Origin of the sequence: Streptomyces sp. NPDC052023, from assembly GCF_044548465.1 — a bacterium.
GTDB lineage: Bacteria > Actinomycetota > Actinomycetes > Streptomycetales > Streptomycetaceae > Streptomyces.
Window position 1 is genome coordinate 431,127 of record NZ_JBIUBW010000005.1, and the last position, 51,661, is coordinate 482,787.

Below are 51,661 nucleotides of genomic sequence, written 5' to 3' on the forward strand. Positions count from 1 at the left end.
ATGCCCCCGCAGCGGGGTAGTGGTAACCCCACTGCGGGAAAGGGGGGCCCACCGGTTTGCGGTGCCTCCGGCAGTACCTCCGAGTACTCCCGCCGCTTGACACCACCCCGGGCCCGGCCGGAGTATCACTCCCGTGAACCTGTCAGACAGCCAGACAGGTGGGGTGGCCCGCGGCGCGTCAGCGCGATGGAAGCGGTGCTCACCCACCTCCGCGGCGCCATCGAGCGCGGCGAGTACGCGATCGGCGACAAGCTGCCCTCCGAGGCGGAGCTCTGCCGCACGCTCGAAGTCTCCCGGCCCGTGCTGCGGGAGGCCCTGCGCGCCCTGCAGACCATGGGGCTGACCGTGGCCAAGACCGGCAAGGGCACCTTCGTCGTCGCCACCAGCGTCGAGGACCCGACCTTCGGCGACTACTCGGCGAGCGACCTGCTGGAGGTGCGCCGGCACGTGGAGATCCCCGTCGCCGGTTACGCGGCGCTGCGCCGTGCCCCCGAGAACCTGGACCGGCTGAACCACCTCCTGGACCGGATGGAGCGGGAGACGGACACCACGGCGTGGGTCGCGATGGACACCCTCTTCCACCTGGCCGTGGCCGAGGCCGCGCAGAACCCGGTCTTCCGCAGGGTCATCGAGGAGATCCGGGACGCGCTGGCCCGCCAGTCCGCGTTCCTCAACGAACTGGGCGGACGCCGTGAGCAGTCCAACCGTGAGCACCGGGCGATCGTCGAGGCGCTGACCGAGGGATCCGAGCAGGACGCTGTCGACGCCATGTCCCACCACCTCGACCGGGTCGAGACCACCCTCACCGCCATCGTGCGCCCCGCACGGGCGGACATCCCCACACAAGGCGGATCCGACGCGTGACCCGCACCTCGGACGCCCCCGGCCCCCCAGTGAACGAGGCAGTGCCCCCAGTGAACCAGGCAGTGATGTACAGCAGCTCCGTCGCGGACGCCCCCCTCGTCCGAGAGCCCCGCCACGCCCCCGTCGCCCACCTGATACGCGCCGGCGTCGTCGAGGGCATCCACTACGGCTCCGTCGTCGTCCTCGGCGCGGACGGCGAGGTCGAGTTCCAGCTGGGCGACATCGAGGCGGCGTTCTACCCCCGCTCGGCGCTCAAGCCCCTGCAGGCGGCGGCCATGGTGCGCGCCGGGCTGCCGCTCGACGGCGAACTGCTCTCCCTCGCCGCCGCGAGCCACTCCGGCGAGGAGCGCCACCTGGCCGGCACCCGCCGCATCCTGGAGGCCGCCGGACTCGCCGAGAGCGACCTGCGCAACGTCCCCGACATGCCGTTCGACCCGGTGGTCCGGGACGCCTGGGTACGCGAGGGCCGGATGCCCTCCCGGCTCGCCCAGAACTGCTCCGGCAAGCACGCCGCCATGCTCTGGACGGCCAAGCTGAACGGCTGGTCCCTCGACGACTACCTCGACCCCGCGCACCCCCTGCAGCAGGCCATCGCCGGGGCCGTCGAGAACCTCACCGGTCAGCGCGTCGCCCAGGTGACCGTGGACGGCTGCGGCGCACCCCTGTTCTCCGTGTCCCTGCACGGCCTGGCCCGTGCCGCCGCCCGGATCGTCACCGCCGGGCCCGGCACCCCCGAGGCGCGCGTCGCCGACGCGATGCGCGAGCACGCCGAGATGGCCTCCGGCTCCGGCCGGGACGTTGCCGCGCTGATGCGGGCCGTGCCCGGGCTGCTCGCCAAGGACGGCTTCGAGGGCGTCCAGGTCGCCGCGCTGCCCGACGGCCGGGCGCTCGCCGTGAAGATCGCCGACGGCGCGAACCGGGCCCGGGTCCCGGTCACCGCGGCCGCGCTGGCCCGCGCCGGCGTCGACCCGGCCCTGCTCGCCGAGTTCGCGGGCGAACCGGTGCTGGGCGGCGGGAAGCCGGTGGGTGCGGTGCGACCGGTGCGCGCGCTGGATCCGCTGACGCTTCCGGTCTCCGCCTGACAGCCGGCCGCCGCCCTGCGCGGCGGCTCCGGTCGTCCTCGGGCGCGGGTCGGCGGTCGCTCGTCGCGCAGTTCCTCGTGTCCCGAGGCCATTCCCGCCGGAGCGTCCCCTTAGGGGGCGTTCCCTCCGGGGGCGTTCATGTCATTCCCCCGTCAGCAGAGTTCCAGGAAAGAGGACCCGCACACCCATGACCGCCGCCACCCGCAGCGAGCACGATCTGCTCGGAGACCGCGATGTCCCCGCCGAGGCGTACTGGGGCATCCACACGCTGCGCGCCACGGAGAACTTCCCCATCACCGGCACGCCGATCTCCGCCTACCCGCACCTCATCGACGCCCTCGCCGCCGTCAAGGAGGCCGCCGCCCTCGCCAACGAGGAACTCGGCCTGCTCGCCCCGGACAAGGCCGCCGCCATCGTCGCCGCCTGCCGGGAGATCCGGGCCGGCAAGCTGCACGACCAGTTCGTCGTGGACGTCGTCCAGGGCGGCGCCGGCACCTCGACCAACATGAACGCCAACGAGGTCGTCGCCAACCGGGCGCTGGAACTGCTCGGCCACGCCAGGGGCGAGTACGGGCACCTGCATCCCAACGAGGACGTCAACCTCGGTCAGTCGACCAACGACGTCTATCCGACCGCCGTCAAGGTGGCGACGGTCTTCGCGGTCCGTGGGCTGCTCGAGGCGATGACCGTGCTCCAGGACGCCTTCGCCCGCAAGGCCGCCGAGTTCCGCGACGTGCTCAAGATGGGCCGTACGCAGTTGCAGGACGCGGTGCCGATGACGCTCGGTCAGGAGTTCTCCGCGTACGCCGTCATGCTGGACGAGGACCGCAGCCGGCTCGCCGAGGCAGTCGAGCTGATCCACGAGATCAACCTGGGCGCCACGGCGATCGGCACCGGCCTGAACGCCCCCGCCGGATACGCCGAGGCCTCCCGCCGCCATCTCGCCGCCCTCACCGGCCTGCCGCTGGTGACCGCCGCCAACCTGGTCGAGGCCACCCAGGACTGCGGCGCGTTCGTGCAGATGTCCGGCGTGCTCAAGCGGATCGCCGTCAAGCTCTCGAAGAGCTGCAACGACCTGCGCCTGCTCTCGTCCGGGCCGCGCGCGGGCCTCGGCGAGATCAACCTGCCGCCGGTGCAGGCCGGTTCCAGCATCATGCCGGGCAAGGTCAACCCGGTGATCCCCGAGGTCGTCAACCAGGTCGCCTTCGAGGTCATCGGCAACGACGTCACCATCACCATGGCGGCCGAGGCCGGACAGCTCCAGCTCAACGCCTTCGAGCCGATCATCCTGCACTCCCTGTCCGAGAGCATCACGCATCTGCGCAGCGCCTGCCTCACCCTCGCCGTGCGCTGTGTGGACGGCATCACCGCCAACACCGAGGTGCTGCGCGCGAGCGTCGAGAACTCGATCGGCCTGGTCACCGCCCTCAACCCGCACATCGGATACACGGCGGCCACCGACATCGCCAAGGAGGCCCTGGTCACCGGCCGGGGTGTCGCCGAACTCGTGCTGGAGAAGGGACTGCTGCCGGCCGAGCGGCTCGCGGCGCTGCTGAAGCCGGAGGTTCTCGCGGGCAGCGGCTCGGCCACCGTCTGACCCGCGGACGCGCGGCAGGCCAGGGGCGGCAGGCACACTGGTGATCATGAGGTCGTCGCTGAGCTTCCGACCGGTTCTGGAGCGCATCGCCCAGGAGATCGAGCACGCTCCCGGCAGCGGCCGGCCCGCCGACTCATCCCGGCGCCGGCCGCCCGCGACCCACGCCGCTTCGGCATGGCCGTCGCGGAGCTGGACGGCACGGTGCAGGGCGTGGCGGAGTGGCGCGAGCCGTTCTCCACGCAGTCCGTCACCAGGGAATCGACAAGCCTCAGCCGCAGCCAGGCCGAGCAGGCCGACGCGGTGATGCTGACCTGCGGGGCGTACGACGCGGCGGGCGACTTCGCGTACCGCGTCCGTCTGCCCGGCAAGAGCGGCGTCGGCGGAGGAATTGTCGCGGTGGTACCGGGCCGCTGCACGTTGTGCGTGTGGAGCCCGGGGCTCGGCGAGCGCGGCAACTCGGTGGCCGGGGTCGCTGCCCTGGACCGTTTCACGACGCTCACCGGACTGTCGGTCTTCTGATCACATGGAGGTCATGCGCAGGTTAACCGCGCGAGGGCGGCGCGTCGTTTGCCGGCCACCCGGCGTTGACACCCTGACCGAGTGTTGGCCATGGCTTCCTCCGTCGATCTCCGCCGCTGCCAGATGCTCGGTCTGGCCGGTACCGCCTTTCTCGCGCTGGGCGGTGAGACGGCCGGAGCCCTCCCGGTCCGCGAGCTGCTGTCGCCGTCCTCGGCCGGCGCCGCGCTCGGGCTGGTCGGCGCCTACTTCGGCGTCGTCCTGCTGATAGCGGCCTGGGCGCTGCTCGGCCGGCTGCTCCGCGGCCCCGAACCGCCCACACCGCGCTCGCTGCTGCTGGTCCTCGCCGTCTGGGCGGCCCCGTTGCTGCTGGCCCCGCCGCTGTTCAGCCGGGACGTCTACAGCTACCTCGCCCAGGGCGCCATGGTCGACGCGCAGATCGACGTGTACGCGCACGGCCCCTCCCAGCTCGGCGGCCCGCTCGCCGACGAGGTGTCCCCGGTGTGGCAGCACACGGCCGCCCCCTACGGCCCGGTGTTCCTCGCCGCCGCCTCCGCGCTGTCCGCCCTGACCCGGGGCGAGATCCCCGCCGGCCTCATGGGCATGCGGCTGCTGGCGCTGCTGGGTGTGGCCCTGATGGCGGCGGCGCTGCCCCGCCTCGCCCGGCACAGCGGCGCCGACCCGGCCGCCGCCCTGTGGCTCGGTGCCCTCAATCCGCTGGTGCTGCTGCACCTGGTGGCCGGGGCGCACAACGACGCGATGATGCTCGGCCTGCTCGGCGTGGGCCTGGTCGCGGCGCTGGGCCGCTGGCCGGTCCTGGGCGCGGTCCTCGTCACGCTCGCCGCCCTTGTCAAGGCGCCCGCCGTGCTCGGGCTCGCCGCGATCGTCGTCCTCCAGATGCGCGCGGGCCGGGGCGTCGTGCGGGCGGTGCTGACGACCGCTGCCGCGGCGGCCGCGACGACGGTCGCCGCGACCGCCGTCGCCGGTACGGGATACGGGTGGATCGCCGCACTGAACACCCCCGTCTCACCGCACAACTGGGCCCTGACCAGCCTGCTCGGCCGCGCCACCGGCGCCCTGCTGGAGCGGCTCGGCAGCGACCTCGCCCCGCTCGCCGTGCCCGTCTGGCACACGATCGGCCTGGTGATCACCGCCGTCGCGTTGCTCGTCATATGGGTACGGCTGCGCCCCCGCCCGGTGTACGCCCTCGGCCTCAGTCTGGCCGCGGTGGCCGCCTTCGGCCCGGCGATCCGGCCCTGGTACGCGCTGTGGGGGCTGTTCCTCATCGCCGCCGCCGCGCCCGACACCTCGGTACGGCACCGGGTCGCGGCGGTCACCTGTGTGCTCGCGCTCGGTGTCATGCCGAGCGGCGGACCGGCCGACCTCGGGCAGCTGATGCTGGCCGTCTCCGGCGGCGTACTCGCCGTGGTCGTGCTGTGGCAGGCCCACCAGGCCGCGCAGGCCCCGGTTTTGGGGCGGACGGCATGAGAACACCCCGCACCGACCGCGGGCGGCTGCTGCTCGTGCTGGTCCTGGCCACCGCCCTGACCGTGTTCACCGCGACCGTGCCGCTCCTGCGCGACTGGTTCGACCTGCGCGTCTACCACGGCGCCATCCACCACTGGATCCATGACGGCGGCCGGCTCTACGACTACCGGGTGCCGGGCACGATGTACGGCTTCACCTACCCGCCGTTCGCCGCCGTCGTCATGCTGCCCATGGCCCTGGTCGGAATGCGCACCGCGATCGTGATCGCCCTGCTGCTCAACCTCGCCGCCCTGGCCGTGTCGATGCGTGTGCTGACCGGCCGGGCCTGGCGCCGCCACGGCTGGTATGGGTGTGCCCTGGCCGCCTGCGCCCTCGCGCTGTACGAACCGCTGCGCGACACCTTCAGCTTCGGGCAGGTCAACGTCCTGCTGCTGGCCCTCGTCCTGGTCGACGCCTGGCTCCTCGCCACCGGGCGGGGCCGCTGGGCCGGCATCGGCGTCGGCCTCGCGGCGGCCGTCAAGCTCACGCCCGCCCTCTTCATCGGCCTGCTGCTGCTCGCCGGACGCAGGCGAGCAGCCGGTGTCGCGACGGGTGTGGCCGTGGGGGCGACGGGACTCGCGGCCGCGGTGACCCCGGAGGGTTCGCGGTTCTACTGGACACACGCCATGTGGGACACCACCCGGGTGGGCCGGCTGGACTACGTCTCCAACCAGTCCTTGCAGGGCATCCTGGCCCGGCTGGAGGTCGACAGCCGCGCGGTCTGGGCGGTCACCGTGCTGCTGGTGCTCGGCGTGTGGGCGTGGCGGGCCCGCAGGGCCGCGGCGGCCGGCGACTGGTATGCCGCCTTCGCCCTCACCGCCCTGACGGCCTGTCTGATCAGCCCGATCACCTGGGTGCACCATCTCGTCTGGCTGCTGCCGGCCTTCGTGCTGCTGGTCCGCGCCGGGCAGCCGCGGGTGGCCGCCGTGCTGTACGCGGCGATGTGCACCAGCGTGGTGTGGCTCTGGTTCGACGACGCCTCCGGGATCGACGGGTTCCTCGGCAGCAACCTGTACGCCTGGATCACCCTCGGGCTGCTGCTGGGGCTGCCGGTGGGTCAGTCCTCGATGTGGAAGACCTTGAGCCGCAGGACCAGCGCGACGGCGGCCGCCCCGAGACAGGCGGCCGCCGCGATCGCCGCCGTCTCGGGCCAGCCGGGCCCGGGCTCCGCGGTGACGAGCGCGGCCACCGGAGCGGGCGCGGTCTCGGGGCCGGAACGCGGCCTGCTGCGGAAGGCGTCCAGCGAACCGACCGGGTCCACCCGGCCGGCGGCCGCGAAGCCCCAGTCGAGCAGCGACCGGGCCTCCTCGTAGACGTCGAAGGGGCCGTCCGTCTGAGGGTTCATCACCGTCACCACGAGGGTGCGCCCGTCCCGCCGGGCGGCGGCGACGAGGGTGTGTCCGGCCCCGCTGGTGTAGCCGTTCTTGATGCCGATCAGGCCCGGGTAGCGGTCCACGCCGTCGTCGCCGGTCAGCAGCCGGTTGGTGTTGCGGATGTCGTACGCCCAGCCGTCCGCACCGGGGAACTTGGCCTCGAGGGTGGCGCAGTACCGGGCGAACTCGGTGTTGCGCAGTCCCTCCCGGCCGAAGACGGCCAGGTCGTACGCCGAGGACACCTGGCCGTCCGCGTCGTATCCGTCGGGCGACAGGACCCGTGTGTCGCGGGCGCCCAGGACCCTGGCCTTGGCCTCCATCTGGCGCGAGGTGACGTCCCAGCCGCCGTTCAGCCCGGCCAGCACGTGCACGGCGTCGTTGCCCGAGTTGAGGAACACCCCGCGCCACAGGTCCGAGACGCGGTACGAGTGGCCCTCGCTGACGCCGACGAGGCTGCTGCCCTCCCCGACATCCGCCAGCTCGCCGTAGGTGACGCGGTGCTGGATGCCGCCGGGCAGCACGGGCAGCACGGTGAGGGCGAACAGGGTCTTGAGGGTGCTGGCGGGCGGCAGCCTGCGGTGCGCGTCCCGCGCGGCCAGCACCTCGCCGGTGCGGGCGTCGGCCACCAGCCATGACAGGGCGGAGACGTCCGGAACCCGCGGCGCGCCGGAGCGCGGCCGCACCTGCGTGCCGGGGCGGTACAGCACGGCCGGCACCGGTGCCGTTCCGCGCGGCCCGCCCGGTGCTCCGGGGTCCGCCCCGGCACGGGCGGCGGCGACAGGCGCGAAGGTCAGGGCACCGGCCAGGCAGAGACCGCAGGTCGACACGGCCACCCGGAAAGCGAATCCGATCGTCATATGATCAACCTAGAAACGGACCGGCCTCGAACGGTGCTGGCCGGGCCGAGCGGTGCCGGCGTGCACCCGGATGCCACACGTGCGCCCGGCGTGGCGCCTTCCCGGCGGGCCCGAGCCGGCTAGCCGGCCGGCAGCGTCGGCTGGATCCGGCGCAGGAACGTCGCGTTGTCCGGGGTCTGCCGCATCCGCTCCAGCAGCGTCTCCAGACCGGTCTCGCCCTCCCGGGTCGACAGCGCCCGGCGCAGGCCCTGCACGGCGGTCAACTCGGCCGGAGACAGCAACACTTCCTCGCGGCGGGTACCGGAGCCGGTGACGTCGACGGCGGGGAAGACGCGGCGCGAGGCGAGCTCGCGGCTCAGCCGGAGCTCCATGTTCCCGGTGCTCTTGAGCTCCTCGAAGAAGAAGTCGTCGGCCCGCGAGCCGGTCTCGACCAGGGCGGTGGCCAGGATGGTCAGCGAACCGCCCTCCTCGGCCGCCCGTGCGGCGCCGAAGAAGCGCTTGGGTCCCTGCAGCGCGGCCGCGTCCACACCGCCGGAGAGAGTACGGCCGCCGGAGCCCGCCGCGTTGTTGTGCGCCCGGCACAGCCGGGTCAGTGAGTCGAGCAGGATCACGACGTCCTCACCGGCCTCGACGAGCCGCTTGGCTCGCTCCACGACCAGTTCGGCGAGGGCGATGTGCTGCCGGGGAGTCCGGTCGAAGGCCGAGGCGTAGACCTCGCCCCGCACCGAGCGCCGCATGTCGGTGACCTCCTCGGGGCGCTCGTCGAGCAGCACGACCATCAGCCGGCACTCGGGGTGGTTGCCGGCGACGGCGGCGGCGAGGTGCTGGAGCAGGACGGTCTTGCCGGTCTTGGGCGGGGCCACGATCAGCCCGCGCTGCCCCTTGCCGACGGGGGAGATCAGATCGGCGACGCGTCCCGTCAGGGCGCCCGCCGGGTGTTCGAGGCGGATCCGCTCGCGGGGGTGGAGGGGCGTGAGGTCGCGGAAGTGGCGACGGCCCCGGAGCTGTCCGGGCGCGTGGCCGCCCACGCGCTCGACGGCGGTCAGGGCGTGCCGGGAGCCGCGTACGGCTTCGACCAGGTCGCCCTTGCGCAACCCGTGTTCGCGGATCAGGCCGGCCGGGAGCAGGGGATCGGACGGCGTGGGCAGGCAGTCGAGGCCGCGCAGATGCCCCTTGCCGCCCGCGTCGATGTCGAGGACGCCGGTGACGACCTGAGCCGCCCGGGCCTCGAGCCGGCCGGGAGAGTTGTCGAGTGTGGTGGTCATGGAGTCGGTCCTTTCGAGGACTCGGAGGCCTGCGGGCGCAGGCGGGCATGAGGCCATGAGGAGGGGAGGGGGAGGAGCCGCGGGCCAGGCGCAGGTACAGGCCTGCGGGGCGGCGGGAGCCGCACCTCGGTGACGCGCGGACGGATCCGCGAACGAGGGGGTGCGGGGAAAAGCCGCTGCACCCGCCGGGAACGGCGGTGATGCGTGGGCTGAGGAAGGAACTGGCACCGGCGCCACAACGGGGCGTACACAAGTGCTGCCGACACCCTACCACCTACCACGGGATCGGTGCGTGATGTCCGTCTCTCGGGGACAGGGCTAAGCTGAGGCCGATGTTCAGCCCCCAAGGCCCCAGCCTTCGTGAACTCGTCGTCCAGGCGCTGTCGTCGGTCGAGCGCGGCTACGACCTGCTCGCACCGAAGTTCGATCACACGCCCTTCCGTACGCCGGACTCGGTGCTCGACGCCGTCGCGGAGGCGCTGCGGCGGATCGGGCCGTTCGAGGACGGACTCGACGTGTGCTGCGGTACGGGCGCGGGCGCGGACGTGCTGCGGGACGTCTGCGCGGGGAGCGTCACGGGGGTCGACTTCAGCGCGGGCATGCTGGCGGTCGCGCGGGCGCGTGTCCCGTCCGGCGTGCCCCGGGTGTCCTGGGTGCGGGCGGACGCCCGGGCCCTGCCGTTCCGTTCCGCCTTCGACCTGGCGGTGAGTTTCGGGGCGTTCGGGCACTTCCTGCCGCGCGAGCTGCCGGGACTGTTCGCCGAGGTGCGCTCCGTGCTGCGGCCGGGCGGGTGCTTCGCGTTCCCGGTCGTGGCCCCGCCCCGCACCGGCTCCCTCGCGCACTGCATGCTGCTGGGCTTCGACCTGGTGATGCGGGTGCGCAACGCCGTGTGGCGGCCGCCCTTCGTCATGTACTACCGGGCGCTACGGTTCGGGCTGCTGCTGCGGACACTGGAAGGCGCCGGGTTCCGGGTGGAGCTGCACCCGCTGCCCGAATTCGGGCAGCGGCGGGACGGAAGCCCGCGGGTGCGGATGGTCGTTGCCCGGCGCCTGGGGTGAGGACCCGACCCCTGGAGGGGCCTGGCCCGCTGCCGGGGCTCAGACCGCTGCCGGAAGGGTGAACTCGTAGACCAGAGCGTCGCGTTGGGCGTCCACGACGAGTTCGGTGAACTCCAATGGCCGCTCGTGCTGGTCGTGCACCAGACGGGTCACCCGGACCGAGGGGCTGTCGGGGAGGCGGGTGATGGCGTCGCGGTGGTGCAGGGTCAGTCCCGCCTTGCGCATCCAGTCGTAGGTGCGGCGCAGCTGGGCCGCGGCGGCGCCGTCGGCGCGGTCACGGTAGCGGCCCAGCTCCTCCACTTCGGCCAGGGCCACGGCCGAGAAGGAGCTGACGGCGCTGCGCAGACCACGCCCGTCGGCGGAGGCGGAGCGGTAGTGATGCATCAGCGTGGGCCGGTGCGGGGCGAGCCGGAGGGCCGTCGCGTGCGCGGGCGGGGGTGTCTCCCAGGTGACGGTCGCCCGGTCGACGGCGCGCTCCTCGGGGCCGCGCCGGACGCCGAGCGGGAAGGCCAGCGAGGTCGGGTGCTCGACCGGCGGGCCGCACAGGGTGGCGTGGCTGCCGCGCCGGTCGGTGGCGACCAGTCCGTCCCGGCGCAGCACCTCCAGCGCCTGCCGTACGGTCTCTCTGCTGACCCGGAAGTGCTCGGCCAGCTGTCGTTCGCCCGGCAGCCGTTCGCCGGGCGGGATCGTGCCGTCGCGTAGTTCGCCGAGCAGTTCCGTCGCGATCCGCCAGTACAGGGGCTGTTCGTCGGTGTGCGGACGGTCGTGCGGGGTGGTGCGGGCCATGCCGCGCCCTCCTGTTGGTGACGTGCCGTAGCCGTGCGGGCTCATTGCGCCACCAGAATTAGCATTGGTCTAAACCACTAGGGAAGAGCGGTCCGGCGGTTCGGCCGAAACAGACCGGGGCGGAAAGTGGCCGCGGGAGGCGCGCGGGGCCGTCAGAGGGCGTCGTACACGGCGTCCACCAGCGCCATCTTCCGGGGGTCGTCGGCGATGTGCGGTCCCATGCGGTTCATCACATATCCGAGCGACACGCCCGCCTCCGGGTCGGCGAGTCCGGCGGACCCGCCGAATCCGTCGTGCCCCACGGCGCGCGGGTTGGGCCCGTACGAGCCGTGCGGGCCGCTGAGCCACAGGCCGAGGCCGATCTCGGTCTCCCTCCGGAACCCGGCGCCCAGCACCAGGTCGTGGCAGCTGCCCTGCCCCTCACGCACCCGCTCGGCCGCCTCGGGGGAGAGGACGCGACGGCCGGCGTACGTCCCCAGGCCCGCGAATATCCCGTACAGGGCGGCCACCGCCCGCGCGGTGCCGTGGCCGTTGGCGGCGGGGATCTCGGCGGCCCGCCACATGGGCGTGTTGGCCTCGGCCGCGCCCACCACGGGGTTGGCCAGGGCGGCCAGCGCGGCGGGCGGCAGCCGGCCGGAGAGCGCCGCCTGTTCGCCGCCCGTGGCGGACCGCCGGTGCGTCAGCTCCGCCGCCCGAACGGCGTCCGTCTCCGGCAGCCCGATGGCGAAGTCGATGCCGAGCGGCCCGGTCACCTCCCGCGCCAGGAACGCGCCGGGCCGCAGTCCCGAGACCCGGCGCACGACCTCCCCGACCAGGTGGCCGTACGTCAGCGCGTGGTACCCCGACCGCGTCCCCGGTTCCCACCAGGGTTCCGTCGCCGCGAGCCGGCGGGTCGTCACCTCCCAGTCGCACAGCTCGGCGAAGGCGTGCGGTTCGCGCAGGCCGGACAGGCCGGCCCGGTGGGAGAGCAGGTGCCGTACGAGGACCTTCTCCTTGCCCGCCGCGGCGAACTCCGGCCAGTGGACGGCCACGGGCGCGTCCAGGTCCAGCAGCCCCCGGTCGGCGAGGATGTGCGCGCACAGTGCCACCGGGCCCTTGGACGTCGACCACACGTTGACGAGCGTGTCGCGCTCCCAGGGACGGGTGCGGGCCTGGTCGGCCCAGCCTCCCCACAGATCGGCGACGGTCACGCCGTCGACCGTGACGGTGACTGCCGCTCCGAGCTCCTGCCGCTCCCGGAAGTTCTCCTCGAACGCCGCACGCACCGCCGTGAAGCGGGGGTCGCAGTGGCCGTCGATCTGTGGCTCGCGCTCGGACATGCAGCCTCCGTGGTCCGTGGAACCCCCGGTCCACGACCCTGCGGACCGGGACTCCATGAACGTACCGACTGGTCGGACGGCGCGGAAGGCCGCCGGCTCGGAGGGCGAGCGAGGTCAGCTGCTCGGGGTCAGCCGAAGAACAGCGCGCCGGCCGGCTCCTGGTGGCCGTCGGCGGTGTGCCAGTAGTCCCGTGTCTCGATCGCCAGCCCGTCGGCGCCGAACCGGACGAAGACACAGCCGGCGAGGGTGGCGGGCCTGCCGCCCTCCTCGGACAGCACCCGGAACTCGGCGACGGCCACCCCGTCCTGGCCCACGACCGGCGGCGCGAAGCGCACGTCGGTCACCCGCTCCCGCGCGAACGACCAGCGCAGATAGGCACCCAGTTCGGCACGCCCGCGATGCGGCTCGCGAAACGGCATGGAGCGGTGGACGCACTCCTCGGCGTACAGCGCGAGCAGCGCGTCCACGTCGTGCCCGGCCCAGCCCCGCTCCCACACCCGGACGAACCGCTCGGCGGCCTGACGTGTCTCCACCGTCCCCACCCCTTCTGCCGCTCAGGCGTACGACCGCAGCCAGCGCATCCTGGCGGCGCTGTGGAACGGGCCGCCACCCTCGTGGTCGTTGAAGTCGTACACCTCGATGGCCTTCTCCTCGTGCGCCCAGGCGTTGAACGCCGCGAAGACGGTCGACGGCGGGCACGTCTGGTCCTCCAGCGCCGTCGAGAACAGGGCAGGGGCGCGGCCGCGGGCGGCGAAGTGCACACCGTCGAAGTAGGACAGCGTGCGCAGCGCGTCCCGCGCCCGGCCGCGGTGCGTCTTGAGGTAGAGGCCGATCTCCCGGTAGGGGTGACGGTCCGTCAGTGTGGTGGCGCGGGGGAAGTCGCACAGGAACGGCACGTCGGGCGCCACCGCCACCAGGTCGGGGACCAGGCCGCCGACGGCGAGGGTGATGCCGCCGCCCTGGCTGGCGCCGAGCGCGACCGTCCTCGCCGGGTCGGTCAGCGGATGCGAGCGGGCGGCCTCGACGGCGCGCACGGCGTCCGTGAACACCCGGCGGTAGTAGTAGTTCTCGGGCGCGTCGATGCCACGGGTCATGAAACCGGGGTACGCCGGTGCGCCGCCGACCGGGTCCGGGGTGCCGCCACCGCCACCCCAGGCGCTGCCCTGGCCCCGGGTGTCCATCACGAAGTGCGCGCGGCCCGTGGACGCCCACAGCAGATGCTCGTGCGGCAGCCCCCGTCCGCCCCCGTACCCGACGAACTCGACCACCAGCGGCAGCGGCCGCGTCGCGGCGGCCGGCAGCAGCAGCCAGCCCTTCACCGGGTGCCCGCCGAACCCGGCGAACGTCACATCGAACACCTGCACGGTGGCCAGGTCCGTGTCCACCGGCTCGAACCGGGCGTCCAGCTCGTGCTCGCGAGCCTCCTGCAGGGTCTTGGACCAGAAGGCGTCGAAGTCCTCGGGTTCGGTGGCGGCACCGCGGTACTCACGGAGCTCGTCGAGGGGGAGGTCGAACAGAGCCATGCGGGACCACCTCGGGTGCGGCGACGTCGATGATCACACCGTACGCGCGGGCTCCGGCCGTTCGCCAGGGCGCGCGCCGGGCCCGGCCCCGCCGCCGGCCAGGCGCCGGATCAGCCCGCGCGGAGGGGGACCGCCGGCCAGGCACCTCAGGGCGATCACCGGGTCGCAGATCGCGCAGCCGAGGGAGGAGTCATGGGAGAAGGGGACGATCGGGTTGCCCTTGACGTGGTGGGCGACGTCCCAGACGGTGTGCAGCAGCCAGGCGGCGCCGATCCAGGCCCACGACTCCAGACCGCGGTAGGCGCAGTAGGTGACCAGCGCGGTGAAGGCGAACTCCCGGCCCCCCAGGCCGCCGCCGCTGAGGTAGGCGGCTCCCGCCCCGGCGACCATGATCGCGTTGAGGCGGCGCCGGTGCGGTTCGCGGACGAGGGAGATCAGGAGCGCGTAGAGGACGCCGACGGCGATCGGCAGGACGTAGGACATGGGTGGGCCGTTCCTGAGGAGGTGACGTTTCGGCGTCCGCGCGCGAGGACTGATCACACGCCAGGGCCGCCTCCAGTGGCCCCGCAGCGGCATTACCGACAGGTTCCGACGGGTTGCCGCCAACGGCGTGTGTCAGGCCCGTCGGCGCGTCCACTCCGGTTCCGTACGCGCCCAGGCACGCTCCCACTCGGCCATCCGGTGCCGGTTCGCCACCCGGCGGACGGCCGCGTTGCCCAGCAGCACCAGGGCGGCCGTGCCGGCCGTGGCGCAGACGCCCAGGGTGAGGCTGTGCTGCCAGACCGTCGTGTCGCTCGGGGGCGGCGGCACGCTGCGGCCCCGCCCGTCGAACCACACGTCGACCGTCTCCCCGGGCTGCCTCCCCGCCGGCACCCGCGCCGTCGCCGTCCGGTCACCCTCGCCGGGCTCGGTCCAGCGCACCGTCGCGCGGTACGTGTACTCCCGCCCGCCCTGTACCGCGGGCAGCGTGTCCGGAGTCCTGCCCACGATCTCGGCCCGGACGTGCCGCCTGTCCTCCCACTGGGCCGCCGCGGTCCGCCGCGCCTCGCCATGGGCCCACCAGCCCGTCAGCGCCCCGGCCAGGGGCGCGCCCAGGAACAGCAGGACGGCGACGGCCACCACCGTCCAGGCCTCGATGACGTCCGACCTGCGCCGCAGCGGATTGCACCGCCGGCTCCGGCCGCGGATCCGGGTTCGCATCTCCGCCCTCCTCGCCCTCACCGGAGCCGGGGAGCGCGGACGCCACCCCCGGGCCCGTCTAGGTGTGCGAGTGCCACATGAGACTCGTACCCCGTCCCACGCGGTTCGCTCACCCGGCGGCGAGAAGGCGGGGACGCTCAGCCGAAGCGTTCGATCCGGATCCGGTCGACCGGCTGGCCGGCCGCCACGAGCAGGCGCGAGGCGTGTTCGGCGAAGGCGTTGGAGCCGCACACATAGGCCTCCCACCCACCCTCGGGTGCGGCATCCACAAGCGGCGCCACATGCGCAGCGGTGATCCGGCCCACCGGTACGCCCGGTGGGGCCGTGCGGGTGAACACGGGCGTCGTCTCGGCGCCGTACTCCCGCGCGTAGATCAGATCCTCGGGTCCGCGCGCGGACACCAGCAGCCGCAGCGGTACGGACAGGCCACGCGCCCGATGGTGGCGCACCATCGACATCAGCGGTACGACCCCGGATCCGGCGCCGATCAGCAGCGCGGCCCGGTCGCCCGGCCAGGCGAAGAAGCCGCTCAGCGGCCCGCGTACCTCGACACGATCCCCGAGCCGCGCCTCGCCGTGGAACCAGCCGGAGACCTCACCGTCCTCGACATGGTCCAGCGTCAGTTCGATGTCCCCCGAGTCGTCCGGCGCGGACGCCAGGGAGTAGTGGCGCTGGGCGGTGTAGCCGTCCGCGGCGGTCAGCCGGAGCAACAGGTGCTGGCCGGGCAGATGCCCCGCCCAGCCGGGCACCGCGAACCGGAAGGTCGCCGCGCGCGGCGTCTCACGGCGGATCTCGGTGAGTGTCGCGGTCTGCCAGCGGCCGGCGGCGCCGTCGCCGGCGGCGATCCGGCCGGGCACGGCGAACCGCGTCGGGGGAGTGAACGTGTCAGTCACCGGAGTACCGCTGCTCCTCCCACGGGTTGCCCCGCGCGTGGTAGCCGTTCTGCTCCCAGAAACCGGGCTCGTCGTGGTCGAGCAGGCGGATGCCGGCGAGCCACTTCGCGCTCTTCCAGAAGTACAGATGCGGCACCAGCAGCCGGGCCGGGCCGCCGTGCTCGGGCGTGAGCGGCCGGCCGTCGTACTCCCACGCGATCCAGGCCCGGCCGCCGGTCAGGTCCGCGAGCGGGAGGCTGGTGGTGTATCCGGTGTGCGCGTAGGCGACGGCGTGCGTCGCCGCCGGCAGCGGGCGCGCCTGCTCCAGGAAGGCGTCCAGCGAGACGCCCGCGAAGCGCACCCCGAATTTCGACCAGCCCGTCACGCAGTGGATGTCGCCCTCGTAGGCCGAGGCCGGCAGCGCGTGCGCCTGCGCCCAGTCCCAGGCGCGGGGCGCTTCCACAAGGCCGTCGATGCGGAAGGTCCATTCGGTGGCCTCGAGGTGCGGGGTGACCTCGGCGGACAGGACGGGCCAGTCGTCCCCCGCGTCGTACTGCCCGGGCGGCAGCCCCGGGTTGTCGACGCGCGGGCGCCCGGTGAAGCCTCGGGTGACGTTCATGCGGGTGGTGCCTCCAGACCGCCGGTGCGGCGGCCCGCGGATAGAGCCTGACCAATGCGTACGCGTACCACCGTACGTGGTACGCGGCCAGCTCACCGCGGCCCCTCGGCGCCCCTGGGCGCGTACCTACCGCTCCGATCGCCGGTCCGGGCGGCGCGCGGCCGGCCCGGCCTGCTCCGGCGCGGCACCTGCCGGCCGACGGCCGGCCTGCCGAGGGCTTCGCCAGGCCGTCGTCTCCAACTGGACGGCCTCCACGGCGTTGTCCCGGGGACGGGGCGGCCGCCCCGTCGGGGAAATCCCCTTGGGGTAATGTGGCCGTCCGGCTGAGGGAGGTCCCAGCCGTGCGCGACCGAGGAGGTGAGTCCCATTACCGCTGTGACAGGTCGGGTGCTCTCTCCTCATGCCGGCGCGCAACACCGGCAGTAGACGACCACGAGAGCGCCCTTCGGCTCCGAAAGGCTCTCGACCCGCATGCCCTCGCCGCTTCACCCCTCCCGTCCCTCCGTGGTGGCCGCCCTGCGCGCCGCCGGCTGTGTCTTCGCCGAGGACGAGGCGGAGCTGATCCTCTGCGCCGCCCGGACCCCGGACGAAGCCGCCGCCATGGTGGCCCGCCGCACAGACGGACTGCCCCTCGAACTCGTCCTCGGCTGGGCCGAGTTCAGCGGTCTGCGGATCGCGGTCGAACCCGGTGTCTTCGTCCCCCGTCGCCGCACCGAGTTCCTCGTCGCCCAGGCCCTCGCCGCCGCCCCGGACCCCTCCGTCGTCGTCGACCTGTGCTGCGGCTCGGGTGCGGTGGGCGCCGCCCTGGCCACGGCCCTGGGCACGGTCGAACTCCACGCCGCCGACCTGGACCCGGCCGCGGTCGACTGCGCCCGGCGCAACCTCGCCGGGCACGGTGGCCGGGTCCACCAGGGCGACCTCTACGCGGCCCTCCCCGGCCGGCTGCGGGGCCGCGTCGACATCCTCGCCGCGAACGTCCCTTACGTCCCCACCGCCGAGGTCGCGCTCCTGCCCGCCGAGGCAAGGGACCACGAACCGGCGGCCGCGCTCGACGGCGGTGCCGACGGCCTCGATGTGCTGCGCCGGGTCGCCGCCGGGGCACGCGAGTGGCTCGCGCCGGGCGGCTGCCTGCTGACGGAGACCAGCGCACGCCAGGCCCAGGAAGCCGTCGAGATCTTCCTCCGCGCGGGCCTGACGACCCGTCTGGCGGCGTCGGAGGAGCTGTACGCCCATGTGGTGATCGGGGTGGCCTGAGGGGGCTCGGGGAGGCGCGCGGCCGTCCGCGCGCCGCTGTCAGTCCTCCGTCCGCGCCCGGGCGATGAGTACCGCCACGTCGTCGTGGTTGTCGGGATGGTGCAGGGTGCGGACGAGGAGGTCGCAGACCTCCTTCAGGGGGCGCGCCGGGTCGTCGAGGAGGCCGAGCAGGGTGTCCAGACGTTCGTCGAGGGAGTGACTGCGGGTCTCGACCAGTCCGTCGGTGTAGAGGACGAGTTCGTCGCCGGGGTCGAAGGTGAAGACGGTCGTGGTGAACTCCACACCCCCCACGCCCAGCGGCGCGCCGGTCGGCAGGTCGAGCAGTTCCCGGCCCCCGTCCCGCCGGATGTGGACCGGCGGCAGATGACCCGCGTTGGCGATCAGGCAACGCCGTTGCCGGGGGTCGTGGACGGCGTACAGGCAGGTGGCGATGGAGTGGTCCAGGTCGGAGGTGATCCGGTCGAGGTGTTCGAGGAGCACCGCGGGGTCCAGGCCGAGGGACGCCAGGGTGTTGGTCGCGGTGCGCAGCCGTCCCATGGTGGCCGCGGCCGTGATGCCGCTGCCCATCACGTCGCCCACGACGAGCGCGGTCCTGCCCTCGCCCAGGGGAATGACGTCGAACCAGTCGCCGCCGACCTCGGTGGCGGCGCCGGCCGGCTGGTAGCGGGAGGCGACTTCGAGGCCGCCGGTGACGGACGGGTGAGTGGGCAGCAGGCTGCGCTGGAGGGTGATGGCGGTGTCGCGGGCGTTCTGGTACCAGCGGGCGTTGTCGATCTGCACCGCCGCCCGTGCGGCCAGCTCACGGGCGAGCAGCAGGTCGTCCTCGCCGAACGGCAGCGGGTTGTGGATGCGCTTGAGATCGAGGGCGCCGAGCACCTCGCCGCGCGCGATGAGCGGGACGGCGAGGTAGGAGTGGACGCCGGCGCGCGCCAGCAGGGCGGCGGCCTCCGGGGAACGGGCGATGCGCGGCAGGTCCTCGTCCTTGACCTGCGGGATCATCACCGGCCGTGCCGAGCGTACGCACTCGGTGACCAGGCGGTCAGGACCGTAGCGGGCCACCTGCCCCGGCGGGTCGGCGGCCTGCATCGCCTCGGGGGCGTTGTCCGCCCGCACGGCCAGTGCCCGGATCACGGCCGGCTCGCACGGATCGGCGCTGCTGCGACGGCCGCCGATCACCGAGTCCAGCAGGTCCACGGCGGCCACGTCCGCCAGTTCCGGCACCGCGACGTCGGCCAGTTCGCTGGCGGTGCGGTCCAGCTCGAGCGTGGTGCCGATCCTTGCCGACGCGTCCGCGATGAGCGCCAGCCGCCGCCGCGCGGTCTCCGCCTCGACGCCCGCCCGGCGCTGTTCCGTGACGTCCATCACCGACTTGGCGACGCCCAGCACCCTGCCGAGGGCGTCCTCCAGCCGGTACAGCGAGACCGACCAGGCGTGGTCCTCGTGCGGGTCGGCCGCGGTACGGCCACTGGTGGGATGGCCGACCAGCGGCTGCCCGGTCTCCAGGACGTGCCGCAAGGCGGCCTCCAGCGGAGCCACCTCCAGCATGGGGAGCACCTCGCCGATGGTCCGGCCGATGTGCTCCTCGGCCGGGACGCCGTTGATCCGCTCCAGTGCCGCGTTCACGGACACGTAGCGCAGCCCGGTGTCCAGCACGGCCAGCCCGATCGGTGACTGCGCGATCATCCGCGTGGACAGGGCGACGTCCTGCTCCAGCTGGCGCACGGTCGACTGGTCGGCGGCGAGACCGAGGGCGTAGACGTCGCCCTGGTCGTCCAGCAGCCGCATGGTGCGGAACTCCACCAGGCGGGTGCTGCCGTCCTTGCGGCGCACGGGGAAGGCGCCGGCCCAGCCCCGGCCGGTGGTCATGACGTCGGCGAACAGCTTCCTGACCAGGTCGAGGTGCTCCTCGTGCACCATCACCCGGGCGGCGTAGGCGCCGAGCGCCTCCTGGGCCGGGTAGCCGAACAGCTCCTCGGCCTGGGGACTCCACAGCACGATGCGGCCCTCGGCGTCGAGGACCACCGAGGCCACGCCCAGCACGTCGAGCAGGCCGCTGGGCCGCTCCGGTCCACTGCCCGGCTCGGTCCCTTCGGCCACCGGTGGCCCGGTCGCTCCCATCTACGCACCGCCTTCGCCATCCGCCAACGGCACGCCGTCCCGTGCCGACTCCCCTTGCCGTACCGCGCTCAACCATTTCTCTTACGCCACGATCGCCCTACTCCACCATCCCTCAACATGACTGGGGGTGTCTGTCGATGGGACGGGATCGAAATGGTCCATCCGAGGGGAGTTCGGCCACCGGCCCTCTCTGGCGTGCTCATGACGGGCTGTACATCCGGGAATGTGGTGGTTTTCTGGGAGTGCGGCGCGGCGTCGTGTGGGACTCGCTGCCGTACCGCAGCGCGGCCACGAGAGGAGCCACCACGATGGACACTGAGCGACTGCATCCGGAATCGGTCTCCCTGGAGATCAGTGGGTGCAGCAAGGAAGACGCCCGGATCGTGTTCGACAGCCTGTGCGCGTACTTCGACTCGGACCGCTGCTCCGAGGACGTGCCGCGCGACTGGCACGAGGTCCGGCCGACGGTGTGGCTGGGCACCTTCGAGGTCTCGGCGCCGCACGAGGGCGCGCATCCCCCCACTCCCCGGCTCTCCGCCTCCGTCGAGGCGGACGCGCACGGGGGCTACTGGGCGATCGACCGCTTCCGCACCACCCTGCACGACCTGTTCGACGTCCACGACCTCGGCACGGCCTCCGGGGACCAGGAGCGCGAGTTGCACGTACGCCTGGAGAGCCGCTGACCGGTGTGGCGCAACGGACAGCCCCTCCGTTGTGCAACTAGTTGCATAAACCGTGCGCGGTCCTCTACAACAGAGGCACGTCACCGCGCACGGAGGGGCCATGACCCGTTACCCGCATCTGCTGAGCCCGCTCGACCTGGGCTTCACCACCCTGCCCAACCGCGTCCTGATGGGCTCCATGCACGTCGGTCTCGAGGAGGCCGAGCGCGGCTTCGAGCGGATGGCGGAGTTCTACGCCGCCCGGGCCCGCGGGGGAGTGGGCCTGATCGTCACGGGCGGCATCGCGCCCAACGACGAGGGCCGGCCGTACGAGGGCGGCGCCAAGCTGACCACCGACGACGAGGCCCGGCAGCACCGGCAGATCACCGAGGCCGTGCACCGCGAGGGCGGCCGGATCGCGATGCAGCTGCTGCACTTCGGCCGGTACGCCTACCACCAGGACCTGGTCGCCCCCAGCCCCCTTCAGGCCCCGATCAGCCCCTTCCCGCCCCGTGAACTGACCGACGCCGACGTCGAGCGGACCGTCGACGACTACGCCCGCGCCGCCCGGCTCGCCCGGCAGGCCGGCTACGACGGCGTGGAGATCATGGGCTCCGAGGGCTACCTGATCAACGAGTTCATCGCCGCGCAGACCAATCACCGCACGGACCGCTGGGGCGGCTCGTACGAGAACCGCATGCGCTTCCCGGTCGAGATCGTCCGGCGGGTGCGCGAGGCGGTCGGCGAGGACTTCATCGTCATCTACCGGCTGTCCATGCTCGACCTCGTGCCCGGCGGCTCCACCCTCGACGAGGTCGTCACCCTCGCCAAGGCGGTCGAGGCCGCCGGGGCGACCATCATCAACACCGGTATCGGCTGGCACGAGGCGCGCATCCCGACCATCGCCACCTCCGTGCCGCGCGGCGCCTACACCTGGGTCACCAAGCGTCTGATGGGCGAGGTGTCGGTCCCGCTCGTCACCACCAATCGCATCAACACCCCCGAACTGGCAGAGGAGTTGCTTGCGGGTGGGTGCGCCGACATGGTGTCCATGGCCCGCCCGATGCTGGCCGACCCCGACTTCGTCGCCAAGGCGGAGGCCGGCCGCCCCGAGGCCATCAACACCTGCATCGGCTGCAACCAGGCCTGCCTCGACCACACCTTCAGCGGGCAGATCACCTCCTGCCTGGTCAACCCGCGCGCCTGCCACGAGACCGAGCTGGTCCTGTCCCCGACCCGGCTGCGCAAGCGCGTCGCCGTGGTCGGCGCGGGCCCGGCGGGCCTCGCGTGTGCCGTGAGCGCCGCCGAACGCGGCCACGAGGTCACGCTGTTCGACGCCGCCGGCGAGATCGGCGGGCAGCTCAACGTCGCCCGCAAGGTCCCCGGCAAGCAGGAGTTCGACGAGACGCTGCGCTACTTCCGTCACCAGCTCGACGCGCACGGCGTCGACGTACGCCTGAACACCCGCGTGGCAGCCGCCGACGTGGCCGGCTACGACGAGGTCGTCGTCGCCACCGGCGTCACCCCGCGCACCCCGGACATCCCCGGCGTCGACCACCCGAAGGTCGTCGGCTACCTCGACGTCCTGCGCGACGGGGCGCCCGTCGGCGACAGCGTCGCCGTCCTCGGCGCCGGCGGCATCGGCTTCGACGTCGCCGAGTACCTCACCGACGGCGGCGACAAGGCGCACGAGGACCCGGCGACGTACTTCCGTCAGTGGGGCGTCGACATGAACTACGAGGGCCCCGGAGGCCTCGCCGCCCCCGAGCGCCCGGCCGCGCCGCGCACGGTCCACCTGCTCCAGCGCAAGACCACCAAGGTCGGCGCGGGCCTGGGCAAGACCACCGGCTGGATCCACCGCACCGAGCTGAGGCACCGCGGCGTCACCATGGTCCCCGGCGTGCGCTACGACCGCATCGACGACGCCGGCCTGCACGTCACCGTCGGCGACACCAGCACGGTCCTGGAGGTCGACACCATCGTGCTGTGCACCGGGCAGGAGCCGCGCCGGGACCTCTACGACGAGCTGGTCGCCGCCGGGTGCAGCGCGCACCTGATCGGCGGTGCCGACGTGGCCGCCGAACTGGACGCCAAGCGCGCCATCAAGCAGGGCACCGAACTGGCGGCCGCCCTGTAGGCGCCGGGGCCGTCCCTAGGATGGCCACCATGTCACTCCCGCACGCGATTCTCACCGCCCTGCTCGAAAAGCCGTCCTCGGGGCTGGAGCTGACCCGCCGCTTCGACAAGTCGATCGGCTACTTCTGGTCGGCGACGCATCAGCAGATCTATCGCGAGCTGGGAAGACTGGAGGCCGACGGACTGATCCGGGCCCTGCCGGCCGAGCAGCCGGTACGTGGACAGAAGAAGAGCTACGAGGTCCTGCCGGCGGGCCGTGCCGAACTGGCCCGCTGGACCGCCGCCGCGCAGGAGCCCAAGCCGCTGCGGGACACGCTGCTGCTGCGGCTGCGCGCGGCGGCCGTGGTCGGCACGGCGGGTCTGCGCGACGATCTGCGCCGCCACCTCGACCTGCACCGGATCCAGCTGGCGGAGTACGAGGAGATCGAGCGGCGCGACTTCCCGCCCGGCAAGGACAGCCCCCAGGACCGGTTGCAGCACCTGGTGCTGCGAGCCGGCATCGACCTGGAGACCTTCTGGACCCGCTGGCTGGAGCACGCGCTGGCGGAGTTCGCCGAACTGCCCCCGGAGCGGCACTAGTTCCTGTCCGGCAGGCCCTGAAGGCGGTGGATCAGAGGCGGTACGGCTTCGAGCGGCGGCGCAGGAACCACACCGTGGCGATCACCGCGGTGCCCACCAGCGCCCCGCCCCCCACCAGCGTCAGCGCGCCGTAGTCCCGTGTGCCGCCGCCGACGCCACCGACGACGCCCCGGGTGGGTGAGGGCGTGGTCGTCGCCGAGATGGTCGGCGTGGACCCGGCGGCGACGATGACGGACTGGGTGCCGGCGGTGTTGCCGTTGGAGCACATGACGATGACCGTGTACGTGCCCGGAGTGACGTTCGTCCAGGCCGAGCCCTGCAGGGCGCTCGAACCGGTCAGCGCCACCTGGCGGCCCTGGGCGAAATTCGCCTGGCTGCTGTTGAGGATCGACGCGGTGCCCCATCTGCCGTTGAGCTGGGTGCACGCGCTGGTGGTCACCGAGACTGTGGAGCCACTGGTGCTCACGGAGATCCCGGAGTTCGCGGCGGCCGGCCCGGCGACCAGGGCCAGCGGCAGCGCGGCGGCTGCCACGGCCGCCCCGAGGAGAGGCTGAGAAGTACGCATGGGACTGCCCTCCGGCGGCACGGTTGGCGGTACATCCCTTGCGCCGCCTGGGTCGGGGAACGCCCGTGCTGCCTCACAAAGGCAGCCAACGTGGCCCCGGCCTCTCCCGCATGCGGACCGCACCCGCCCAGGTGACGCACACCGTCGTCCGGGGGACGGGAAGGCCCCTCAGCGCGCCTCGCCGGTCGTCACCGTCCGTTCCGCCGAGAAGCCGCCCCAGGTGCCGTCCGGAAGCCGGGGGCGGATCCGCACCCGGTGGCTCACGCCGGCCTCCTGCCCGATGTAGAAGCTGTACGCCGCCTTGTCCCGGGGTGCCGTCCCGCCGAAGACCAAGGAGGTGGCCGGACGGCCGTCGAGCTGCACCTGGTACTCGGTGATCACCCCGTCCACCTTCGGCGGCACCCACGAGAGGTCGATGTGGTACGCCCCGTCGGCGCGGCGGGTCGTGGCGCGGAAGGCGGCCGGCGCGGTGTCCCGCCCCTCGTCCGTGCCCGGCGCGGTGGTGAGCCGGACGGCGGCACTGGCGGGGGAGAGGTTGTCCGCGGCGTCGCGGGCCCGGACGGTGAACGAGTAGCCGGTGCCCGGCCGCAGACCCGTCACCACCGTCGCGGTCTGTGCTCCGCCCACGCTGTGGATCTTCACCGCACCCTGGTAGACGTCGTACGACGCCACGCCCCGATCGTCCGTCGAGGCGGCCCACGACAGCTGCACGGCCCGGCTCCCGGCGGCCCGCCCCCGTGCCTCGCCGGGGCGGGAGGGGGCCGAGGCGTCCGCCGCGACGGCGGCGGGGGTGCGTGCCCGCACCTCACGGCTGCGCGGCCCGAGCCGCCCCTCGGTGTCCCGGGCCCGCACGGCGAAGACGTAGGTCGTCGAGGGCCGGAGGCGGGTGACGTCCACCATGTGCGCGGTTCCGTCGACCTCCTGGACCTTGGTGGCGCCGCGGTACACCTCGTAGCCGTCGACGTCCTCGGAGGACACCGCGTTCCACATCACATGGACGCTGGTCGCGCTCCCGGCCGCCGCGGTGACCCCCGTCGGCGCGGCGGGCAGCCGCCCCTCGTCGCCGTCCGCCGCGCCCCCTGGGCCACAGGCCGGCACGGACAGCAGCACACCGAGGGCCAGGGCGGTGGGCACGGGAACGCGTCGCACGACTCGGCCTCCAGGACGGCGCGGCGGCAATGGTCCGGACCAATATGCGCCCACTGGCGCGATCACATCAAGAGGGCGGGCCGTGCCGAGCACCTCGCACCGTTCCGTATGCTGACGGGAGCGCGGCCTAACTCTCCGTGGGAGAACGGGAGTTGGTGCTCCTCGGCGCGGACCGCTGTCGTCGCCGATCCCGCGCCGGGCCGGGGCGGCCCGAGGGCCCGGAGCCCTGCGCGGGCCCCCGGGCCCCCGGTCCACGGGAGGACGGGCGTGGCGTGCACCGTCCGGACCCCTCGGGTGGCCCCATGATCGGAAACAGCATCGGATGGTGCTGAGTGACCGTCAGTGTCCCCCAGCAGAGAGCTCCTTATCGTGCGTGTCCAGTCCCTCGCGCTGGCCGCGGCAAGTGCCGCCCTGCTCGCCCCGGCGACGTCCTCGACCGCCCACCCTCCCAAGGAACCCCGCACCCGGCACGAGAGATCCGCCGACAGCACCGTCCGCGCGGCCGACCTGCTGGCCAGGGTGCGTCACTGCGACCCCGTGTCCCAGGGCCGCTATCGCACCGACGCCGGCCGGCCCGCGACCGTACGCGTCTGCGCGACCAGCGGCGCCGTCTTCTGGACGGCCGATCTCGACATCGACTGCGACGGCCGCCCGGGCCGTCACTGCAACCGCCGCACCGACCCGTACTTCTCCGCCGGTACGGCCTTCCAGGCCTCCGACGGCCGCCATCTGAACGCCGAACACCTCCCCTTCGTCGTCGTGCCCGTGCCCAGCCGCATCTGGGACCACCGCGAGCACGGGGTGCGCGGCGGTTCGGTGGTGGCGCTCGTCCACGGCGACCGGGTGCAGTACGCGGTCGTCGGTGACACCGGGCCACGCGAAGTCATCGGCGAGGCGTCGTACGCCGCCGCCAAGGCCCTCGGCATCCCGCCCGACCCCCGTGGCGGGGGCACGGACTCCGGAGTCACCTACGTGGTCTTCAAGGGCTCGCGGATCTCGCCCATCGAGGACCAGGCCGCCGCCGTGGCCGAGGGGCAGCGGCTGGCGCGGCGGTTCGTGGACGGCGGCTGAGCGGGCGCCTTCACCTCGGGGCGGGCCCGCGTCCGGGAGGCGCCCGCCGGCGCCCCGGCGGGCCGAGGCTCCGTCTCCGTCGCCGCCCGCAAGGCCGGGTCAGGGCTTCAGACCTTCCGGTAGCTGTACGCCTCGGAGGCTGCCGCCGCCACCGCGTCCAGGTCGGCTCCCGTGCTCGCCGTGACGACCGCGGCGACGGCGCCCTCGACGAACGGGCAGTCCACCAGCCGGGTCCGGGCAGGGAGTTCGTCGCCCTCGGCGAGCAGCGTCTTCACGGTGAGGACGGCGCTGCCGAGGTCGGTGAGGACGGCGACACCGGCCCCACGGTCCACGGAGGCCGCCGCGGCGGCGATCAGCTCCGCGCTCGTGCCCAGCTCGCCGCCCTCGGTTCCGCCCGCCGGCGCGACGGGCACCGCCGTACCGCCGCCCGCGAGCCCCTTCGCCAGCTCGGCCACGGACGCGGCCACCTGCGCGCTGTGCGACACCAGCACGATCCCGACCAGCTTCCCGTCACTCACCGGCGGCCTCCGCGAGTGCCGCGACGAGCAACGCCGACGACGTGGCGCCCGGATCCTGGTGCCCGATGCTCCGCTCGCCCAGATAGCTCGCCCGGCCCTTGCGGGCCTGCAACGGCGTGGTCGCCAGCGCACCCTGCTCGGCCGCGGTGCGCGCGGCGGCGAAGGAGTCGGCGAGCGCGTCCACGCCCGGCACGAGGGCGTCGATCATCGTCTTGTCGCCGGGCGCTGCCCCGCCCAGCGTCATCACGGCGTCCACGCCCTCCCGCAGTGCCTGGGCGAGCTGGGCCCGGTCGACCTCGGCGGCGTCGCCGAGCGCCTTGCCGGTGCGGCGCAGCAGGGTGCCGTACAGCGGCCCGGAAGCCCCGCCGACCGTCGAGATCAGCTGCCGTCCCGCCAGGGTCAGGACGGCGCCCGGCGTGGCCGGGGCCTCCTTCTCCAGAACCGCCGTCACGGCGGTGAACCCGCGCTGCAGATTGCTGCCGTGGTCGGCGTCCCCGATGGGGGAGTCGAGGGCCGTGAGCCGTTCCGCCTCGCGGTCCACGGACGCGGCGGTCGCCGTCATCCAACGGCGGAAGAAGTCGGCGTCGAGCACTGGGTCTCCTCGCGTGGTAGGTGCGTCGATCGTCCCGTCTCACATGCCCCAGCGCAGCCCCGGCGTGCTCACCGGCGCGTCCCACAGCCGGAGCAGTTCCTCGTCGACCTGGCACAGGGTGACCGAGGCGCCCGCCATGTCGAGGGAGGTCACGTAGTTGCCGACCAGGGTGCGGGCGACGGGGACCCCGCGCTCGGTGAGCACCCGCTGCACCTCGGCGTTGAACCCGTACAGCTCCAGCAGCGGAGTCGCCCCCATGCCGTTCACCAGGACCAGCACCGGATTGCGCGGCCCGAGGTCCTCCAGCACGGCGCTCACCGCGAAGTCCGCGATCTCGCGCGAGGTCATCATCGCCCGCCGCTCCCGGCCCGGCTCGCCGTGGATGCCGATACCCAACTCCAGCTCGCCCGCGGGCAGATCGAAGGTCGGAGTGCCCTTGGCGGGCGTGGTGACGGCGCTCAGCGCCACACCGAAGCTGCGCGAGCTCTCGTTGACCTGCCGCGCGATCGCCTCGACCCGCTCCAGCGGCCGGCCCTCGTCGGCGGCGGCACCGGCGATCTTCTCCACGAACAGCGTGGCGCCGGTGCCCCGCCGCCCGGCGGTGTAGAGGCTGTCGGTGACGGCGACGTCGTCGTTGACCAGCACCTTGGCGATCTGGATGCCCTCGTCCTCGGCGAGCTCGGCCGCCATGTCGAAGTTGAGCACGTCACCGGTGTAGTTCTTCACGACGAACAGCACCCCGGCCCCGCTGTCCACGGCCGCAGCGGCCCGCAGCATCTGGTCGGGCACCGGGGAGGTGAAGACCTCGCCCGGACAGGCGGCCGACAGCATCCCGGGCCCCACGAATCCGCCGTGCAGCGGCTCGTGTCCCGAGCCGCCGCCGGAGACGAGGCCGACCTTCCCCGGGACGGGTGCGTCCCGCCGCACGATCACCCGGTTCTCCACATCGACGGTCAGCTCCGGATGCGCCGCCGCCATACCTCGCAGCGCGTCCGCGACGACGGTCTCCGGGACGTTGATGAGCATCTTCATGGGTACCTCCTGGGAAGAATGGCCAGAGGGTCAGGAACCAGCGTCTTCGCTGGTCATGGCACGTGCGGGCAGTTTGCTGTCCAGTCGTCTCGTGGTCAGTCCCGGATGGGGCGCTGCTGTCGGCAGTATCGACCTTGCGGGAGCGAAGGTCACGCGGGGATGCTTCATGGGCGCGTCCGGGTCCCGGACCGAAACACAGCCTGTCGCGGTTGGACATCGACGGCTGTACGGGTAAGGGACTCCTTCGGAGCTGGTGCGGGCGGGGGCCTCTGTGTCCTTCGTCAAGCGAGTCGGGGGCTCATTGGTTCGTTGAGGGTTCCGTCGCGGAGCATGGCGAAGAGGACGCTGATGCGGTGGCGGGCGCGGCGGAGGAGGGCCTGGGTGTGGGTTGTGCCGCGGGCTCGGCAGCGGTCGTAGTGGCTGCGGGAGGCGGGATCGTGCAGGGCGGCGAAAGCGGAGAGGAACATGGCCCGTTTCAGCTGCCGGTTCCCGCCTCTGGGGCGTGTTCGCCGTGGATCGAGGTTCCCGACTGCCGGGTCGCCGGAGCGAGTCCGGCGTAAGAGGCCCGGTGGCCGGGGCTCGGGAACGAGCTGCCGTCGCCGACAGTGACCAGGAGGACTGCGGCGGTCCTGACTCCGGTGCCGGGCATCGAGGTCAGGACCTGGGAAAGAGGGTGGGCCTCCAGCAGTGCCTCGATCCGGGCCTCCGGCGCCCGGCGTTGTTCATGGACGGCGGTCAGGGACTTCGCCGGCGAAGGGGCGATCACGAGGGTGCCGGTGCCAGGGACGATGACGGTCTGCTCGTCGAGCGCGGCGAAGATGTCGTCGACCAGCCGCTCGGCCATGCGCGGGGCCCTCGGGCGGACGACCTCGACCAGCTTGCGGCGGCCGGCCGTGCGCAGAGCGGCCGGGGATCCGTAGCGCCCGAGGAGCCAGGTGACCGCCGGGTGGTCCAGGCGCGGGCCCAGGACGCGTTCCAGGCTGGGGTGGAACTGGGTGAGCAGGCCGCGGATGCGGTTGGAGGCGCGGTTGGCCTCGCCGGCGAGGTCTTGGGCGAAGCCGACCAGCATGGTCAGTTCCGCGGTGACGTCGTCGGTCAGGTCGAGGGTGCGCAGGTCGTGGGGCATGGTGCGGGCGGCGTCCGCGATGACCGCGGCGTCCTTCGCGTCGGTCTTGGCCTCGCCGGGGTAGAGGTCGGCGATCCGCCGCATCGCCAGTCCGGGCAGGTAGGCGACCCGGCAGCCGGTATCCCGGGCGACGGTCCGGGGCGGGGCGCCGATGGAGGCGGGCTGGTCCACGACACCAGGACGGCGCCGAAGTTGGCCTTGAGCCTGTCGAAGACGGCCCGCAGCTTCGGTTCGCTGTTCGGCGGAGACTTGTCGAAGACCGTCTTCCCGACCGGGGGCAGGCCGTGACCGTGATGCGTCTGCTTGCCGACGTCCAGCCCGGGGAAGACGCCCACCCCGTCGATGCCGATCACCGTGCCCCCACATGTGTCGACGCATGCCGGCCCCAGGGTCGGGAGCCGTTCTCGCGCAGCCACGTTGTGCAGACCTGTCGCCCGCGAACGACCGGGCCTTGCACCCGGTCATGCGACGGTCGAACCTCTGATCAGCGTCTCCGACGGCACCTTCCGGGCCCGGTGACACCCCCCCAGGTCATCCGTTCGACAGGGGGCAACAGTCATGCCGGGCCCGGAGGCCAGCGGCCCTCTTGCAGGACCGCGAGGAACATGACGGGGCATTACCGCGCTTGCTTCGCCGACGTCGTCGGCCCGGTGGTGATCCGGAGCTTGTCGGGTGCCGAAGACCGTCCGACCTGCCGCACCGGGCGCGCGATGTGGTGCCGGTGTCGGGGAGCGTCGGGGCGGGTCATCCCGCGAGAGTGGCGAGGGTGGCGTCGAGGTCGGTGGCGTGGGGCTGGTTGTGAGGGAGTTTGGCGAGGATCCTGGCCATGCCGCAGGTGTCGGTCAGGGCGGAGAGGACCAGGCCGCCGGCGACGCCTGCGCAGACCCAGCGGGCCGAACTCCAGCGCTGCCCGGCGAGCAGCCCGGTCAGGACGAGAGATCCGGCGGCGAGGCGGACCTGACGGTCCATGGCCCAAGGGGTGCGGGTGGTGGCGGGGTGGTGGGTGTCGTGGCCGAGCTGGGTCCAGGCGCTGGTGCCGCCGGAGAGGGTGGCGGCGCTGATGCCGTTCTCGGCCAGGCGCTCGCAGGCGGTGGTGGAGCGGGCGCCGGAGGCACACACGACGAGGAGGTCGCCGTGGACGGCCGCGGACTTGAGGGCGTCGAGCGCGCGATCGAGATGGTCGAGGGGGATGTTGTGGGCGCCCGGCAGGTGGCCCGACGCGTACTCGCCGGGGGTGCGCACGTCGATGACGGTCAGCTCGTGAAGCCGGGCGTGGGCCTGGTCTGCGGTGAGCGTGGGTGCCATGGGGATTCTTCCTTTTCTCGGTTGGGGCTGCCCCCTTCGGTAGAATACCCAAGGGGGTATCTCGAAGGAGTGGACTGTGGAACTGGCGATGGCGGCTGAGGAACTGAAGACGGTGGTCAACCGGCTGCGCCGGGCGCAGGGCCAGATCGCCGGGGTGATCAAGATGATCGAGGAGGGGCGGGACTGCGAGGACGTGGTCACGCAGCTCGCGGCGGCCTCCCGTGCGCTGGACAAGGCGGGTTTCGCCATCATCGCGACCGGTCTGCAGCACTGCCTGACCGATGGGGGCATGGCCGTCTCGGAAGACCGGGAGCAGATGCGGGCCCGGCTGGAGAAGCTGTTCCTGTCCCTTGCCTGAACGTGGTGGCCATTGGGCCGGCTTCTCAGGTGAGGGCGTCGATGAGCATGAGGGCGGCCACGGCCAGCAGCGCGAGGGCAAAGGTGCGCCGCAGCCGGGTGCCACCGGCCTTGGCGGCCAGACGTCTGCCGTCCCGGGCGCCGAGGATCGCGGCGCCGGTGAAAGGGCCGACCAGTGCCCAGTCGATGCCGGCGGTGGTCGCGCCGCGGGTGGCCAGGGAGGCCAGGGAGTTCGCCGAGATGATCAGCAGGCTGGTCCCGACGGCGGCCTGCATCTCGGCGGCCAGCACGGTGACCAGGGCCGGGACGGTGAGGAAGCCGCCGCCGACTCCGAGCAGCCCGGTCAGGGCGCCCAGTCCCGCGCCGATCCCGGCGGCCTTCGCCGGCCGCACCCCCGACGCCCGGCCGCAGGCCCGGCCGGGGCGCAGCATGTTGACGGCGGCGAGGCCCGCGACGGCGGCGAACGCGCCGGTCAGGACCGGCTGCGGCAGCCGGGCGGAGAGGGCTCCGGCCGCGGCGGCGGGCAGGAGTCCGGCGGCGGCGAACAGGGCGCCGGCCTTCCAGTGGACGTTGCCGGTGCGGGCGTGGCCGTACAGGGCGGCGAGCGAGGTGGCGGTGACGATGATCAGGGCGGCGGTCGTGGCGGCGGCCGGGGTGAAGTCCAGCAGGTAGATGAGAGCCGGCACCGCCAGGACGCTGCCGCCCCCGCCGAGCGCGCCGAGCGCGAGCCCGACCACCGCCCCTGCTGTCAGCGCCAGGATGAGCGCGCTCACGCTATGGCACCGTCGCTGCCGTCCTCCACGGTGACCGGCAGACCCTCGCGGGCCCAGGCCGTCATGCCGCCGGTGACGTCGGTGGCCCGCACCCCGCGGGCAGCCAGGAGTTCGGCGGCCTGCCGGGAGCGGTGCCCGGAACGGCAGATGGCCACGACCGGCCTGTCCCGGACCTCCTCCGGCAGGGCCGCGCCGGTGACCAGGCGGGTCAGCGGCAGGTGCAGCGCGCCGGGTGCGTGCCCGGCCTTCCACTCCGGACTTTCGCGGACGTCCAGCAGTACGGCCTTGCCTTCGCAGGTCTGCTGGTGGGCCCGCTGGGGGGTGAGGCGGGCGGGGCCGCGGCGGAAGAGCGAGAACATCAGGTGATCACTTTCGTGCGGGTGAAGCGAAGAGGGGTCGGTCGGTGGCGGGGCGGGTGAGGGTCAGGCCCGCTTCGGTGGCGGCGTCGAAGGCGTCGTCGACGGCGACCACGTCGCGGCCGGTGGCGTCGAGCAGCGAGGCGGCGATCGCCGCGCGCATCCCGCCGGCGCAGTGCACCCACACCGTCCCGTCCGGCACGTCGCCGACGCGGCCGTGCAGTTCGTGGATCGGGATGTGGACGGATCCGTCGATGTAGCCGCCCGCGCGCTCGGAGTGCCGGCGCACGTCCAGGACGACCACGTCGTCGCCGCGCTCACGGACATGGGCGAGGTCGGCGAATCGGGCGCGGGGGAAGGAGGCGGGCTGCTCGCCTTCACGGACCCAGTCGGCCGGGTCACCGGTGGCGGCGGCGGCCGGGCGGTCTATACCCACCCGGACCAGTTCCCGCTGCGCCTTCGCGATCTGCTCCGGGGTGTCGGCGAGCAGGGTGACGGGCTTGCCCCACGGGATCAGCCAGGCCAGGTAGGTGGCGAGCTTGCCGTCACCCTCGAAGTTGAACGACTCCGCCACGTGCCCCTCGGCGAAGGCCACGCGGCTGCGCAGGTCCACCACCCACTCACCGGCGGCCAGCCGTGAGGCGATCTCCCCGGCGTCCGCCCGCTTCGGCGGGGTCAGGTCCAGCGGTGCGGGGCCTGCGGCGTTGGCCGGGCCCATCTGCGTGTAGTAGGCGGGCACGTCCTCCAGCCCGGCCAGTATCTGCGCGACGAAGGTGTCCACGTCCCGGGTCAGCGCGTCGTTGGTCTCGCGCTCCTTGCCGATGGTGGTCGCATCGCCCTCGGCCTGGGCCGAGGAGCAGAAGCTGCCGAACCCGTGGGTGGGCAGCACCTGTACGTCGTCGTCCAGCTCGTCGGCCAGACGGCGGGCCGAGGCGTGCTGGGCCCGGGCCAGCTGCTCGGTCAGCCGCGGCTCGACCAGGTCCGGCCGGCCCACCGTCCCGATCAGCAGGGACCCCCCGGTGAACGCCGCTACATCCCGGCCCTCTTCCTCCAGGGCGTAGGCGGTGTGGTGCGGGGTGTGCCCGGGTGTGGCGATCGCCCGTAGCGCCAGGCCCTCGTCCACCCGCACCGTGTGGCCGTCAGCGACCGGTGTGCGGGTGAAGGCGACCGATGCCCCGGCCGGCACCAGGTACTCGGCGCCGCTCACCCGGGCCAGCTCCAGGCCCCCGGTGACGTAGTCGTTGTGCACGTGGGTCTCGACCACGTAGGCGATGCGCACTCCGCGCCGGGCGGCGGCGGCGATGACCCGGTCCATGTCGCGGGGCGGGTCGATGGCCACGGCGGCCTGTCGGCCTCCAGCCAGATAGCTGCGGTTGCCCAGGCCCTTGAACTCCAGGGCTTCGACGAAGAACACGACGTGACTCCTCTCTGGCAATGTACCCCGGGGGGTATCTGACGCTCACCATAACAGGAATACCCAGGGGGGTATTCCTGGCGTCTGCCTCCGGCGGCGTCCGGCACCGGTTCGGGTACCCGGGGGGAGGGGCGAGTGCCGACTGGTCCGCCGTTCAGGAGAGTCGCCCCGGGGGGTGGGGCCGTGGCGGGTGCTCGCCGATCCGTTCGGGGCACGACCGGGCAGGGACCAGTGGCCCTGCCGTCGCTCCGGTCGCGCGGGCATGATGAAACCAGGTCATGGAACCAGGCCGTGGACGCGACCGAAGGGAGCCCGGACCATGTCTCACCATCTGACTGTGGGCGTGGACGGCTCGGCCGAGAGCCTCCGTGCGGCAGAGTGGGCCGCCGACGAGGCGCTGCTTCGCGGGGTGGGTCTGCGCGTGGTGGTCGCCGACCAGTGGCCCGGTTCCGGGCCCGTTCCGTCGGTCGCGCTGGAGCAGCACCAGTGGGCCGACAAGCTGCTCGCCGATGCCGCCAGCGACCTGTCGCAGCACCGGCCCGGGCTCGAGGTCGCCCCGTTGCGTCTGTCCGGCCGCCCCGCACCGGCGCTGGCCGCGCAGGCGGCCGAAGCCGATCTGCTGGTGCTCGGCTCGCGCGGCCTCGGCCGCGTCCGGGGCTTCCTGGTCGGGTCGGTCGGCCTGGCGACGATCCGCGCCACCGGGCATCCGGTTGTGCTCGTACGGGGACCGGAACACCCGGACGACGAGCGAGCGGTCTCGTACGACGGCCTCCATCGCCACATGGTCGTCGGTGTGGACATCCATCACTCCTGCGACGCCCTCCTCGCGTTCGCGTTCGAGGAGGCCGCGCGGCGCGGGTGCACCCTCCGGGCCCTGTACGGCTGGTCACTGCCACCGGTCGTCCGCGACGCCCGCGCTCTCGCGGCGGCCGAGCGGGAGATGGGCCCGGACATCGCCCGGGCCCTCGCCGGCATGCTGCTGCCCTGGCGGGAGAGGTTCCCGTCGGTCGATGTCGTGGAGTGCACGCCCGTCGGAGGCCCCGCACAGCGGTTGCTGCACGGGGCAGGCGATGCGGACCTCGTGGCCGTCGGCCGGCGAGTTCGCAAGGCCCCGCTGGGGGCGCACATCGGGTCCGTCGCCCAGGCCGTGTTGCACCACTGTCCCGTGCCCGTCGCCGTCATCGCCCACGACTGACGGGTCTTCCGGCTGGTCGCGTCGTCCAGCGTGTCGGAGTCGTCCGTGTTCATCCCCGCGGCAATGCTCGAGCCATGAGTACGGGTGTCGCGGTGGCGGCCGCCCTGCTGGCCGCCATGAGCTTCGGAGTCGGGTCGGTGATCCAGCAGGAGGCGGCGCAGCAGGCACCCGCCCGGGAGTCGCTGCGGCTGCGGCTCGTGCTGGATCTGGGCCGCCGTCCGGCATGGCTGGCAGGCATGATCCTGGTCGTCTCCTCCTACGCGCTGCTGGGCCTCGCGCTGGCCCACGGCCCTCTGGTCCTGGTGCAGCCGCTCGCGGCCACCGACCTCGTCTTCGCCCTGCCGCTGCTCGCTTGGCGCCGCCGCACAGGCCTGACTCGCCGGGAGGCGGCCGGGATCGCCTGCACGGCAGGCGGCGTGGCGCTGTTCCTGACGGCGCTGCCACCGGCCCCCGGGGGCGCGGCCGTTCCCGCGGCACGCGACTGGCTGCCCGTGATCCTCGCGATCGGCGGCGCAGTCGTGCTGCTGGCGGAGGCCGGACGCCGGAGCCGTGCGCCGAGACGCACGGCTCTCTACGCGATCGGTGCGGCCTTGCTGCTCGCCCTGCTCGACAGCCTGACGAAGAGCACGGCGGGACGGTTCCGGACCGACGGGCTCGGGGCGCTGGCCCACTGGGAGCCGTATGCGGTGGTCCTCGTGGGCCTGACGGGTCTGGTCCTGGCGCAGAGCGCCTACCAGGCCGGCTCGCTGGCCATCAGCCTCCCGCTCATCGACACTCTGGAACCGATGACCGCCGTGCTGATCGGTGTGGCGGTCTTCGGCGAGCAACTCGCCTCGTCCCCCTGGGCGCTGAGCGTGCAGGCGCTGGGCGCGGCCACAGCCGTGGCCGGCATCGTGCTCCTGGACAGGTCGCCGCTCGCCAGACCATGAACGCGGCCCGGCGGCGGAGGCGGCGGCCTCATGCAACCCCCTGCCACGGGCCAAAGGGCGGGCCGACCCCGTACTCGGGGCATGCCCAGCCCGATGCGCCCAGTTTGTCGAGGGCCCCGTGCAGCATGGGCGTGCGTGATATTGCGGCGCCGTGTCGAGAGGGCTTGGCGGTAGACCGCGGCCCCTGAGGCAGGCACGAGGCGGAGCGGCAGCCCTCGACGCGGGGCGACCGGCCTGCTCATGACCGTGACCCCGTCATGCTGGGCTCGCGTGCGAGGCGCCGGCGACGGCAGCGGGCCAGGTGCGGGATCCGTGGCTCCGGCGACGACAGGCCGCACCACGGCATTCGAGTTGTCCGGTCCAGGCCGATGGGGGCCATCGACGCGGTGATCACGATGCTTTCCTGGGAGCGCCGCCGGCCACCTGGGAGGAGCCCCCGGTCGCCGGTGAGACTGCAGGCGGCGGTCTTTCCGGCCTCAGCCGCGCCTGCAGCCGCATGACGACGTGGCCGAGGCCGGACAGCGCGCAGGCGATCGCCAGGTCGGTGAGCGGCAGAGGTTCCGTCCCCAAAAGGGCCCGCACCTCCCCGTCGAGACAGGATTCGACCTCGATCTCCCCGGACCAGTCCTCGGCCGTGAAGGCCGTCCGCAGCGCTGCCAGGTGAGGATCCCCCAGGTGCACCAGGCTGGTCTGCTCGACACCGAGCACGCCCACGGCGTCGTCGTGGTGGCGAAAGGCGCGGGTGAGCGTGGCATGTCGCAGGTCGAGAGTATGCCGGTAGTCCTGCAGGGCGTGTGTGTCCGGGGAGAACCACGGGCTCCAGGGTCCCCCGGCGCGGCGCAGACGGAACCGAAGGAGCAGCCAGTTGGGGAGGTTGACCAGGTCCTCGTTCACCACCTCCCGTCCTGCCGCGGTCGACTCCAGGCGGTTGTAGCACCCGGCCACGTACGTTCCCGGGCAGTGCACCAGGCCCGCCCGGCACTCGGGCACCGCCCCCCGGGTGGCGAAGTAGCCGTTGCCGAGCGTGCACAGTGATTCACGCAACCGCTCGGCAGCGGGGTCGTAGCCCTCCCACTCCCACGTCCACTCCGACATCGCCGCCCTTCCCTCTCCTTCCGAAGCCGTGGGAAGCACCGGACCGGTGCGACAACCCCTCACACCTGCTGGGGGACGACGGCGACCGGGCATTCCGAGTGGTGCAGGAGCGCGTGGGCGACCCTGCCGAGTTGCAGGCCGAAGTGGCCGTGCCGCCGCACGGCGCCGACCACGACAAGGTCGGCCTCGGCAGATGCCTCCAGGAGCACCTGATGGGCGGGACCTTCGACCGGCCGGCGGTGTACCTCGACCCCGGGGTGCTCCGGTACGGCAGCACGGAGCGCCTCGGTGAGGCGCTCGGAGGCCCGCTCCTCGTTCACTCGGGCGGTGTCGTCCACGATCAGGGGGTGCCCCGTCTGCTCGGGGGCCGGACTTCGCCAGGCTCGAACGGCGGTCACGGAGCATCCGCGCACCTGCGCCTCGCGGACGGCGAACCGCACGGCGCCCGGGCTGTCGGTCGAGTCACCGACCCCCACCACGACCCGGCCGAAGGCCCCCTGGACGTTCCCGTCCGAACCCCGCACCACCACGACCGGGCACACGGCGCGAGCCGCCACCGCGAGACTGACCGAGCCGAGCAGCAGCCCGGCTACCGCGCCACGCCCGCGGGAGCCCGTGACCAGGGCGGACGCCTCACGCCCCGCCTTCAACAGCACCGACACCGCGTCGTCGGGCAGTACGTCGCCCGACACCTTCACTTCTGGATCGCGCAGCCGGGCACGTTCCGTGCACGAGGCGACGACGTGCTGCGCCATCACATCCTGAGCGGGGCGGCCGGTGCCGAACGACGGCCGGGTCCTCTCGTAGCGTTCCCACAGAGAGGCGTGCAGCAGGCGCAGCGGCAGCCCGTGCCGCGCCGCCTCGTCCGCCGCCCAGTCGAGTGCCAGCAGACTGGACTCCGAGCCGTCGACCCCCACGACCACCGGCCGTTCCATCGTCCCCACCGCCTCTCGGTCCGGCAGCTGACACACCCCCTGTGAATACCGTCGCATCGACCGCGGACCTCCGCGACACACGGACCCACCCGCATCGGGGTGCCTTCGGCCGGAATTGCGGTATCGCGGGTCGCGGTGATGCTGGAGACATACCAGCGAAGCGAGTTTTCCCGCGCAGCCTCGAGGACCCAGCACATGCCTGACACCCCGCACATCGTGAGCGATGTGATGACCCGGCCCGTCGTGGCCGTCGGACGGGAGGCACGATTCAAGGAGATCGTGCGGGCCATGGGGCGGTGGAACGTCGGTGCCTTGCCGGTCGTGGAGGGCGAAGGGCGGGTCGTCGGCGTGGTCTCCGAGGCCGACCTGCTGCTCAAGGAGGAGTTCCGGGACCGCGATCTGACCTGGGCCGAGCAGTTGCGGCACCTTTCCGACCTCGCCAAGGCGGAGGCGCTGACCGCCGAGGAACTCATGAGCAGCCCCGCGATCACGGTGCGGCCCGACGTCACGCTGTCCCAGGCGGCCCGGATCATGGCCGCGCACCACGTCAGGCGACTGCCCGTGGTCGACGGCGAGAACCGGCTGCAGGGCATCGTCAGCCGTGGCGACCTGCTGAAGGTCTTCCTGCGGTCGGACGAGGCCCTGGAGGAGGAAGTCCGCCGCACGGTGGTGTCCTACCTCTTTCCCGCTCTCAGCCACACCATCCATGTGAAGGTGCACGAAGGAGTCGTCACCCTCCGTGGACGGGTCAAGGACAGCTCCCTGGCCTGGGTCGCCGAGCGACTCGCCCGCGCCGTGGAGGGCGTGGTGGACGTCGAATCCCGGCTGAGCGGCGAGGACACCGTCCCGGACGGGGCCGGAAACGCGAGGTGACGAGGGCGCCGTCCGCGGCGGTCAGGGCTCGATGCGCAGTATCTCCGGCACCGGGCGGCGCGGCGTGCCGGGGCCTGTGGGCCCGTAGCCCAGGCGCAGCACGATCTGCGTGAATCCCTGTCCGGTCAACGGGTCGCGCAGCGGCCAGCGCAAATCGGTCCACTCGAGGGCCTGGGTGGCGAATGATCCGGACAGCCCTTCGAGGGTGGCCAGCAGCAGGACGCGTTCCATGGCCTGGCCGGCCCGGAGCCAGTCCCGCGGGCGGTCGTGGACCGTGCTGACGAGGGCCAGCTGAGGGCTCCGTTCGAACTCCGCGGCGTCCCGTCCCGGGATCTGCCGAGGGCCCGCGAAGTCGCGCATGGGGGCCTTGCCCGCGCGCTTGCGCGGCCCGAAGGCGTCTTGGGGGATCCCGTCTTCGGCGGCGTCAGCGGCGGGTGTGCCGATGCGCGTCCACCGCGCCAGGTCGTCGTCGCTGCCGGGATCGGTGATGTTGCGTGCCTCGCCCTCCTGCACCAGTTCCAGCACGTCCTGCAGGTGCCATGACGTGGGGAACGTCAGCGCTGCTCCCTCCGCGCGGGCGGCCTCCCCGAGTTCCCGCCGCACAGGATCGGGGATCTGCCTCTCCTCGAAGGGGTAGCGGCTGCTGTGCCGCCGGTGAATCGCCGGATGCAGCGCGCCGAGGTCGCTCTTGCCGCTTTCCGGACCGGTCAGCCGTACTTCGGCGAGCAGTGCCGGGTCGGTGGGGTCGGGCAGCAGCCGGGTTTCCGGGTGCCAGCCTTCGTGGACCACGGCGACCCTCAGGTTCACCAGCGCCGCACCACATCCGAGGTGCAGGCCGCGGGTGTCGGGGTCGGAATGCGGCATGGCGCGCTCGAAGTCGGCGCGCACCTCGAACACGCGGCTGTGCCGGACGTAGCGGAAGCGCCAGGGCTGTGCGTTGTGCATCGAGGGGGCGGCAGCGGCGTCGTGGACCAGTGCCGCCACCTGTTCGTCGGACGGTGCTCGTCGACTCACCGGAGCCTCCCGTGACGGTCGGCGCCATGCCGGGGCCGAACCACCTTCGGTGGCCGGGGCCCGGTCACCGATCGGCCGGAGTGATGCGGCGGCCCGTCAGGCTCGTGGGCCGGATCGACACCCACATCTCGCGTTCTCCGCCCGGCCAAGGCAAGGTGTGGGCGCGCTGGGCGAGCCTGCGCACGGCGTCGGCCTCCGTGACCACGTGCGCGGGGCCGACGGCCAGCACACTCCAGCCCTGGCTCATGGCCTCGTCCACGTGGTCCACCTCGAAGGCCACCTCCGTACCCACGGCTGCCGCTGCCACGGTGTCGGGGGCGGTGCGGAAGACGATCGTGTCGTCAACGACCTCGTAGTTGACGGGGACGACCGCCGGTCGGCCGTCGGACGCCGACACCGCGATCCGCCCCACACCGTGTGTGGAGAGCAGAGTGCGGCATTCGTCGGGAGCGAGGTCCCGCAGCTGGGGGTGCAGCAGCGCGTGGCCCTGACCGGGTGGGAGATCGACGCCCGCCCCGCGCAGCGCGGTGACGGTGGTGCCCAGTGCGTCGGCGAGCCTGATCAGGGTCGCCACACTCGGGTCGGCGGGCTGCTCCTCCAGATATGCCAGGTAGTCCGGTGACATGTGGGCGCGGCGCGCCGTCTCCCCCCGGCTGAGACTCTGCCTGCGCCGTTCGGCGGCCACTCGCCGGCCGATGTCACCGGGGACAGGTGTCCGGTCCGGCGGGGCGGCAGAGGGCACGGCCTCCGCCCCGCCCGTGTCCGGCCGGGGGAACGCGTGACCGGAGCCGGGCTGTGCGTGTTCCAGGTGGTGGATGTGCGCGTCAGGTCCGGGGAACACGAGGGTCACTTCATCCGTGTCCGACCAGCGCACGTCGTAGGGAGGGGTTCCGTCCTCGTGGTGGAGCGCGACGATCTCGCCGTCGCGCCTGGTGGCGCCCGTCGCTGGGCTTTCGATGACGATGTGGTCGCCGAGGTGAGCTCGCATGATCGCCGCCCCTTCCTCAGATTGGTGCTGTATCCAACGTGCCACGCGCGAGAGGCCGCCGCACGGGACGGTGGCCCCTGTCCGGGAGGGGAGCCGGAGACCTGGCTCTCACGTCCCGGAAGAAGAGGCGACATGCACCACCGAACGGTCGCGGAACTCATGACCTGGGGCGTCGTCAGCGCCCGTCGCGACACTGCTTTCAAACAGATCGCCAGGTTGCCGGCGGACCACGACATCACCGCCCTGCCCGTGGTGGACGACCTGGACCGTCCCGTGGGCGTGGTGTCCGGAGGGGACCTGCTGCGCAGAAGCGCAGACCAGCCCGACCCGGCCGGTCGGGCCGTGGTCCTTGAGCTGGAGGCGGGGAAGCCGGCCAAGGCGCAGGGGTCCCGTGCCGAGGACCTCATGTCGGCCCCCGCCGCGTGCGCGCGGCGGCCGGAGTGGAGCGTGGCCGAGGCCGCCCGCGTCAGGGAGACCCACCATGTCAAGCGGCTGCCGGTGGTGGACGAGGCGGACCGGCTCCTGGGCATCGTCAGCCGCGGTGACCTGCTGCGGATCTTTCTGCGTCGTGACGATGCCATCCGGGACGAGATCACTCAGGACGTACTGTGGCGCACGATGGGGTTCGGCCCGTCGCAGGTCACGGTCGAGGTCCGCGACGGGCGGGTCGACCTCGGCGGCTCCGCCGCGTTCAAGAGTCTGATCCCCGTCGTCGAGCGGCTGTGCCGCAGCGTCGACGGCGTGGTCTCCGTGGCCGAGCACCTCGCGTACCGGACCGACGACAGCCTCTCCACCGGAGCCGGAAGGACACCCGGCGTCGACGGCTGAGACCGCCGGGAACAGGATGTCGCGACGGCCGGTGGCGGCACCCGCCGGCCCGTGGGGCACGAAGCAGGCTTCGGTCCCGCGAACCGGGCAGGTATCCCGCCGGCCGGCCCCCGACTCAGCCGGTGATCTCGATCCTCCGGGCCTTGCCCTTCTCGGTCTTCGGGACCCGCACCGTCAGGACCCCGTTGGCCAGTTCCGCGCTGACGTGCTCCGTGTCGGCGTTGGGCGGCAGCGTCGTGCGGTAGTCGAACTGCCCGATGTGACGGGTCTGCCGGCGCACCACGCCGGTGTGCTCCTTCTCCTTGATCTCACCGTGCACGTCGAGCTCGCCCTCCGCGACCTCGACGGTCACCTGGTCCTTGTCCAGACCGGGAAGCTCCAGTTCCACGAGGTAGGCCTCCTCGGTGTCCTCGACATCGGCGAGCGGCGCCCACGGCTCGGCCGCGCCGAAGTGGAGCAACGTGCCGCCGGGGAAGGCGGCGTGCATGAGCTGGTCCACCCGGGTACGGAGATCCTCCAGCTCGCGAAAGGCGGACGGGAGCCCGCCCGTGCCGTGTCGTACGGGGTGTGTCATGGCTGATCTTCCTCCACTCGTTCGGTCGCCTCGGTCACGAGGGCCATCCGGAGATCTGGCGATTCTCCGGCCGGGAGACGCCCACGCCCTCGATGTCGCGCTCGGCGGTGTTCAGCAGTTGGTGGGCGAGGTCTTCCATGGCCCGGCCCACCGCCAGTTCGTCGTCGATCTCCGGCACGTTCGTGTCGGCCGGATGACAGTGCGCTGCGCCGTGGCCGGTGAGCGCCGTGGTGCCGGTGTCGAGCACCACGCGTGCCGTTGTCGTTCCCGCGTCGAGGAAGCCCCGCTCAGGAGGCAAGTCGCGGACGAAGAGGCTGAACGTCGCGGGGCCGGTCATCCCCTCCCGCAGATAGGACATGGCCATCGTCACTTCGTACAGATCGGTGGTCGTGGCATCCGTCATCGGTGTCACCTCGTCGGCTCCGGTTCGGATCTCCCGCCGTCACCGGCGGAAGCGTGCGGACCACAGGGGCTCCACCAGCCCCCACTCGGTGTCCCACCGCGCATACCTTCTGCGGTCCAGCACCAGCCGCATGGCTCCCCGTGTCGCGTAGAACCCGGCGATCACGCCGATCGCCGCCGCGCCGCCCATGAACCAGCCGTTGGTCGTGGCCTGGAGCTCGGTCATCGGCGGACCGGTGACGGTCCCGCCCCGGGCCACCCACACCGACACCGTGGCCCCCTTGGGCGTGCCGGACTGCACGAGGGCGATGCCCGTCCGCACCGTGCCGTTCCTGTCCGTCCAGCGAACCTGGGCCGGTTGCTTCACCGCTTCGGTGTCACCCTTGGCGTGCGACATCAGCCGGGCGGTGACCTTCTGCCGTTCCGCGGCCTGGACGTGCGCCGTGCGCATCGAGGACTCGTAGGTTGCCTGCCCCGCGCTGACCGCGGCCACCGGCAGGCCCAGGACCAGAACGAGCAGCAGGACGCGGCGGAACCAGGCTTCGAACCTGTCGGACGTACGCCTCAAGGGGTTCGGCCCGCCGGCCGCGTGCTTCCTGCGTGACGGGAGGGGGCCGGGTGTGTGCGGCGAATCCTGCGTGCTCATGAGTGGACCTCCCAGCAAGTCGCTGGTTTCCCCACCGCCTGTTTCCACCATGCAATGCCGGCGGGCTTCGGTCACGGGGCCGAAGGGCCCTGTATGACCGGCTGTGCGTCCGCGGCGCCGGCTGCCGGCATGGATGGTGGTCATATCTGGGGAACGACCGCGACCGGACAGGGAGCATGATGCAGCACCGCATGATTGACGAGCCCCAGTTGCAGGCCGCCGTGACCCCGCCGGCGGCGGGCGCCGACCACCAGCAGGTCCGCCCCTGAGGCCGCCTCCAGCAACGCCTGGCGTGCCGGTCCGTCCACCACCCTGCGGCTCACCAGGGCGTCCCCGTAGCGCTCCGCCGGTTCGCGCAGCGCGTCGTCGAGCACCTGCGCCGGCGAGCGCCGATGGGCTTCGAGGGCATAGGACGACGGGGCCCGGGGAGCGTTGAGCGCGCCGGACGATGTGCTCCAGGCGTGCACGGCCATCAGCCGGGAGCGCCGCACATGGGCCTCCCGGAACGCGAACTGGACGGCCGTGCCGCTGCCTTCCCCCTCCTCGACACCGACGACAACGCTGCCGAACCGGCCGTCCCGGTGCTCTGCGGCGCCGCGCACCACGACGACCGGGCAGTCGGCTCGCGCCGCCACCGCCAGGCTCACCGAGCCCAGAAGCATCCCGGCGAGCTCTCCGCGCCCTCTGTCCCCGAGCACCAGCGCGAAGGCGTTGCGCCCCCTGTCGACCAGTGCGGAGGTCGCGTCCTCATGCCGTACCTCGCTCGACAGCCGCACCGCGGGAGCGCTTTGCCTGGCGTGTTCCGAGGCGCCGCCGATCACGTCGGACGCCTCGTCGTCGCCGGCTGTGACGTGGAGGAGCTCGAGCGGCACCCGTGCCGGACCGCCTCCTCGGCGGCCCAGCTCACCGCCGCCAAACTCGCCTCGGACCCGTCGACGCCGACCACCAGGGGAATCGTCACCGCCCCTGTCTCCTCTCGTGCCGGATCCCATCCCTGCGGCCCACGCCTCCACTGGTCCGCATGCGCCATGGAGGGGATTGGGGTACTCCTCGAATGAGAGCGGGAACGACGCTCGGCATGCCGGCGACGTCCGGCCCCCTCACGGCATCGGACGTGTTCACCGTCAGCCACCGTCGTGACCAGCTTCATACGAGACGGAGGTCGCCGCCATGCAACCAGTCGTCACCGTGGGCCTCGACGGCTCGGCCGAGAGTCCCGCCGCTGCCCGCCGGGCCGTCGCCCAGGCCGCGATCCTTCACGGGCGCTGCCCCGTCGCTGTCGTCCCCCATGTCTGACCCGGCCCACCGCGAGGCTCTGGTGCGACGGGCGACTCGGACCGGCGCCTCCGCGCTCCGCCCCGATGTCCGGCAGGACGGTGAGCCGATGCCGCGCGCGGGGGTGTGCGAGACCCACACCGCGATCGTGTTCTTCGCCGGCGACCGTGCCTACAAGCTCAAGAAGCCGGTGGATCTGGGCTTCGTCGACTACACGACGGTGGCGGCGCGCCGGACGGCGTGCGAGCGCGAAGTCACTCTCAACCGCCGCTTCGCGCCGGACGTCTACCTGGGCCTGGGTGAGTTCCGCAGCCCCGGCACGGAAGAGGCCGAACCTCTCGTCGTGATGCGCCGCATGCCGGCGGACCGCCGCCTCTCCCGCCTGGTACGAGAAGGCGGCGCCGTGGATGACGTCCTCCGGGCCGTCGCCCGGCACCTCGCCGTATGGCACGCGCAGGCTCCCCGCGGCCGGGACGTGGCCGAGCAAGGTACGCGGGACGCCCTGTCGTCCCGTTGGGAGGCCGGCTTCGCGCAGGTCCGCGCGCTGAACGCCGACGGCTTCGAGCCCGACGACGTGGCCCAGGCCGAACGGCTGGTGCGCCGCTATCTCGTCGGCCGCAAGCGGTTGTTCGACTCCCGCCTCGAGCAGGGACGGGTGGTCGACGGCCACGGTGATCTGCTTGCCGAGGACGTCTTCTGCCTCGACGACGGGCCCCGCGTCCTGGACTGCCTGGAGTTCGACGACCACCTGCGCCATGTCGATGGCCTGGACGACGCCGCGTTCCTCGCCATGGACCTGGAGCAGCTCGGCGCACCGCAGGCTGCGGCGTACTTCCTCGCCCGGTACAGCGAGTACTCCGGCGACCCCGCCCCGCCTTCCCTGTGGCACCACTACGTCGCCTACCGCGCGTTCGTCCGTGCCAAGGTCTCCTTGATCCAGGCACGCCAGGGCGCGCCGGGTGCCGGCACGGCATCACGACGGCTGCTCTCGACGGCTCTGCGTCACCTACGCGCCTCCGCCGTCAGTCTCACGCTCGTCGGTGGACTGCCGGGCAGTGGGAAGTCCACGCTCGCCGGAGCTCTCGCCGACCGGCTGGGCGTCACGCTGCTCAGCAGCGACCGCCTGCGCAAGGAGTTGGCCGGCATTCCCACCGAGCAGCCCGCGGCCGCAGGCTATGGCGAGGGCCTGTACACACCCGAGGGGACGGCCAGGACGTACGCCACCCTGCTGGACCATGCCGGCGCCCTGCTGTCCGCCGGCGAGTCCGTCGTCCTGGACGCCTCCTGGTCGGACGCCGCGCAGCGGGAAGCGGCTCTGCGCATGGCCGAACGCACCAGCGCCGACCTGGTGGCCCTGCACTGCCATGTGCCGGGCGAGGTGTCGGCGGCCCGGCTGAGCACCCGCGCGCCCGGACCGTCCGACGCCGGCCCCGACGTGGCAGCCGCCATGGCGGCCCGGGAACCACCGTGGCCCGACGCCGTCCCGATCGACACCGGTGGACCCCTGGAGTCCGCGGTCGCCCGGGCGCTGGCAGCCGTCCGCCCATGGGGCACGGGCCAGGCCGTGGTCTTCCGCCGCCCTTACATGGAGCCGGACTGAACGACACGGGCCCCTGTTGCCCGGTGGCCCGGCGGGAGCGACCGTGGAGGTGAGGGGAGCAAGGGAGTGAGCACCGTGCGAGCGCTCGTGTACCACGGCCCGGAGCAGTGTTCCTGGGACACCGTCCCGGACCCTGTCCTGGAGGAGGCGACCGACGCGATCGTGCGCGTCGACGCGACCACCATCTGCGGCAGTGACCTGCACATCCTGCGGGGAGAGCTCCCCGAGGTGAAGCCGGGAACGGTCCTCGGCCACGAGGCCGTCGGCGAGGTGGTGGAGATCGGCAGCGACGTCCACGCTCTGCGCTGCGGGGACCCGGTGATCGTGTCGTCCGTGTCGGCCTGCGGCCGCTGCCCGGCATGCCACAACAGCACGTTCGGACAGTGCAGCGGTGGCGGCGGGTGGATCCTGGGGAACCTGATCAACGGGACCCAGGCCGAGTTGGTGCGGGTGCCCTTCGCCGACCACTCCATCCACCGCCGGCCGTGGGACCTCTCGCTCGATGACGGCCTCCTGGTCGCCGAAGTCCTCCCCACCGCCTACGAGGTCGGAGTGCGCAATGGGCATGTGGGCCCGGGAGACCTCGTCGTCGTGGTGGGCGCGGGCCCCGTCGGTCTCGCCGCGGTGACCATCGCGCGGCTCTACTCGCCCCGCCGGATCATCGTGGTGGATCTGTCCACGGCGCGCCTGAAGGCCGCCGCGCGAGTGGGCGTCGATGCCGCCGAGCTCCCTGGGAAGATGATCGCCGAACTGGCCGAGGGACCCGGTGCCGACGTGGTCATCGAGGCATCAGGAGAACCGAACGGTTTCGTCCTGGGCACCCGTGCCGTGCGTGCGGGCGGGCACATCGCCGGCATCGGCACGCACGGCAAACCGGTCACGTTGCATCTCGAGTCCCTGTGGCGCAAGAACGTGACGATCACCACCGGCCAGGTGGACACGTCCTCCATACCGTGGCTGCTGGATCTGCTGAGGTACGAACACCTGCCCGTCTCCCGGCTGGTCACCCACACTTTCGCCCTCGACCGGACGCAGGACGCGTACGACGTGTTCTCCCACAGCGCCACCACGGGCGCTCTCAAAGTGGTGCTGCACCGCGAATGAGTCGCCCGGCCGGGGCTCCGGCGAGCCGTCCGGTCCTCGGGCCGGGGCCGTCCGGCCCTACCGCTCCTCGTCGAGCGGCGCTGTCACGGAAGTACGCCGGCAGCGCGCCGCCGCGTCGTGTCCTGCGCCGGCGGCGCACGTCTCAGGCGGCTTCGGTCGCGTCGACGACGTCGACCACGTCGTCGACCTCCCGCACGGACGCGAGCAGTTCGGGGATGACCGCCTTGTCCAGACGCCCCGACATCGTCACCACGCCGTTCTCCACGGTCACCTCGACCGCGCGGGGATCCACCAGATGCTGACGGACCAGCGACTCGACCTCCGTCCGGATCTCGGCGTCGTCACGGACAAGGGCCCGCAGCAGGTCGCGCCGGCTCACCACACCGACAAGCCGGCCGCGGTAGTCGGTCACGGGGAGCCGCTTCAAACGCGCGCGAGCGGCCGTCCAAGCGGCATCCGTCACCTGCTGCGCCGGGTGGACCGTGACCGGCGGGAAGGTCATCAGCGTGGCGGCCGTGTCGCCATGGCTCTTGTCGTACAGGCGGTGCTGCCACAGCCTGCCGACAGGGCCGTGCCGGTGCGGTTCCGCCATCACGGCCGCCTTGGCCAGCAGGTCCGACTCCGATACGACACCGATCACATGGTCGCCGGCGTCGACCACCGGTACGGCGCTCACCTGCTCACGGGCGAGTGTGCGGGCCACGTCGAGGAACGGCATGTCGCCCGGGACGGAGGCCGCCGGTACCTGCATGACGTCCCGCACCCGTAGCACGGCCGGGCGCCTTAAGGAGGGCGCCGGCGTGGCAGGGGCGGGCGGCTCGGGAGTCACTCCGGCCGCGGCGGGCTCCGGCTCCTCGGCACTCCGTGCCGACGTGACGGCGGCGACCGCAGCGAGGTAGCGCCGCAGCGCGTCCTGGCCCGGCTCCTCCCGGGGAGTCCAGGGGCGACCCGGTGTGGTGCGCCGGGCTTCCTTCTCCGTGGAGCTGTGCTCGAAGTCGCTCACGGCTGCCTCCCGGAAAAAGTCCACCTACGGGGCCAAGTCTCGCATCCCACCGCAGGCGCGACCTCCGGGCGCGGTACGGCGCTGCGGGACGGCCCCGCCACCGGCGGCCGCGGCACCCTGGTCGACGGGTCGTTGCGCGATGTGGACGTGGGCCATCCGTCCGCCGGGGGTCACTGGAAGGCCGCGTGGATCTCCCGCTCGGTCGCGCAGTGCGAGACGAGGAGGAGCTCGTCGCCGGCCCGCAGCCGGACCGCGGGGTGCGGCACGGTGGGCTGTCCGTCGCGGACTATGGTGGCGACGACCGTCCCTTCGGGCAGCCGGATCTCGCCCAGAGCCCGGCCCACCGCCCTGGACCGCGGGGTGATGGCCGTTTCGATGACATCGACGCCGGCCTTGCTCAGCCGTAGCAGGGCGACGGTGTCGGTGGCCCCGGTGGCCTCCTCGATGAGGGAGATCAGCGGGGTGGCCGCGGGTACGGCTATGTCGACGCCCCAGCGCCCGTCGAACAGCCAGGCGTTGTCCGCGTCGTTGATGCGGGCGGCGACACGGGGCACTGAGAACTGGCGTTTGGCGAGCAGGCTGATGACGAGGTTGTCCTCGTCGTCGCCGGTGGTGGCGATGACCAGGTCGGCGGTCAGCGCACCGGCGTGTTCCAGGAGAGCGGGATCGCAGGCGTCCCCGGCGACCAGCCGTACGGCTTGGAGGCGGGCTGCCAGTTCGGCCACACGGTCCTCGTGGACGTCGACGAGGGTGACGTCGTTGCGGGCCGCGGAGAGCACCTGGGCGATCTGGGTGCCGAGTCGTCCCGCGCCGGCGATGAGCACGTTCACGTCCCGAGCTCCTTGTCGAGAAAGCCGCGCAGTCTGCCGAGCGCGGTGGCGGCGACGGCGAAGGTGACCAGGTCGCCCGCCTGCGCGGGCGTGCTGTGCGCGGGGACTAGGGAGCGGCCCGCGCGGGTGACCTCGACGACGCGGATCTCGCCGTCGACGTCGAACTCGGTCAGCCGCCGCCCGACGAGGTAGCCGGGCACCTCGGAGCGGATGAGCAGGGTCTCGCCGTTGCCGAAGCTGAGTTCGGGGCTCAGGTGGCGGTGCAGCAGCATCTGGTGGATCTGGTGCACGGTCCAGCGGACGCTGGCGATGGTGGGGATGCCGAGTTCGCGGTAGATGTCGGCGCGGCGGGGATCATAGATGCGGGCGAGGACGATCGGCACCCGGTAGGTCTCCTTCGCCGTGCGCGCGCTGACGATGTTGCTGTTGTCGCCCGAGGTGACGGCGACGAACGCGTCCGCGTGCTCGATCCCGGCGGCCCGGAGCACGGCGCGGCTGTAGCCGTTGCCCTCGTGGAAGCGGATGCGGGGGCTGTCGGGCAGCCGCCGGACCGCCGCGGGGCGCCGGTCGACGACGGCCACGTCGTGCCCTTCCGCGGCGAGCAGACCGGCGAGCGTGCTACCCACCCGTCCGCAGCCGACGACGATCACCTTCACCGTGGGGCTCCCTTCCGGCGGTCCGCGCTGCGGCGCAGCCACGCCTTGCGGGCCTCGTCCGCGAGCAGGGGCAGGGTGCCGAGCCCGGTCAGAACCGCCCAGTCGGCGGCGTCGAGCGGGGCGGTGTTGAAGACGGCCTGCAGGGGCGGCAGATAGCTGATCGCGGCCATGAGGGCGACACCGAAGCCGCCTGCCGCCAGCAGGGCCGGATTGGACAGCAGCCCCACGCTCAGGATGCTCTGGCGGTCCGTGCGAACAGCGAGGGCGTTGAAGAACTGGCTGAGCACGATCCCGGCCTGGACCATGGTGACCGCCTCCTGATAGACGAGCGTGTCCTCACTGAAGTCGTCGAACGGGATGCCCGAGGAACCGACGTGCCAGAAGAACACGCCGGTCACACAGACCGCCTGGATACCGCCCAGAAACAGGACCCGCCCCACCACGGCGGCCGAGAAAAGCCGTTCCCGGCGGGAGCGCGGCGGGCGCTCCATCACGTCGGGCTCCGGCGGTTCCGCACCCAGGGCCAGGGCGGGCAGCACGTCGGATCCCAGGTCGATGGCCAGGATCTGCACCGCGCTGATGGGCACCAGCGGGAATCCGGCGAAGGTCGCCGCCAGGATCGGGACCAGCTCCCCGATGTTGTGGCTGAAGAGGTAGACGAGGAACTTGCGGATGTTCTGGTAGACCGCCCGGCCGAGCCGCACCGCCGCCGCGATGGAGGCGAACGAGTCGTCCAGCAGCACCATCGAGGCCGCCTCCCGGGCGACGTCGGTGCCCGACGCGCCCATCGCCACGCCGATGTCCGCGTGCTTCAGCGCCGGGGCGTCGTTCGCTCCGTCCCCGGTGACCGCCACCACGTCACCGCGTCGCTGGAAGGCGGTGACCACACGCATCTTGTGCTCCGGGCTGACCCGGCACAGCAGCAGCTCGGACGGCTCGGCGAGCAGTGCGTCGAGCTCCTCGTCGTCCATCGCGTCGAGCCGGGCGCCCGTCACGACGAGCGGGTCCGGCCGCCGTACGATCCCGACCCGGCGGGCCACCGCCTCCCCGGTGAGCGGGTGGTCGCCGGTGACCATGACGATCCGGATGCCCGCCCGGCGGCAGGCGGCGACCGCGTCGGTGACCTCGGGACGCGGCGGGTCGAGCATGCCGACCAGTCCCAGCAGCGTCAGCGCCGACTCGGCCTCCTCCTGCGCCGGGCGAGGCCCGTCCAGCCCCCGACGCGCGACGGCCAGTACCCGCAGCCCCTGCGCCGCCAGCGCGTCACCCGCCGCGACGACCGCCGCCCGCTCCGTCCCGGTCAGCAGCCCACGCCGCCCGTCCCACTCCACGTCGGTGCACCGCGCCAGCAGTTCCCCGGGCGCTCCCTTGACGCACGCCTGGTAGCCCCCGCCGCTCTTGTGCACCGTGGTCATCAGCTTGCGCGTCGAGTCGAAGGGGAACTCCGTCACCCGCGGCGCGGCCGCCTCCTCCGCGCCCAGATCCAGACCGGCCTTGGCCGCGACGACGAGCAGCGCTCCCTCCGTGGTGTCGCCGAGCACCCGCCAGTGTTCCCGGGGGCCGTCGGGCGGAACAAGCCGGGCGTTGCAGCACAGGCCCGCCACCCGCAGCAGTTCACGCACCGGCGCGGCGTCGGCGACCTCGCCGCTCGGCTCGTACCCCACACCGCTCACCGGGTGCGGCGCGCCTCCCGCCCACACGTGGGTGACGGTCATCTCCGCCTGGGTGAGCGTCCCGGTCTTGTCGGTGCACACGACCGTCGTCGACCCGAGCGCCTCCACCGCCAGCAGTTGCTTGATCAGGGCGTGGCGGCGTGCCATTCGCCGTACGCCGATCGCCAGCGACACCGACAGCGTCGCGGGCAGCCCCTCCGGCACCAGCGCCACCATCACACCCAGCGCGAACACGAACAGGGTCACCGCGGACTCCCCGGTGGGCAGTCGCACCGCGAACATCAGGGCACCGATCGCCAGGGCCGCCCCCGCCACCCGCCGCGCCATCGAAGCCACCTGGAGCTGCAGCGGGGTCTTCTGCCGCGGGGCGGCCGCGGCCAGCCGGTAGATCCGCCCGAACTCGGTGGCCGCGCCGGTGGCGAAGACCACGGCCCGCCCGGAGCCGGCGACGACGTCGGTCCCCATGAACACGCAGTTGCGAGCCTCCAACGGCGGTCCGGTGGCCACCGGCTCGGCCGTACGGCCGACGGCGTTGCTCTCCCCGGTCAGCGGCGCGTTGTTCACCGCCAGCTCGTG

49 protein-coding genes and 4 pseudogenes are annotated in these 51,661 nt (G+C 72.9%); 20 read left to right on the forward strand and 33 right to left on the reverse strand.

What is annotated here, in order from left to right; translation table 11 throughout:
• Positions 1-186: 186 nt before the first annotated feature.
• The 6 genes and pseudogenes from ACIHCM_RS14555 (at position 187) to ACIHCM_RS14580 (ending at position 6,899) form a co-directional block, all read left to right on the forward strand.
• On the forward strand, positions 187-864 hold the full coding sequence (locus ACIHCM_RS14555; protein ID WP_399894445.1) for a FadR/GntR family transcriptional regulator: 678 nt from the start codon (positions 187-189) through the stop codon (positions 862-864).
• Positions 865-929: 65 nt separating this feature from the next.
• Positions 930-1,946, forward strand: coding sequence for an asparaginase (locus ACIHCM_RS14560; protein ID WP_399894448.1), 1,017 nt, complete (start codon positions 930-932; stop codon positions 1,944-1,946).
• 187 nt (positions 1,947-2,133) lie between these two features.
• Complete coding sequence (gene aspA / locus ACIHCM_RS14565; protein WP_399894451.1) at positions 2,134-3,543, forward strand: aspartate ammonia-lyase; 1,410 nt, start codon at positions 2,134-2,136, stop codon at positions 3,541-3,543.
• A gap of 46 nt (positions 3,544-3,589) precedes the next feature.
• Positions 3,590-4,062 (forward strand): annotated as a pseudogene (locus tag ACIHCM_RS14570) (glutaminase).
• Between the two features lie 90 nt (positions 4,063-4,152).
• A complete protein-coding gene (mptB, locus tag ACIHCM_RS14575; protein ID WP_399894454.1) occupies positions 4,153-5,547 on the forward strand; it encodes a polyprenol phosphomannose-dependent alpha 1,6 mannosyltransferase MptB in 1,395 nt (464 codons plus the stop codon).
• Complete coding sequence (locus ACIHCM_RS14580; RefSeq protein ID WP_399894458.1) at positions 5,544-6,899, forward strand: glycosyltransferase family 87 protein; 1,356 nt, start codon at positions 5,544-5,546, stop codon at positions 6,897-6,899. Before mptB ends, ACIHCM_RS14580 begins: the two co-directional genes overlap by 4 nt.
• A gap of 80 nt (positions 6,900-6,979) precedes the next feature.
• On the opposite strand, the pseudogene ACIHCM_RS14585 reads toward ACIHCM_RS14580, so the two are convergent.
• Together ACIHCM_RS14585 and rho are read right to left on the reverse strand one after the other, a co-directional pair.
• Positions 6,980-7,816: pseudogene (locus ACIHCM_RS14585) on the reverse strand (D-alanyl-D-alanine carboxypeptidase family protein); the annotation flags it as partial.
• A 119-nt stretch (positions 7,817-7,935) separates the two neighbouring features.
• Positions 7,936-9,081 (reverse strand): transcription termination factor Rho, encoded by a 1,146-nt coding sequence (rho, locus tag ACIHCM_RS14590; protein ID WP_399894461.1) that lies wholly within the window; start codon positions 9,079-9,081, stop codon positions 7,936-7,938.
• A 332-nt stretch (positions 9,082-9,413) separates the two neighbouring features.
• On the opposite strand from rho, the gene ACIHCM_RS14595 reads away from it, so the two are divergent.
• Positions 9,414-10,139 carry a class I SAM-dependent methyltransferase gene (locus ACIHCM_RS14595; RefSeq protein ID WP_399894464.1) on the forward strand — a complete coding sequence of 242 codons (726 nt, stop codon included), beginning with the start codon at positions 9,414-9,416 and terminating at the stop codon, positions 10,137-10,139.
• Between the two features lie 39 nt (positions 10,140-10,178).
• Here ACIHCM_RS14595 and ACIHCM_RS14600 read toward each other — a convergent pair whose 3' ends face one another.
• The 8 genes from ACIHCM_RS14600 to ACIHCM_RS14635 form a co-directional block, all read right to left on the reverse strand.
• Entirely contained in the window at positions 10,179-10,925 is a 747-nt protein-coding gene (locus ACIHCM_RS14600; RefSeq protein WP_399894467.1) for a GntR family transcriptional regulator, read from the reverse strand.
• Positions 10,926-11,077: 152 nt separating this feature from the next.
• Positions 11,078-12,244: a serine hydrolase domain-containing protein gene (locus ACIHCM_RS14605; RefSeq protein WP_399894470.1), complete on the reverse strand. Its 1,167-nt coding sequence runs from the start codon at positions 12,242-12,244 to the stop codon at positions 11,078-11,080.
• Positions 12,245-12,372: 128 nt separating this feature from the next.
• Complete coding sequence (locus ACIHCM_RS14610) at positions 12,373-12,777, reverse strand: nuclear transport factor 2 family protein (protein WP_399894473.1); 405 nt, start codon at positions 12,775-12,777, stop codon at positions 12,373-12,375.
• A gap of 21 nt (positions 12,778-12,798) precedes the next feature.
• Complete coding sequence (locus ACIHCM_RS14615; protein WP_399894477.1) at positions 12,799-13,767, reverse strand: acetylxylan esterase; 969 nt, start codon at positions 13,765-13,767, stop codon at positions 12,799-12,801.
• 33 nt (positions 13,768-13,800) lie between these two features.
• Positions 13,801-14,250, reverse strand: coding sequence for a DUF6010 family protein (locus ACIHCM_RS14620; protein WP_399894480.1), 450 nt, complete (start codon positions 14,248-14,250; stop codon positions 13,801-13,803).
• Positions 14,251-14,382: 132 nt separating this feature from the next.
• A complete protein-coding gene (locus ACIHCM_RS14625; RefSeq protein ID WP_399894483.1) occupies positions 14,383-14,967 on the reverse strand; it encodes a hypothetical protein in 585 nt (194 codons plus the stop codon).
• A 137-nt stretch (positions 14,968-15,104) separates the two neighbouring features.
• The gene (locus ACIHCM_RS14630) at positions 15,105-15,860 is read right to left on the reverse strand and encodes a ferredoxin reductase (RefSeq protein WP_399894486.1); all 756 of its coding nucleotides are present in this window, start codon (positions 15,858-15,860) and stop codon (positions 15,105-15,107) included.
• Positions 15,853-16,458: a sulfite oxidase-like oxidoreductase gene (locus ACIHCM_RS14635; protein WP_399894489.1), complete on the reverse strand. Its 606-nt coding sequence runs from the start codon at positions 16,456-16,458 to the stop codon at positions 15,853-15,855. Before ACIHCM_RS14635 ends, ACIHCM_RS14630 begins: the two co-directional genes overlap by 8 nt.
• A gap of 471 nt (positions 16,459-16,929) precedes the next feature.
• Here ACIHCM_RS14635 and ACIHCM_RS14640 point away from each other — a divergent pair, with 471 nt between their 5' ends.
• Positions 16,930-17,712 carry a putative protein N(5)-glutamine methyltransferase gene (locus ACIHCM_RS14640; protein ID WP_399894492.1) on the forward strand — a complete coding sequence of 261 codons (783 nt, stop codon included), beginning with the start codon at positions 16,930-16,932 and terminating at the stop codon, positions 17,710-17,712.
• 39 nt (positions 17,713-17,751) lie between these two features.
• On the opposite strand, the gene ACIHCM_RS14645 is transcribed toward ACIHCM_RS14640, so the two are convergent.
• On the reverse strand, positions 17,752-19,830 hold the full coding sequence (locus ACIHCM_RS14645) for a SpoIIE family protein phosphatase (protein ID WP_399894496.1): 2,079 nt from the start codon (positions 19,828-19,830) through the stop codon (positions 17,752-17,754).
• Between the two features lie 308 nt (positions 19,831-20,138).
• Between ACIHCM_RS14645 and ACIHCM_RS14650 the strand changes: the two genes are divergently transcribed.
• From ACIHCM_RS14650 to ACIHCM_RS14660, 3 genes are all read left to right on the forward strand, one after another.
• Complete coding sequence (locus ACIHCM_RS14650; protein WP_399894499.1) at positions 20,139-20,513, forward strand: hypothetical protein; 375 nt, start codon at positions 20,139-20,141, stop codon at positions 20,511-20,513.
• A 100-nt stretch (positions 20,514-20,613) separates the two neighbouring features.
• Entirely contained in the window at positions 20,614-22,629 is a 2,016-nt protein-coding gene (locus ACIHCM_RS14655) for an FAD-dependent oxidoreductase (protein ID WP_399894502.1), read from the forward strand.
• A gap of 29 nt (positions 22,630-22,658) precedes the next feature.
• On the forward strand, positions 22,659-23,207 hold the full coding sequence (locus ACIHCM_RS14660; protein ID WP_399894505.1) for a PadR family transcriptional regulator: 549 nt from the start codon (positions 22,659-22,661) through the stop codon (positions 23,205-23,207).
• A 31-nt stretch (positions 23,208-23,238) separates the two neighbouring features.
• Here the strand turns inward: ACIHCM_RS14660 and ACIHCM_RS14665 are convergent, their stop codons facing one another.
• Positions 23,239-23,772, reverse strand: a complete 534-nt coding sequence (locus tag ACIHCM_RS14665) for a hypothetical protein (protein WP_399894508.1) — start codon at positions 23,770-23,772, stop codon at positions 23,239-23,241.
• 168 nt (positions 23,773-23,940) lie between these two features.
• Positions 23,941-24,921 (reverse strand): fibronectin type III domain-containing protein, encoded by a 981-nt coding sequence (locus ACIHCM_RS14670; protein ID WP_399894510.1) that lies wholly within the window; start codon positions 24,919-24,921, stop codon positions 23,941-23,943.
• A gap of 369 nt (positions 24,922-25,290) precedes the next feature.
• Between ACIHCM_RS14670 and ACIHCM_RS14675 the strand changes: the two genes are divergently transcribed.
• Positions 25,291-25,992 carry a glycoside hydrolase family 75 protein gene (locus ACIHCM_RS14675; protein WP_399894513.1) on the forward strand — a complete coding sequence of 234 codons (702 nt, stop codon included), beginning with the start codon at positions 25,291-25,293 and terminating at the stop codon, positions 25,990-25,992.
• 107 nt (positions 25,993-26,099) lie between these two features.
• Here the strand turns inward: ACIHCM_RS14675 and ACIHCM_RS14680 are convergent, their stop codons facing one another.
• The 5 genes and pseudogenes from ACIHCM_RS14680 to ACIHCM_RS14700 all read right to left on the reverse strand — a co-directional run bounded on the left by ACIHCM_RS14680 (position 26,100) and on the right by ACIHCM_RS14700 (position 30,565).
• Complete coding sequence (locus ACIHCM_RS14680) at positions 26,100-26,510, reverse strand: PTS-dependent dihydroxyacetone kinase phosphotransferase subunit DhaM (protein ID WP_399894516.1); 411 nt, start codon at positions 26,508-26,510, stop codon at positions 26,100-26,102.
• Positions 26,503-27,102, reverse strand: a complete 600-nt coding sequence (dhaL, locus tag ACIHCM_RS14685; protein ID WP_399894519.1) for a dihydroxyacetone kinase subunit DhaL — start codon at positions 27,100-27,102, stop codon at positions 26,503-26,505. Before dhaL ends, ACIHCM_RS14680 begins: the two co-directional genes overlap by 8 nt.
• Positions 27,103-27,141: 39 nt before the next feature.
• Positions 27,142-28,134, reverse strand: coding sequence for a dihydroxyacetone kinase subunit DhaK (gene dhaK, locus ACIHCM_RS14690; protein ID WP_399894523.1), 993 nt, complete (start codon positions 28,132-28,134; stop codon positions 27,142-27,144).
• A gap of 281 nt (positions 28,135-28,415) precedes the next feature.
• Positions 28,416-29,613: pseudogene (locus ACIHCM_RS14695) on the reverse strand (IS110 family transposase).
• A gap of 391 nt (positions 29,614-30,004) precedes the next feature.
• Positions 30,005-30,565 carry a rhodanese-like domain-containing protein gene (locus tag ACIHCM_RS14700; RefSeq protein WP_399894526.1) on the reverse strand — a complete coding sequence of 187 codons (561 nt, stop codon included), beginning with the start codon at positions 30,563-30,565 and terminating at the stop codon, positions 30,005-30,007.
• 76 nt (positions 30,566-30,641) lie between these two features.
• Between ACIHCM_RS14700 and ACIHCM_RS14705 the strand changes: the two genes are divergently transcribed.
• Entirely contained in the window at positions 30,642-30,923 is a 282-nt protein-coding gene (locus ACIHCM_RS14705; RefSeq protein ID WP_399894529.1) for a metal-sensitive transcriptional regulator, read from the forward strand.
• 25 nt (positions 30,924-30,948) lie between these two features.
• Here the strand turns inward: ACIHCM_RS14705 and ACIHCM_RS14710 are convergent, their stop codons facing one another.
• Genes ACIHCM_RS14710 through ACIHCM_RS14720 form a run of 3 tightly spaced genes read right to left on the reverse strand, consistent with a single transcriptional unit; the run spans position 30,949 to position 33,465 of the window.
• Positions 30,949-31,695: a TSUP family transporter gene (locus ACIHCM_RS14710; protein WP_399894532.1), complete on the reverse strand. Its 747-nt coding sequence runs from the start codon at positions 31,693-31,695 to the stop codon at positions 30,949-30,951.
• Complete coding sequence (locus tag ACIHCM_RS14715; protein ID WP_399894535.1) at positions 31,692-32,054, reverse strand: rhodanese-like domain-containing protein; 363 nt, start codon at positions 32,052-32,054, stop codon at positions 31,692-31,694. Before ACIHCM_RS14715 ends, ACIHCM_RS14710 begins: the two co-directional genes overlap by 4 nt.
• A 7-nt stretch (positions 32,055-32,061) precedes the next feature.
• Entirely contained in the window at positions 32,062-33,465 is a 1,404-nt protein-coding gene (locus tag ACIHCM_RS14720; protein ID WP_399894538.1) for a rhodanese-like domain-containing protein, read from the reverse strand.
• Between the two features lie 319 nt (positions 33,466-33,784).
• Between ACIHCM_RS14720 and ACIHCM_RS14725 the strand changes: the two genes are divergently transcribed.
• Both ACIHCM_RS14725 and ACIHCM_RS14730 read left to right on the forward strand, forming a co-directional pair.
• On the forward strand, positions 33,785-34,660 hold the full coding sequence (locus ACIHCM_RS14725) for a universal stress protein (protein WP_399894541.1): 876 nt from the start codon (positions 33,785-33,787) through the stop codon (positions 34,658-34,660).
• A 74-nt stretch (positions 34,661-34,734) separates the two neighbouring features.
• A complete protein-coding gene (locus ACIHCM_RS14730) occupies positions 34,735-35,589 on the forward strand; it encodes a DMT family transporter (protein WP_399894544.1) in 855 nt (284 codons plus the stop codon).
• A gap of 390 nt (positions 35,590-35,979) precedes the next feature.
• Here the strand turns inward: ACIHCM_RS14730 and ACIHCM_RS14735 are convergent, their stop codons facing one another.
• Both ACIHCM_RS14735 and ACIHCM_RS14740 read right to left on the reverse strand, forming a co-directional pair.
• Positions 35,980-36,684: a hypothetical protein gene (locus tag ACIHCM_RS14735; protein ID WP_399894546.1), complete on the reverse strand. Its 705-nt coding sequence runs from the start codon at positions 36,682-36,684 to the stop codon at positions 35,980-35,982.
• A gap of 59 nt (positions 36,685-36,743) precedes the next feature.
• A complete protein-coding gene (locus ACIHCM_RS14740) occupies positions 36,744-37,619 on the reverse strand; it encodes a universal stress protein (protein WP_399894549.1) in 876 nt (291 codons plus the stop codon).
• A gap of 195 nt (positions 37,620-37,814) precedes the next feature.
• On the opposite strand from ACIHCM_RS14740, the gene ACIHCM_RS14745 reads away from it, so the two are divergent.
• The gene (locus tag ACIHCM_RS14745; RefSeq protein ID WP_399894553.1) at positions 37,815-38,492 is read left to right on the forward strand and encodes a CBS domain-containing protein; all 678 of its coding nucleotides are present in this window, start codon (positions 37,815-37,817) and stop codon (positions 38,490-38,492) included.
• A gap of 21 nt (positions 38,493-38,513) precedes the next feature.
• Here the strand turns inward: ACIHCM_RS14745 and ACIHCM_RS14750 are convergent, their stop codons facing one another.
• Both ACIHCM_RS14750 and ACIHCM_RS14755 read right to left on the reverse strand, forming a co-directional pair.
• Complete coding sequence (locus tag ACIHCM_RS14750) at positions 38,514-39,506, reverse strand: Acg family FMN-binding oxidoreductase (protein WP_399894556.1); 993 nt, start codon at positions 39,504-39,506, stop codon at positions 38,514-38,516.
• Between the two features lie 64 nt (positions 39,507-39,570).
• A complete protein-coding gene (locus tag ACIHCM_RS14755; protein WP_399894559.1) occupies positions 39,571-40,494 on the reverse strand; it encodes a DUF1918 domain-containing protein in 924 nt (307 codons plus the stop codon).
• Between the two features lie 132 nt (positions 40,495-40,626).
• Between ACIHCM_RS14755 and ACIHCM_RS14760 the strand changes: the two genes are divergently transcribed.
• Positions 40,627-41,322, forward strand: coding sequence for a CBS domain-containing protein (locus ACIHCM_RS14760; protein WP_399894562.1), 696 nt, complete (start codon positions 40,627-40,629; stop codon positions 41,320-41,322).
• Between the two features lie 115 nt (positions 41,323-41,437).
• On the opposite strand, the gene ACIHCM_RS14765 is transcribed toward ACIHCM_RS14760, so the two are convergent.
• The 4 genes and pseudogenes from ACIHCM_RS14765 to ACIHCM_RS14780 form a co-directional block, all read right to left on the reverse strand.
• Positions 41,438-41,896: an Hsp20/alpha crystallin family protein gene (locus ACIHCM_RS14765; protein WP_399894565.1), complete on the reverse strand. Its 459-nt coding sequence runs from the start codon at positions 41,894-41,896 to the stop codon at positions 41,438-41,440.
• Between the two features lie 34 nt (positions 41,897-41,930).
• The gene (locus ACIHCM_RS14770) at positions 41,931-42,299 is read right to left on the reverse strand and encodes a dsRBD fold-containing protein (protein WP_399894568.1); all 369 of its coding nucleotides are present in this window, start codon (positions 42,297-42,299) and stop codon (positions 41,931-41,933) included.
• A 39-nt stretch (positions 42,300-42,338) separates the two neighbouring features.
• A complete protein-coding gene (locus ACIHCM_RS14775) occupies positions 42,339-42,944 on the reverse strand; it encodes a hypothetical protein (protein ID WP_399894571.1) in 606 nt (201 codons plus the stop codon).
• Between the two features lie 140 nt (positions 42,945-43,084).
• Positions 43,085-43,905: pseudogene (locus ACIHCM_RS14780) on the reverse strand (universal stress protein).
• 209 nt (positions 43,906-44,114) lie between these two features.
• Here ACIHCM_RS14780 and ACIHCM_RS14785 point away from each other — a divergent pair.
• The 3 genes from ACIHCM_RS14785 to ACIHCM_RS14795 all read left to right on the forward strand — a co-directional run bounded on the left by ACIHCM_RS14785 (position 44,115) and on the right by ACIHCM_RS14795 (position 46,923).
• Positions 44,115-44,240 (forward strand): hypothetical protein, encoded by a 126-nt coding sequence (locus ACIHCM_RS14785; RefSeq protein ID WP_399894574.1) that lies wholly within the window; start codon positions 44,115-44,117, stop codon positions 44,238-44,240.
• Between the two features lie 103 nt (positions 44,241-44,343).
• Positions 44,344-45,819 (forward strand): AAA family ATPase, encoded by a 1,476-nt coding sequence (locus tag ACIHCM_RS14790; RefSeq protein ID WP_399894659.1) that lies wholly within the window; start codon positions 44,344-44,346, stop codon positions 45,817-45,819.
• A 75-nt stretch (positions 45,820-45,894) separates the two neighbouring features.
• The gene (locus ACIHCM_RS14795) at positions 45,895-46,923 is read left to right on the forward strand and encodes an alcohol dehydrogenase catalytic domain-containing protein (protein WP_399894662.1); all 1,029 of its coding nucleotides are present in this window, start codon (positions 45,895-45,897) and stop codon (positions 46,921-46,923) included.
• A gap of 142 nt (positions 46,924-47,065) precedes the next feature.
• Here the strand turns inward: ACIHCM_RS14795 and ACIHCM_RS14800 are convergent, their stop codons facing one another.
• The 4 genes from ACIHCM_RS14800 to ACIHCM_RS14815 form a co-directional block, all read right to left on the reverse strand.
• Positions 47,066-47,926, reverse strand: coding sequence for a CBS domain-containing protein (locus ACIHCM_RS14800; RefSeq protein WP_399894577.1), 861 nt, complete (start codon positions 47,924-47,926; stop codon positions 47,066-47,068).
• 170 nt (positions 47,927-48,096) lie between these two features.
• Complete coding sequence (locus ACIHCM_RS14805; RefSeq protein ID WP_399894580.1) at positions 48,097-48,756, reverse strand: potassium channel family protein; 660 nt, start codon at positions 48,754-48,756, stop codon at positions 48,097-48,099.
• Positions 48,753-49,412 carry a potassium channel family protein gene (locus ACIHCM_RS14810; protein ID WP_399894583.1) on the reverse strand — a complete coding sequence of 220 codons (660 nt, stop codon included), beginning with the start codon at positions 49,410-49,412 and terminating at the stop codon, positions 48,753-48,755. The genes ACIHCM_RS14805 and ACIHCM_RS14810 overlap by 4 nt, the downstream gene beginning before the upstream one ends.
• Positions 49,409-51,661 (reverse strand): cation-translocating P-type ATPase (locus ACIHCM_RS14815; protein ID WP_399894586.1); only part of this gene is annotated, 2,253 nt, incomplete at its 5' end. The genes ACIHCM_RS14815 and ACIHCM_RS14810, both read right to left, overlap by 4 nt.

Bases quoted from the DNA above. Each gene is read 5' to 3' on its own strand.
- ACIHCM_RS14775 (WP_399894571.1), bottom strand. From the start codon at position 42,944: ATGAGCACGCAGGATTCGCCGCACACACCCGGCCCCCTCCCGTCACGC.
- ACIHCM_RS14735 (WP_399894546.1), bottom strand. From the start codon at position 36,684: ATGTCGGAGTGGACGTGGGAGTGGGAGGGCTACGACCCCGCTGCCGAG.
- ACIHCM_RS14595 (WP_399894464.1), top strand. From the start codon at position 9,414: ATGTTCAGCCCCCAAGGCCCCAGCCTTCGTGAACTCGTCGTCCAGGCG.
- ACIHCM_RS14625 (WP_399894483.1), bottom strand. From the start codon at position 14,967: ATGCGAACCCGGATCCGCGGCCGGAGCCGGCGGTGCAATCCGCTGCGG.
- ACIHCM_RS14605 (WP_399894470.1), bottom strand. From the start codon at position 12,244: ATGTCCGAGCGCGAGCCACAGATCGACGGCCACTGCGACCCCCGCTTC.
- ACIHCM_RS14555 (WP_399894445.1), top strand. From the start codon at position 187: ATGGAAGCGGTGCTCACCCACCTCCGCGGCGCCATCGAGCGCGGCGAG.
- ACIHCM_RS14640 (WP_399894492.1), top strand. From the start codon at position 16,930: ATGCCCTCGCCGCTTCACCCCTCCCGTCCCTCCGTGGTGGCCGCCCTG.
- ACIHCM_RS14760 (WP_399894562.1), top strand. From the start codon at position 40,627: ATGCACCACCGAACGGTCGCGGAACTCATGACCTGGGGCGTCGTCAGC.
- ACIHCM_RS14765 (WP_399894565.1), bottom strand. From the start codon at position 41,896: ATGACACACCCCGTACGACACGGCACGGGCGGGCTCCCGTCCGCCTTT.
- ACIHCM_RS14745 (WP_399894553.1), top strand. From the start codon at position 37,815: ATGCCTGACACCCCGCACATCGTGAGCGATGTGATGACCCGGCCCGTC.
- ACIHCM_RS14560 (WP_399894448.1), top strand. From the start codon at position 930: ATGTACAGCAGCTCCGTCGCGGACGCCCCCCTCGTCCGAGAGCCCCGC.
- ACIHCM_RS14620 (WP_399894480.1), bottom strand. From the start codon at position 14,250: ATGTCCTACGTCCTGCCGATCGCCGTCGGCGTCCTCTACGCGCTCCTG.
- ACIHCM_RS14730 (WP_399894544.1), top strand. From the start codon at position 34,735: ATGAGTACGGGTGTCGCGGTGGCGGCCGCCCTGCTGGCCGCCATGAGC.
- ACIHCM_RS14740 (WP_399894549.1), bottom strand. From the start codon at position 37,619: ATGGAACGGCCGGTGGTCGTGGGGGTCGACGGCTCGGAGTCCAGTCTG.
- aspA (WP_399894451.1), top strand. From the start codon at position 2,134: ATGACCGCCGCCACCCGCAGCGAGCACGATCTGCTCGGAGACCGCGAT.
- mptB (WP_399894454.1), top strand. From the start codon at position 4,153: ATGGCTTCCTCCGTCGATCTCCGCCGCTGCCAGATGCTCGGTCTGGCC.
- ACIHCM_RS14650 (WP_399894499.1), top strand. From the start codon at position 20,139: ATGGACACTGAGCGACTGCATCCGGAATCGGTCTCCCTGGAGATCAGT.
- dhaK (WP_399894523.1), bottom strand. From the start codon at position 28,134: ATGAAGATGCTCATCAACGTCCCGGAGACCGTCGTCGCGGACGCGCTG.
- ACIHCM_RS14615 (WP_399894477.1), bottom strand. From the start codon at position 13,767: ATGGCTCTGTTCGACCTCCCCCTCGACGAGCTCCGTGAGTACCGCGGT.
- ACIHCM_RS14715 (WP_399894535.1), bottom strand. From the start codon at position 32,054: ATGTTCTCGCTCTTCCGCCGCGGCCCCGCCCGCCTCACCCCCCAGCGG.
- ACIHCM_RS14655 (WP_399894502.1), top strand. From the start codon at position 20,614: ATGACCCGTTACCCGCATCTGCTGAGCCCGCTCGACCTGGGCTTCACC.
- ACIHCM_RS14635 (WP_399894489.1), bottom strand. From the start codon at position 16,458: ATGAACGTCACCCGAGGCTTCACCGGGCGCCCGCGCGTCGACAACCCG.
- ACIHCM_RS14665 (WP_399894508.1), bottom strand. From the start codon at position 23,772: ATGCGTACTTCTCAGCCTCTCCTCGGGGCGGCCGTGGCAGCCGCCGCG.
- ACIHCM_RS14600 (WP_399894467.1), bottom strand. From the start codon at position 10,925: ATGGCCCGCACCACCCCGCACGACCGTCCGCACACCGACGAACAGCCC.
- ACIHCM_RS14580 (WP_399894458.1), top strand. From the start codon at position 5,544: ATGAGAACACCCCGCACCGACCGCGGGCGGCTGCTGCTCGTGCTGGTC.
- ACIHCM_RS14725 (WP_399894541.1), top strand. From the start codon at position 33,785: ATGTCTCACCATCTGACTGTGGGCGTGGACGGCTCGGCCGAGAGCCTC.
- ACIHCM_RS14770 (WP_399894568.1), bottom strand. From the start codon at position 42,299: ATGACGGATGCCACGACCACCGATCTGTACGAAGTGACGATGGCCATG.
- ACIHCM_RS14660 (WP_399894505.1), top strand. From the start codon at position 22,659: ATGTCACTCCCGCACGCGATTCTCACCGCCCTGCTCGAAAAGCCGTCC.
- ACIHCM_RS14785 (WP_399894574.1), top strand. From the start codon at position 44,115: ATGCAACCAGTCGTCACCGTGGGCCTCGACGGCTCGGCCGAGAGTCCC.
- ACIHCM_RS14755 (WP_399894559.1), bottom strand. From the start codon at position 40,494: ATGCGAGCTCACCTCGGCGACCACATCGTCATCGAAAGCCCAGCGACG.
- ACIHCM_RS14700 (WP_399894526.1), bottom strand. From the start codon at position 30,565: ATGGCACCCACGCTCACCGCAGACCAGGCCCACGCCCGGCTTCACGAG.
- ACIHCM_RS14645 (WP_399894496.1), bottom strand. From the start codon at position 19,830: ATGGGAGCGACCGGGCCACCGGTGGCCGAAGGGACCGAGCCGGGCAGT.
- rho (WP_399894461.1), bottom strand. From the start codon at position 9,081: ATGACCACCACACTCGACAACTCTCCCGGCCGGCTCGAGGCCCGGGCG.